Source organism: Streptomyces sp. NPDC058401, assembly GCF_042722885.1.
Taxonomy (GTDB): domain Bacteria; phylum Actinomycetota; class Actinomycetes; order Streptomycetales; family Streptomycetaceae; genus Streptomyces.
In genome coordinates this window covers 1-57671 of the sequence record NZ_JBHXKA010000044.1, presented here as the reverse complement: position 1 = coordinate 57671, position 57671 = coordinate 1, and the positions used below count along the sequence as shown (strand labels likewise).

Here is a 57671-nt window from a genome sequence, read left to right as displayed (position 1 = left end):
TCTGCGTGGCCGGTTCGCACTTCCTCGTGTCGCAGGAGAAGCGGACCGGCTGCCTCGTCGTGTCGAGCAGCCTGCTGTTCCTGATCGCGGGCAGCGTGCTCGTCTTCTACCTCGAGACGCTGAACCTGATCTGATCAGAGACGGGCGTCGAGGAAGAGCCGGAACTCCTCCGCCGTCATCGGCCCGGCCTGGGTGGCCACCGGCTCGCCGCCCACGACGAGGACGGCCGTCGGAGCGCCCGTCACCTCGTACCGCTTGGTCTGCGCGGGGCAGCGGGTGATGTCCACGCGCACCGCCGTCAGCCGGGTCCCGTACTCCTGCGCCAGCGCGGCGACGACCGTGTCCATCGCGCGGCAGGGCTCCAGGGCCTTCGGCCAGCTTCCGCAGAAGTAGGCGAGCACCGGCCCGTCGGTCATGCGGAGGATGAAGTCGAACTCCTGGTCCTCCAGTGGCTGGTGTACCCGACGTGCCATGGATGGTGCTCCGCTTCGTGTGCCGTGCGATCCGAACGGCTCCCATCATCGCCGCTCGGGCCCGTTGTCAGTGCCGTCTGTGAAGCTGACCGGTATGGACGACAGGATGCTCCGGCGCCGGGTCTACGGCGCCGACCACGAAGACCCCGACCCGGGTCCGCTCCCGGGGCGCGCCTACGGAGAGCTCGTCGGCGGGCCCCTCGACGGGCTGCTGCTCGACATCACGGGCTGGAGCGGCCCGCAGCTCGCCGAGGAGGCCAGACTCCCCACGGAGATAGGGCGGTACGGTCCCGGCGGCCGGGCCCACTACCGCCGTCGCGCCGCCGATCCCGCGCACTGGGACTGGACGGGCGACAGCCGCTGACACGGGGGCGCCGGGGCGGCTGGGCGCCGGGGCGCCCGGAGGCGGGACAGCGGGCGGGGTCGCCTCAGCCCGCCGCGTTCCGGCCGACCTTGCGGGCCCACAGCACCAGCGGCACCTGGAGCGGCAGCCGGCCCAGGGCCACGGCCCGCAGGGCGGGGGAGCGGTGGCGGGCATCGGCGGCCATCTTGACGTTCGCGGGGAACACCCCGACGAAGAACGCCGCCGTCGCCAGCGCCGCGACCCGGCGGGTGCGCGGGTGGGCCACCCCGGCCGCCAGGACGAGCTCCGCCGCGCCGCTCGCGTACGTCCACCGGCGCGGGCTGCCGGGCAGCGAGCGCGGCACGATCGCGTCGAACTGCTGGGGGGCGACGGCGTGCGCCACCGCCGCGCCCGCCAGCAGGCCGGCGAGCAGGAGCGGTGAGGAAGGTGTGCGCGGCATCGGGGAATCCTCTCGGAGGGGCCTGGGCCCGGCGATCCTACTCGCGGGTAGCTCCGGGTGGGGCGGCGACCGGAATCTCCGTCCCCGCGCCGTCCCCACGCGCGTCCCGAAAATCTCCGAAGATTTTTCCGGAAAGCTGTCGATCCCGGCGTCTCCCGTTCGACGCAGGGGTGAGGGACGGGGAACGACCCCGTCCCCACCACCGAGGAGTCACCATGCCGCGCTTCCTTTCGATGATCCGCATCGACGAGCAGAACCTCACCCCCGACACCCCCTTCCCCGCGGACTTCAACGACCGCATGGGCGCCCTGATGGAGGAGATCACCAAGGCCGGAGTCATGCTCGACACCGCCGGCCTGCTCCCCACCTCCGAGGGGACCCGGGTCACCTGGTCCGGCGGGAAGCTCAGCTACACCGACGGACCCTTCACCGAGACCAAGGAGGTCGTCGGCGGGTACGCCCTCATGCAGTGCAAGGACAAGGACGAGGCGCTGGAGTGGACCAAGCGCTTCCTGGAGATCCACCCCGAGAACTGGACGGTCGGCGCCGAACTCCGCCAGCTCGACGGCAGCTGACGGCCGCCGGCGCCGCGCCGCCCGTCCCGCGTGGTTTGCCCTGCCTCGTCACGGCTGCTCTGATGGGTGGCCGTGACGGCAGTGAGTACGACCCGAGCGGTCGAAGCGGTGTTCAGGATCGAGTCCGCGCGCATCATCGCGGGCGTCGCCCGGATCGTGCGGGACGTCGGCATCGCCGAGGAGATCACCCAGGACGCCCTGGTCGCGGCGCTGGAACAGTGGCCGGCCTCCGGCGTACCCGACAAGCCGGGGGCCTGGCTGATGGCCACCGCCAAACACCGGGCCATCGACCTCGTCCGCCGCAAGGAGACCTACGCCCGCAAGCTCGCCGAGGTGGGCCGCACCCTGGAGGACGTACCGCCTCCCGAGGAGGAGGCCGGGCTCGACGACCCCGAGTCCATCGACGACGACCTGCTGCGGCTGATCTTCACCGCCTGTCACCCGGTCCTCGCCACGGAGGCCCGGCTCGCGCTGACCCTGCGGCTGATGGGCGGCCTGACCACCCAGGAGATCGCCCGCGCTTTCCTCTGCCCCGAACCGACCGTCGCCCAGCGCATCGTCCGGGCGAAGCGGGCGCTCGCGAAGGCCGCGGTGCCCTTCGAGGTACCGTACGGAGCCGACCGCGAAGAGCGCCTCGCCTCCGTGCTGGAGGTCATCTACCTCGTCTTCAACGAGGGCTACTCCGCTACCGCCGGCGACGACCTCGTCCGCCCCGCCCTGTGCGAGGACGCCCTGCGCCTCGCCCGGGTCCTGGCCGGACTGATGACCGAGGAGCCCGAGGTGCACGGCCTGGCGGCGCTGCTGGAGTTCCAGGCCTCGCGCATCGCCACCCGCACCGGCCCCGACGGGGAGCCGGTGCTGCTCGCCGACCAGAACCGGTCCAAGTGGAACCGCCTGCTGATCCGGCGCGGCGTCGAAGCCCTGCACCGCGCGGGCACCGGCCCCTACTCCCTTCAGGCCGCCATCGCCGGCTGTCACGCCGACGCCGTCCGCTACGAGGACACCGACTGGCCCACGATCGCCGCCCTGTACGGACGGCTCGTCGTGCTGATCCCGTCGCCGGTGATCGAGCTCAACCGGGCCGTCGCCGTCTCGATGGCCGAGGGCCCGGCGGCGGCGCTGGTCCTGGTCGACGCACTGGCGGCGGAACCGGCCCTGCGCTCCTACCATTTGCTGCCGAGCGTACGGGGAGACCTGCTGGAGCGGCTCGGCCGCCCGGCGGAGGCCCGCGCGGAGTTCGAACGCGCCGCCTCCCTCACGCGCAACGCCCGGGAGCAGGACCTGCTGCGTGCCCGCGCCGCCCGCCTCTGAGTAGTACGGCCGGGCGGCCCACCGGGATCAGCCGCGACGGGATCAGCCGCGGCGGCCGAACGAGGCCACGTCGAGCGGGGTCCGCGCGGGCCGGCGCGGCGGGGTCAGTGCGATGGGGCGGCGCAGCGATCCGTGGCGGGCGATCTCCCGGACCGTCTCGCGCAGCGCCTCCAGGAAACCGTCCATGGTGCGGCGGGCGGCCGGGGTGTCCGAGTAGATCGAGTTCATGTGCAGCCCGTCCGCGTCCCGCTGGAACCAGGAACAGGCGCCGTTGGCCTGGGCCGACCACACGTGGGAGGTAGGCCGCCACTCCTCGTGGCGCTCGGCGCCCGGGCACTTGCGCATGTCGATGTACGAGAAGAAGTTCACCGGGTACGGCCAGGAGCGGGCCGCGAACTCGCGGGGTGCGAGCAGTTCCCAGGCCCGTACGAACGGCACGTCGAGATGGTCGATCATCTCGTTGAAGCCCTCCCGCACCGAGGTCATCACCTGCGAGAAGTCCCGCCCGGGCGAGGCGTCGAACTCGATGGGCATGGTGTTGACGAACCAGCCCACCGAGTTGCCCCACCCGGCCCGGCCGCGCTCGCTCACGGGCATGAACCCGCGGTAGACCCCCGGACCGCCCGCCTCGCGCAGGCAGACCGCGACGGCGGCGAGCACGCCCATGAACGGCTTGCCGTCCACCGCCAGGCAGGCCTTCTCGAAGACCTCCGCCTCGGCGGCGTCCAGCAGCGGGGAGGCCTCGTTCACGATCGAGTACATCCGGCCCGGCTCCACCCCCAGTTCCAGCGGGAAGCGCGGGAAGAACTCACCGCCGCCGCTCGCCATGAACTGCTTCCAGTAGCCCAGCCGTTCGTCGTCCGCGTCGATGGACAGGTACCGGCCGCGCTGCTCCTCGGCGAAGTCGATGTAGCTCGGCGCGGGCGCCGGATCGGGCAACTCGCCGCGGAGCAGGGCCTCGTAGTCGTTCTCGACCTCCCGGACCACGATCGGCATCGACATGCCGTCGCAGACGATGTGGTCGAAGGCCAGATAGACGGTCGCCGAGTCCTCGCGCAGGACGGCGCCCATCGTGAACAGCGGCCAGGACAGCGTGTCGATGCTCCGCTTGAACCGCTCCACCAGGAAGCGGGTCAGCTCCTCGGTGCGGTCGAAGTCGGCCACCGGGACGGTGTCCAGGGCCAGTTCGGCGGCGGGGATCGGAGCGCACGACAACTCCCCGGCCAGGCGCCGGAACTCGCAGCGCAGCACCTCGTGCCGGCGTACGAACGCCAGCAGTGCGCCGGTCAGGGCGTCCTCGTCCAGCGGGCCCGCGACCTCGAAGGTGACGGCGATCCACGACGCGGTCGGGTCGTCGGCGGCGCGGCTCTCCTCGGCGACGGTGAAGTGCTTGTCCTGGTTGAAGGAGGCCCTCCTGTCCGCCGCACCGTCCGCGCCGTGGGCTCCGTCCGGGCCGGGGGACTGTGCCCCGGCCGTGGACCGCAACCGCCACTCGACGACCCGGCCGGGTGCCATGTGGTGCATCTCCAGAGGAAACTGCCGCATTCCGTCATCCCTTCGACCCCCGAGTCAACCCCGAGCGCCTAACGACACCCGGGCCACGGAAGTGACGCGCGCCGCGGGGTTCACCGGAGGCGGCGCAGGAGCGCGCGCAGTCCCTTCGGGCGCGGGGAGGCGTCCTCGGCCGGGCGCCCGGCCGCCTGCCGGCGCAGCGGCTCGTCGCTGAGGGGGCTCACCCGCAGGGCGGGGTGTCATCGGGATCAGCCCGCGACCGCCTCCGGCGCGCCGTCGCCGTCGCCGTCCGCCGCCGCGGCGGTCGCGGCCGCGTCGTCGGGGCGCAGTTCGATGTGGTCCGCCGCCAGGTCCACCGCCACGCGGTGCTCCATGCCCAGGGCCTCCAGGAACTTCTGCGGGAGCTGCACGCGGCCCGTGCGGTCGAGCATCACGTACTCGCGCTCGCTCACCGATTCGGCGCCGTGCTCGTCGGTGACCGTGCGGCGCAGCACCTCGCTGCTGGTACGGCCGTCGCGCATGGCCACCGTGCGCCGGACCTCGCCCGCGACGAGCGGGTCGTGGGTCACGATGACCACTGTCGCGCCCAGTTCCCGGTTGACGGTGCGGAAGGCCTCGAAGATCGCCCCGCCCGTCTCGGAGTCCAGCTCGCCGGTCGGCTCGTCGGCGAGCAGCACCGCCGGATCGTTCGCCATCGCCACGGCGATGGCCACCCGCTGCTGCTGGCCGCCGGAGAGCTCGGCGGGGCGGCGGTTCGCCAGCTCGCCGATCTCCAGTGCTTCCAGGAGCTCCCCGGTCCGGACCGCGTGCCGCTTGGCGGCGGCCCGCCGCCCGCCCTTCAACTGCATGGGCAGGGCGATGTTCTGCGCCGCCGTCAGGAAGGGCAGCAGGTTGCGGGCCGTCTGCTGCCAGACGAAGCCGACCGCCTCGCGCCGGTAGCGCAGCCGGTCGCGCGCCGACATCTCCAGCAGGTCGTAGCCGCCGACGCTGGCGGTGCCGGCCGTGGGGACGTCCAGTCCCGCGAGGATGTTCAGCAGCGTGGACTTCCCGCTGCCGGACGCGCCGACCAGGGCCATCAGATCGCCCTGTGCCACGGTCAGTTCCAGTCCCTGCAGGGCCTGCACCTCGACCCCGTCCGTACTGAAGATCCGGACCAGGCGGTCGCAGGCGATGGCCGTGTCCGCGCCGTGCCGGCGGGGCTCGGCGGCGGCCAGGGCCTGCCGCCGCAGCTCCTCGTAGGTGGGCTGATCGCTGTTCACCGCTGGTCTCCCGCTCTCAACTCGGTCGTGATCTGTCGCCTGCCGGAGATGGCCGCCTCCGCGAGCACGGCCCCCGCGACGAGGGCCGCCAGGCCCAGTGCCTGGATCAGCACGGGCGTGACGAGGACCTGCAGACCGGTCGGCACCCGGGTGCCGACCAGTGTGGACAGGTCCAGGGCCGGGCCCAGCAGCGCGACGGCGCCCGCCGCGAGCAGGGCGCCGCCGAGTGCGGCGGCCAGGGCCAGGGGCACCGATTCCACCAGGATCAGCAGGATGCCCTGCCGGGGCCGCAGCCCCATCGTGCGCAGCCGTGCGAGCAGCGCCGCGCGGTCGGGCGCGGCCCGTACCAGCGTCAGCAGGACCGCCAGCAGCGCGAAGCCCGCGGCTCCGGCCAGCGAGGCCCAGAACAGCCGCTCGGCGGAGCGCTGGAGCGGGTCGGAGCCCAGCTCGGCCATCACGGCGGAGCTGGTCCGCACGCGATAGCGCTCCTCGGCGCCCGCCGGATCCGTGGAGCGGACCGCCTCCTCCAGCTGGTGCTGGTCGACCGGGCCCAGTGCGAGCCAGGTGTTCGGCAGCCCCATCTGCGGTACGGAGGCCAGCACTTGGGCTGCCGGCAGCACCACGGTGGTGGACTTCGCGCCCGGCCGGGCGGGAGTGCCGTCGACCACTCCGACGACCGCGAGCTTCAGCTCCCCGCCGTTCTCGAGCCGCAGCTGGAAGCCGGAGGTGTCGTCCTCGGCGAGGTCCCGGCTGATCAGCGCGGGCACCTTCGCGCCCGAGGTGCCCGCGGCTCCGGCCGCCAGGAGCGCCGGATCGAACCGGCCGAGGCCGGCCGCCGCGGACAGCCTCGCGTACTCCACCGGGTCGGCGACGACCACCGAGATCTGGGTGCTGCCCGCCTTGGTGCCGTAGAGGAACACGTTGTCGTCGCTCCACACCTTCACCGAGGACCGTACGCCGGGCAGCGCGGCCGCCGCCTTCGTCAGGGCCTCCGGGAGGGTGCCGTTCGGCGCGGAGACCTGTGCGTCACCGCCGACGGCCGCACGGGCCGCCTCGGAGCGGGCGTCGGCCACCGCGGCGAGCACCGTGGCGCCGAAGCCCCCGGTGGTGACGGCCAGCAGCAGCGCGATCAGCGGCAGTACGGACGGACGGGCCCGGCCACCGGTGCCCCGCGCGGCGCGCGCCAGCCCGAGGAAGCCGATCAGCCCCGGGCCCCGGCCGGCCGCCCGGGCCAGCGCCCCGACCAGGGCCGGCTGGATCCGGGCCAGCAGCAGGCCGCCGCAGAGGGCGAGCAGCAGCGGGGCCGCGATCAGCAGCGGGTCCACCCCGGCGCCGGCCGGGGCCACCCCGCGCGAGCGGACCTCGAACACGGCGGCCGCGGTGGCCGCCAGCGCGAGCAGCTCCGCGACCAGCCGCCGCCGCGGTCCCGGCGGGCGCTTCGGCGACAGCAGCACGAAGGCCCGTACGGGAACGGCCAGCAGCGCCAGGAGCGTGGCGGCCGAAGCGGCCAGCACGGTGCCCGCCGAGCGGGGGGTCGGCAGCAGGACCACCGCGAGCACGGCCGCGAGGGCGGCCGCCGGCAGGACGGTGACCGCGTTCTCCGCGAGGAGCCGGCGCACGATGCCCGCGCGGGAACCGCCGCGGGCCAGCAGGAGCCGCAGCTCGGACTCCCGCCGGTCCCCGGTGAGGCCGGCCGCCAGGCAGAACACCACGAACGCCACTCCGGCCACCCCGGCCGGGCCCATCGCGGCGAGCGGCGCGGCGGCCTGGCGCCGGGCCTCGGCCAGGGCGAACTGCTCGGGGAGGCGGGACGTGAACCTCAGGTCGCTCCGCCCGGTCTCCTGGGTGAGGCGCGTCGCGGTCGGGCCGCTGAGGTACGAGGCCACGGACTTGGCAGTGGCCGGGAGCTGGTCGGCCCGCAGCGTCCCGGTGTCCACGGGGATCCGCCAGAAGTCTTCGTTCTGCCCCTCGCTCCATTCGGTGAGCCGGTCGAGCGCCTCCGCGCCGACGAGGGCCTCGGTGCGCCAGAACGCCTGCGGAGGCTGGGTCGTGGTCATGTTGAGGCAGGCGCGCAGGAGGCAGGTGTAGTCGGTCCAGTAGTCCTCGGCTTCGTCGTTCGCGGCGTAGAGACCGACGACCTCCGCCTTCACCGTGGTCAAAGCCCGGCCGGTGGCGGTCTCCAGCACCATGCCGACCCGGATGCCGATGGTCTTCGCGGCGCTCTGCGACAGCGCGACGGGTACGGGACTGCCGGGGGTGGGGGCACCCGGCCAGTGTCCTTCCACCAGGCGGACGTGCTCGGAGGCCGTGCGCAGGTGGTGCAGGCCCAGCTGGGGCGGGGCCCCGTCGGGGGCGGCCAGACCGCGGTTGCCCAGCGGACGGGCAGCCGCGGAGGAACCGTGGACGGGTCCTTCGGGGGCGACGGCGAAACCCGGGGCGGTACGGGAGAGCAGGGTCGCCAGCACCTCGTCCAGGTTCTTCGCGCTCTGCTCCCCGTAGCGGGGGCGGGCGGTGACGTACAGGCTGGTCTGAGCCGGCCCGCGCGACTCCAGGAAGGAGCGCAGCGCCTGGTCGGTACCCCGGTCCATGGCGCGCGGCAGCGCCGCGGAGAGCAGCACGGCGACGAAGGCCAGGACCGCGCCGAGCAGGGCGCTCAGCGGGGTCGCGCGCAGCCGGGTCCGCACCCAGGGCGCGGGCGGCGGCACGGCGCGCGGGGCGGAACCCGCAGGCTCCTGCGGGCTCGTCCCGCCGGGGGCGCGCCGCTCGGCGTCGGTCGCGGCCGGCCCGGTCATATGTCCTCCACGTGCCGCAGCCGGTCGGCCGGCTTCGAGCGGTTCTGATTGCGCCGGCCGCCGAAGACCGCCGACAGCAGCGGCACGGCGGCGATGGCGGCGGCGAGCAGCAGGGTCCGTGCCGCGGGCAGGTCCACCAGCACCTCGGGCACCGGTCGGCCGGCGGCCGGGGTCAGCACGGTCAGCGGGACGACGAGGTGCACGATGACCACGCCCAGCCCCACCCCGACGGCGGTGCCCAGCCCCACCAGCAGGCAGCTCTCGGCGGTGGCCGTCCGGGCCAGGTCCCGGCGCCGGGCACCCAGCGCCGTCAGCACCGAGAACTCCCGGGCCCGTTCGCGGGCGGCAGCCGCGGCGGAGGCGGCGAAACCGATCGCCGCCAGCACCGCACAGGCCACCGCGAGCGCGGCCAGGGCCCCCTGCGGGCCCGCGCTGAGCGGATCGTCGAGCAGGGCCGCGGCCACCTCCTCGCGCAGCCGCAGCTGCTGGGAGCCCGCGCCGGAGCGCAGTTCCGCGGCGGCGCGGGCCGGGGCCGGGTCGTCGGCGGAGGCGGCCGGCAGCCACCATTCGCCGGGCGTCGGCAGCTCCCGGCCGCCCGCGGCGAGCAGCCGGGCGACGGTGTCCAGGTCGACGGCGATCGCGGTGTCGCCGGCCACGGGCAGCGAGCCGACCGCGGCGGTGACCCGGACCGGGACGGTGACGTCGTCCAGCTTGACCGGCACCAGATCGCCCACGGCCGCGCCGATCGCGGACAGGTACGCCCGGGTGGCGATCCCGGGGATCCCGGAGGCCGGAGCGGGCCCCGGCGTCAGAGCGGCCTGGACGCCCCCGCGTTCACCGGAACCGTCCCGGTAGCGCAGCTTGACCAGGGCCGGTCCGCCCGGCGCGGGCGCGGAGCCCGGGAGCAGTTCGACGGACGGGGCGCCGTCGTTGAGCGGCGGGGCCGACAGCTTCCAGTCGGGTGCGGACACCGCGAGGGGCTCGGCCACGCCGTCCCGGGTCTGTGCGACCGCGAGGCCGCGCACCGTCAGCTCGTCGAAGATCTTGACTGTTTCACCGGGCTTCCCGGAGCCGGGCCCGGCGTTCGGATCGGTGCCGGGGAGCGGGCCCTCGCGGTCGTACGAGAACACCAGCCCGGCCACGCTCAGCGGGGTCGCGGCCGATCCGATGGGGGAGCCGAGCATCGCGCCGACGTGCACCGACACGGTGGCGTCACCGCTGTCCGGGAGCTGCATCATCGGGGCCCGGTAGGTGATGCCGAACCGGTCGCGCAGCAGCAGCCCGAGGCCGGGACGGCCGCCCGCGCCGGTGGGCCGTACGGACACCGAGAGGTCGATGCGCTGGGGCCGGCCGGGGAGGGGAAGGCCGGTGGCGGGCGCGGCGGCGGCGGAGGCCAGAGGACCGAACAGCTCGCGCATGCTCCGCCCGTCGCGCAGGTCGGCCCGCAGGGCGAGCCGGTCGGCGGCGGCCGCCGCGTCCAGCGCCATCACCTGGCCGGTGCGCCCGCCCGGCAGCTCCTGCCGGGCACGGAGCACCGGCAGGACGCGCTCCCCGCCGGGCAGCGCCGCGTACCGGCCGCCCCGGCCCAGCGCGGGCACGTCGCTGTGGGACATCAGCAGGCCCCCGGCGGTGGTGAAATCCGCCTGGTCGCGCTGGGACTCGGACCATGCGGTGTGCTGACCCAGTGCCAGGACCCCGCTGGACACGGCGAGGACGAGCAGCAGCACCGGCCCCGTGGCCCGCCCCGGCCGGCGGGCCAGCTGCCAGCCGACGAGCGCCGGACCCAGCCCCCGGCCCCGGGCGGCGATCCGCGCGCCGAGCCGCGCCACGAAGGGCAGCAGGCGCAGCACGAGCAGGGTGCCCGCGCACAGCGCCAGCGTCGGGGCGGCGACCAGGACCGGGTCCACGCCGAACAGCCCGTCGGACCGCCCGGCCGGGCCGGAGCCGCCCGCACCGTAGCGGGAGAGCTGCTCGTAGGCGAGTACGGCCAGGGCCACCAGCGCCAGGTCCGCGCCGGAACGGGCGGCCCCGGCGACGAGCGCCTGACGGCGGCCGGTCCGGTGCAGGGCGGCCGCGGCGGCGCCCCGCAGGACGACCGGGAGGGTGGTCAGCACGACGCACCCGAGGGCGCAGCCCGCGGCGACGGGCCACAGCAGCCAGCTCCGGGTGACCGTGAACGGGACGTGGGCCAGCGAGCCGTAGCCGCCGAGCAGGCGCAGCAGCGGCGGGGTGAGCAGCGGAGCGAGGAGGGCGGCGGGCAGCGCCAGCAGCAGCGACTGGGCCGCGGTCAGGACACCGAGCCGGCCGCGGGAGGCGCCGCGCGCGGCGAGCAGGGCGCGCTCGCCCTCCTGGCGCTCGGTCAGCAGATGGGAGACGAGCAGCAGCGCCGCCCCGGCGAGCACGGCCAGTTGGAGCGCACCGACCAGCAGGGTGGAGCGGGCGACGGTCAGGCCCGAGTGCAACTCGCCGAGCAGCGCCCCGAGCTCGGTCGACGGGGCGAGCCCGGAGCTGCTCTGGAACTGCTTCAGGGCCGTGGCGGCCCGGCCGCGGACGGCCTCGGCTCCGGCCGCGTCCACGGTGGAGAAGTCAGCGGTGAGGAGCACGGCGCGGCTGTCCTGGACCAGCCCGCCCGCGGTGAAGGCGGAATCGTCCACCAGCAGCGGCCCGTACGTGGCGAATCCGGCGACCTGGAGCCCGCGCGCACCGAGCGGATCGAGCCGCCAGTACGGGGAGTCCGGCTCGGCCGCCCGGTAGACGCCCGTCACCAGCACGCTCAGCGGGGAGCCGCCGTACCGGTCGTCGAGCCGCACCTGCGCGGGCAGCGCGCCCTCGGTGAGCCCGAGCCGGTCCAGCGCCGCCTTCGGCACGGCCACCGGAACCGAGCCGCCCCGATCGGAGAGCGGTCCCGCGACGGGCTGCGGCCAGGCGCCCGCGAGGAGCCGTACCCGGTCCTTGGCGAAGGCCGCCAGCAGGGTCAGATCGGCGTCCTTGCCGGGGGTGTGCGGGCCGGGCAGCCCGTACGAACGGCTGCGCGCCACGCTCTCGGCACCGGCCGGGAGGGGGCCGAACAGCTCGCGCGCGAAGCCCCGTACCGCCTCGTCGTCCTTGGCGCGGTCGGCAGCCGGGTGCGAACCGGTGACCAGGACGGTGCCGCGCGTGAGACCGGGCCCCTGGAGGGCCTGGCGCAGTCCGGCGTCACCCACTCCGCGGGTGAAGGCGAAGAGCGCGGTGAGTACGGTCGTGGTGATCAAAACGGTCAGCACCACGGCGGCTGCGAGCGGCAATCGCCCGCGCAGCCGACGCACGACGAAGCCGAGCATGTGCCTGTTCCTCCCCCGCACCGGACTGGTGCCCCCGGATATCGGACGATGCTGCCAGATTCGAACAGATAGCGGAAGGGACTTGCGTGAGTGGTGCAACGGATGAACAAATCGTCCGGACGGGACCGCGAGAACGCCGTTTCATCCGTTCATCGGCTCATCAGTTCACCAGTTCATCCGCTTGGAGGGGGAGCCGCAGCATGACGCAGGACCAGGAACGGCGACAGGAACCGGGACGCGCACCGGGGCAGGACGCCGGGGCGGCGCCGACGGATGCCCCGGCGGCCGCGCCGATGGTGGTGGTGCACGACGTGCGGCGCAGCTTCGGCACGGGCGAGCAGGCGGTGCACGCCCTGCGCGGAGTGTCCTTCGAGGTCCGCCGCGGCGAACTCACCGCGCTCAAGGGGCGGTCCGGCTCCGGCAAGACCACCCTGCTGAACCTGGTCGGCGGCCTCGACACCCCGACCGGCGGCAGCGTCGCCCTCGACGGCACCGACCTGGCCGGCCTCGACGAGGACGGCCGCCTCGCACTGCGCCGCGACCGGATCGGCTTCGTGTTCCAGTCCTTCGGCCTGATCCCCGCCCTGACCGCCGCCGAGAACGTCGGCGTCCCCATGCGGCTGCGCAAGGTACCGGCGAAGCAGCGCGAGGAGCGGGCCCGCACCCTGCTCGCCCTCGTCGGCCTCTCCGAACAGACCGAGCAGCGCCCCGGCGAACTCTCCGGCGGCCAGCAGCAGCGCGTCGCCGTGGCCCGGGCCCTCGCGAACGAGCCCGACCTGATCATCGCCGACGAGCCGACCGGCCAGCTCGACTCCGACACGGGCCGGCAGATCATGCGGCTGCTGCGCGCGGTGGTGCGCAGCGAGGGGGTCACGGCGCTCGTCGCCACGCACGACCCGGCGCTGATGGAACTGGCGGACCGGGTGGTGGAACTGCGCGACGGGCGCATCGTGGAGGCCTCGCCGGGGGGCGCCCCGGCTTCCGGGGAGCCGGTCGCGGCTCCGTAGGCTCCGCGGGGACTACTCGGTGTGCAGGGCCGCGGCGATGGTCATCCGGGCCGCCGAGCGGGCCGGGACCAGTGCGCCCAGGACGGCGATCGCGACCCCCGCGCAGAGCATTCCGGCGAGCTGCGGTGCGTGCCAGACGTTCTTCATCGACTCGGGGAAGGCGACGATGCCCACGTTGTCCACGACGAGCCGGTGCGCGACGATCCCGAGGGGGATCCCGAGCAGCCCTCCGGCCAGTCCGAGTCCGGTCACCGAGGTCACCGTCATCGCGACCACCTGGCGCGGGGTCATTCCGATCGACTTGAGCATGCCCAGGTCGCGGCGGCGGTCACGGGTGTTGAGCAGGACGGTGTTGAAGACGCCGAGCGAGGCGACCAGGGCCAGTACGACCGAGAACACCGAGGAGAAGCCGACGACCGTGGTGGTGGCGGTGTTGACCGAGTCGCCCACCTCGGCGTGCAGTCCGGGGTCGGCCGCGTCGACGGCGTCCGCGTAGGCGCGGGCGTCCGCCCCCGGGGCGAGCCGGACGGTGTACTCGACCGGTCGGCTGTCCGGGGCGAGTGCGCCGAGCGTCTCCCACGTGGAGCGCAGGGCCCGGGCATCACTGTCGATCAGCCGGCCGACGACGGTCGTGGTCGTCCGCCTCCCGTTGGCCTCCAGGACGACCCGGTCGCCGACGGCCAGCCCGCGTTCCGTGAGGAAGGAGGGGCCCGCGGCGATCTCCCCGGGTCCGCCCGGCGGCCGGCCCTCGACGTACGTGGCCACGTCGCGGGACAGGATCCCCCGGTAGAAATCCCCGAACGCGGGCTGTGCGTAACCCGCCAGGCCGACTTGGATCAGCCCGCGGGCCTGCAGCTCCCGTGCACCCAGCGACCGCAGCCGCTCCTCGATCTGCGCGTCGCTCAGCAGCGGTACGACCGGGCTGTTGCCGTGGCCGCCGGTCTGGACGGTGACCACCGGTCCGCCGGCCCCGAGGCCGGTCTGCGCGTACGAGACCATCGTGCTGGTCAGGCCCGTCGCCAGGGTCACCGTGGCGACGCCGAGGAGGATGGCGGCCGTGGTCATGAAGGCGCGGCCGGGGCGGGCGAACGGGTGGCCGAGCCCCAGGCTGACGGAGCGCGGCAGCCGCGAGGAGGCCAGCGCGCGCTGGACGCGCAACCCGCGCCCGGTGCGGGGCGCGCCGCCCGCGCTGATGGCCCGGGCGGCCGGCAGCCGGTGCGCGCGCAGGGCCGGTACCAGCGCGGTCAGCAGGACCAGGGCCGGCATCCCGGCCAGGCACGCGACGCTGAGCCAGGGCGAGAGGGTGGCCACGCTCGCCATGCCCGTCTCGATGCCGGAGAACGCGATCTGCAGGATGGGCGCGGCCAGCGCGTTGCCGAGCAGGGTGCCCAGGACGCAGCCGGCCGCGGCGGGGACCGAGACCATCGTCAGGTAGACGGCGACGACCTGGTTCGGCGTGAAGCCGATGGCCTTGAGGACGCCGATGTGCCGGCTGCCGGAGATCACGGCGCCACTGACGACGTTCGCGACGATCAGGGCGGAGACGAGCAGGCCGAGGAGGCCGAAGAGGGAGATGAAGGGCAGATAGGCGTCCGCGCGGGCGGAGAAGGTCTCCTTGAGGGTGAGATGGGTCTGCTCGGCCGTCACCGAGTCCGCGGGCAGTCCGTCCGTGGCCCGGGCGAGCGAGTCGCGCAGCTGCGCGCCGGTGGAGGCCTCGGTGAAGCGGTAGAGCATCTGCGTGGCGGTCGGGTGGAGGGCCGCGGCCTGCTCGGGCGTCACCCAGGCGGCGGCCGACTTGCTCATGCTCGTCGCGAAACCGACGACGGTGAGCGGGGGGCGCCCGGGGGACTCCAGCTTCGTGCCGAGGAGATCGGCGTACGGGGTCCCGTTGATCGCCCAGTTGACGACGATCTCACCCGGTCCTTGCGCCCAGTGCCCCATCAGGACGTCGACCCGGTCCACCGGACCCGCCGGATCGGCGCGGCCCACCACGGTGAGCGGGCCGGCCGGCATCCAGAGCCAGCTGTCGGGGACATCGACGACGGCCTGGGGGAACGGGCCCGCGGCGGCCGCGACCCCGGGGCGGTGCGCCGTCCGCGCGAGCTGGGCGTCGGAGACCTTCGCGGGGTCGAAGGCGGCCACCGTGTGCGCGCCGCGCTGGGCGGCGTATGCCTTGTCGAAGGGGCCCGAGGCGGCGGCGAGCAGGCCGAGCGCGAGCAGGACGGTCGTGGTGGAGCACAGGACGACGAGGCCGATGACGAACGTCTGGACCCGGCGGCGCTTCACGGCGGCCCGGGAGGCCCGCCACACGGCGCTCACGCGGAACGCTCCAGGGTGGTCGTGGCGTCCACGTTCTCGCCGGCCGGCTTCGTGTCGTCTGCGTTCCGGCTGTCCGGCTTCGCGCCGTCCGGGTTCGTGCCGTCCGGCTTCCCGCAGTCCGGCTTTCCGCCGTCCGGGTTCGTGTCCTTCACGTTCCGGCTGTCCGGCCTCGCGTCGTCCGCGTTCTCCCCGTCCAGCGCCCGTTCGCGGGCCACGCGGCCGTCGGCCATCTCGACGAGGCGGCCGGCGCAGCGGGTCGCCAGGTGCGGGTCGTGGGTGACGATCAGCAGGGTCTGGCCTATCTGGTTGAGGTCGATCAGCAGGTCCATCACCTGCTCGCCGGAGCGGCTGTCGAGGGCGCCGGTCGGTTCGTCGGCCAGGAGCAGTGCCGGACGGTTCATCAACGCGCGTGCCACACCCACGCGTTGGCGCTCGCCGCCGCTGAGCGTCGACGGGTAGTTGTTGCGGCGGTTGGCCACCCCGAGCTCGTCGAGGAGTTCTAGGGCTCGGCGGCGGGCCTGGCGGGCGGAGGTGCCGGTGAGCTGGGCGGCCAGCGCGACGTTGTCGAGCGCCGGCAGATCGTCGATGAGGTTGAAGAACTGGAAGATCATGCCGACGTCGCGGCGGCGGTAGAGGGCGAGGCCGGTCTCCGTCAGGCTGCCGAGGTCCTGGCCGTGCACGGTGATCGTTCCGGCGGACGGCCGGTCCAGGCCGGCGACCATGTTGAGCAGCGTGGACTTCCCACAGCCGGAGGGACCCATCACGGCGATGGCTTCGCCCCGGCGGATCTCCAGGGACAGGGCGTCGAGCGCCAGGGTGTCGCCGTACTCCTTCGATACCCGGTCCAGGCGGACGACGACCTGGTCCGAACTGTCGTGATGAGGTGTCATGGCTCGAACCTAGAAGGCGGGTCGGACGGCTTGCGTCACCCCCCGGATGTAAAGGGGAGGCCTCGTCATCCTGGGGATGTACGCGGAGACAGCACCGTGGGGGTGATGCGGACTACGCGGGGTGCCTGCGAAGGTCTGGTAGAAGATCTTGGAAGCACGAGAACCGTGCGGACCACGGGCGGGGGAGAGGGGGAGCGGCTGTGACGACGGGATGGGTGGTCGCTGCCATGGTGGCCGCGGTGGGGGCGGTATCGGCCGGGTGCGGGCTGACCGTGGCGCTTCTGCGGGCCCGCGCTGGGCACCGGACGGCGATCGAGGAGCGCGGCTGGTTGCTGGAGCGGGAGCGGGAGACCGCGGCCCGGACGGCCGTGGACGCCGAGCGGGCCCGGATAGCAGCGGAACTCCACGACATAGTCAGCCACAACGTCAGCCTGATGATCGTCCAAGCCGGGGCCGCGCGTGAGGTGTTGGCGACCATGCCGGTGGAGGCGGCGGCCGCGATGGCCGCGGTGGAGAAGGCCGGGCGCACGACCATGACCGAACTGCGGCACCTGCTGGGCCTGCTCGCGCCCGCGCAGGACGGCCATGACGAGGCGTACGGGGGAGGAGCCGTCGAAAGGCGTGACCCCACGGCGGAGTTGGCGCCGCAGCCGAGCCTGAGCCGGCTCAGTCCGCTCATCGACCGGATCGCCTTCGCCGGGCTGCCCGTCGAGGTCCGGATATCCGGCGAACCGCGGCCGCTGCCGGCCGGGATCGATGTCACCGCCTACCGGATCATCCAGGAGGCGCTGACCAACGCACTCAAACACGGGGACGGGGTGAAGGCCGAGGTGACGGTGAGATATGCAGACCAGGCACTGAGGGTGGAGGTGCTCAACAGCGGACCGAGCGTGCTGTCCGGAGACCGGATACCGACGGGCACGGGGAGGGCGGTTCCGGCCGCCTCCGCCACCCCGACCGCCGCCTCCGCCGCGGTCACTGCCTCCAGCGCGTCCACTGGCTCCAGCCCGTCCACTGGCTCCGCCGGCTCCGCCGCTCTGCGCCCGAAGGCGGACGGGGCGGGGCACGGGCTGGTCGGGCTGCGCGAACGGGTCGCCGTGTACGGCGGGGACTTCGACGCACGGCGCCGCCTCGGCGGCGGCTACCGGGTCCGCGCCCGCCTCCCGTTGGAGCGGCCGTGACCACGCAGGCCCCGGCCACCGAGCCGGACCGGAGGGCCGCGTCGCCCCGGGTGGTCATCGCCGACGACCAGGAACTCGTCCGCACCGGATTCCGCATGATCCTCGCCGCTCGGGGGATCGACGTGGTGGGGGTGGCCGCCGACGGGGTGGAGGCCGTCTCGGAGGTGCGCCGGCTGCGTCCCGACGTCGCCCTCCTCGACATACGCATGCCCCGCCTGGACGGACTGGAGGCCGCCCGGCAGATCCTCGCCGAGGTCCCGGAATGCAGGGTGATCATGCTGACCACCTTCGACCTCGACCAGTACGTCTACGCCGCCCTCGCCGCCGGAGCCAGTGGCTTCCTGCTCAAGGACGTCACCCCCGAGCACCTCGCCAACGCCGTACGGCTGGTCGACACCGGCGACGCGCTGCTCTCCCCGTCGATCACCCGCCGGCTGGTGGAGCGCTGCGCCTCGGCATCGGCCGCGCGCGGTGGCGGTGGCGCGGCATCCCACCCCGACCTGGACGCCCTCACCCCGCGGGAGCGGGAGGTGCTCACCCTCATGGGCCACGGCCTCTCCAACACGGAGCTGGCCCGGGAGTTCACGCTCAGCGAGGCCACCGTGAAGACCCATGTGGCCCGGATCTTCGCCAAGCTGAGCCTGCGCGACCGCGCCCAGGCGGTCGTCCTGGCCTATGAGACCGGCCTGGTCACCCCGGGGACGGGGTAGGGCCCGGTCATCCGGGGGACGGGGTAGGGCCGGCCCTTCCGGCTCCGTCCTTCCGGCTCCGTCCTTCCGCGTCAGTCCGAGGGCGGGCCGGAGGTCGCCAGGAGGTGCAGGCGCAGGGCGAGTTGGAGTTCCAGGGCGCGGGCGGGGGAGTTCCAGTCCTCGCCCAGGAGGCGGCGGATCCGGTCGAGGCGCTGCACGACGGTGTTCACGTGGATGTGCAGTGCCTCCTTGGCCTTGGAGAGGCTCGCCCCGTGGACGTAGTAGGCCTGGAGGGTGCGGACCAGCTCGGTGCCGCGCTGGGTGTCGTAGTCGATGACGGGGCCGAGCACCCGGTCGACGTAGCCGCCTACGTCGCCGTGGTCCCCGAGCAGCAGGCCGACGAAGCCCAGGTCCGGCAGGGCTGCCCCGTGGCCGGTGTGGCCCAGTGCGTGCAGGGCCCGCAGGCAGCGCACGGCCTCGGCGTACACCGCCGGCAGTCCGCCCGGGTCGCCGGCCGGTCCGGCGGAGCCCACGGTGACGGGCGAGCCCAGCGCCTGCCCCAGCTCCGCCGCCAGCGAGCGGGCGAGCTGCCCGGGCTGTTCGGCCGGGGCGAGCAGCACGACGTGGCCCTCGTGCAGCCCGGCCAGGCCGTCGAGGGCGCGGGCGCGGCGCGCCGCCTCCGTCGACAGCCGGGGCCGCAGTGCCGCGTCGCAGTGCAGCGCCAGGAGGGAGTGGGGGCGTGCGAGGTCGACGCCGAGTTTGCGGGCCCGGATCCGGCGGCTGCCGGTGTCGGGGGTGTGCCCCGGGCCGCGTGGGGTCAGCAGGTCGCTGAGCAGTTCGCCGCGCACCCGGTCCTCGGCGTGGGCCACCGAGCGGCGCAGCAGCAGGAGCAGCGCGGTGACCAGGCCGGTCCGCTCGAACAGCCGCCGGTCGCTGTCCGACAGGTCGGCCCGGCCCGTCAGGGCGATGCTGCCGAGGAGTTCGGGCCCGGCCAGGACCGCGCAGACCCACACCCCGTCGACCGGAACGGCCCGGCCGCCTGAACGGGAGGCCGCCACACCCCGGGTGGGCGCACCGATCGGCTCGGTGGCGACCCGGGCCAGCTCGGCGCCGTCGGCGTCGTGCACCACCAGCCCGCCCCGCAGCAGCGCGGCCACCTCCCGGGCCACATCGGTGACGTCCCCGCCGCGCAGCACCAGATCGGTGAGCCGGTCGTGGGTCTCGGTGGCCAGCCGCGCGGCCTCGCTGTGGGCCCGGGCGGTCTCGGTGGCGGCGTTCAGCTCGACCAGCGCCGTCCGGGTCTCCTCCAGCAGGCGTGCCCCGTCGATCGCGACGGCGGCGTGGTCAGCCAGCGAGGAGAGCAGCGCCACCGCGTCGGGGGCGAAGTCGCGCACCGACCGGTCGGCGGCGTAGAGCACCCCGATGACGTGCGAGGCGACGCGCAGCGGGACACCGAGGATGCCCCGCAGCCCCTCCTCGCGCACCCCGGCGTCGATGGTGCTGGTGTGCCGGAAGCGGTCGTCGGCGCGGTAGTCGGAGCTGGCGTACGGACGCGCCGTCTGCGCGACGAGACCGCCGAGGCCCTCGCCCATGCCGAGGCGCAGCTGCTGGAAGGCGGCGGAGACGGAGCCGTCGGTGACCCGCATGAACGTATCGCCCACGACGGGGTCGTTGAGGGTGAGGTAGGCACAGTCCGTGCCGAGCAGGGTCCGGGCCCGCCGCACGATGGCCCGTAGCACCGCGTCGAGATCGCGCAGCGCCGCGAGGTCGCCGGCCGTGTCAAACAGGGCGGTGAGCTCCGCCTCGCGCCTGCGGTGCTGGTCGAGCGTGCGCCGGATGTCGAGGGCGACCCGGGTCGCCTCCTCCACGAGGGCCTGATCGGCGGCCCCGGCGCCGGCGGTACGGGCCTGCGCACCGGGCAGCGCGAACTGCTCGGCGGGCGCTCCCTGGGCGAGCAGGTCCAGGAGCTGGCGCAACGCGGCCGCGGGCGCGGTGGGATCGGTCACGGGGGCCATGCTGGCAGCCCTTCGCTACGGGGTGGCGAGCGGGTCCGCCCGCCGGACCGGAGGCACCGGTCACGGCGGGCGGCCCGTGGGGGCGGACGGACTCGGGCGGACGGGCCCGAGTGGACGGATTCGGGCGGACGGACCCGGGTGGACGGACTCAGGCGGGATCGGAGACCGCGGTGGCGTACCCACTCCCCGCGGCCGCCACCCCCGTCGGCGCCGCTGCTTCCGCCTTCGGGACGGACAGGTCGCGGCCCCGGGTCTCGCGGGCGAAGAAGACCGTGAGGGTGGTGACGACGGCGGCCGCCGACAGGTAGACGGAGACCGGCACGGAGGAGCCGTAGTCCTTCAGGAGCTCGACGGCGATGATCGGCGCCAGCGCCCCCGCGACGATCGAGGCGAGCTGGGAACCCATCGAGGCGCCCGAGTAGCGGACCTTGGTGTCGAACATCTCCGAGATGAATGCGGCCTGCGGCCCGTACATGGCCCCGTGCAGCAGCAGCCCCGCAGTGACCGCGAGGGTGATGACGACGAACGACTTCGAATCCACCAGCGCGAAGAACGCGAACGCCCACAGAGCCATCCCGACCGAACCGATCAGCGTCACCGGCCGGCGCCCGATCCGGTCGGAGAGTGCGCCCCAGGCCGGGATGGTCAGGAAGTGGACGGCCGAGCCGATCAGGAGCGCGTTGAGCGCGGTGGTCTTGGGGAGCCCGAGGTGGGTGGTGACGTAGACGAGGAGGAAGGAGGTGAGGACGTAGTACGAGATGTTCTCGCCGAAGCGGGTGCCGATGGCGGTCAGCACCTGCCGCCAGTCCTTGCGGAACACCTGCACCACGGGCGGCTTCTCGGCCTCGGCCCGGCCCGCCGCCGCGGCCTGCGCCGCGAGGAACACGGGGGACTCGGACACCGAGAGGCGGATCCACAGCCCGACCACCACGAGGACCCCCGAGAGCAGGAACGGGATCCGCCAGCCCCAGGCGAGGAACGCGGCATCCGACTGCACGGCGGCGAGCAGCGCCAGCACCCCGGTGGCGAGCAGATTGCCCCCGGGAGCCCCGGACTGCGGCCAGGACGCCCAGAACCCGCGGTGTTCGGCGCCGCCGTGCTCGGACACGATCAGCACGGCCCCGCCCCACTCGCCGCCCAGCGCGAACCCCTGCACCAGGCGCAGCACGGTCAGCAGGATCGGCGCCCCGATCCCGATGCTCGCGTGGGTGGGCAGCAGCCCCATCGCGAAGGTCGCCCCGCCCATCATCAGCAGACTCAGCACCAGCAGCTTCTTGCGCCCGACCTTGTCCCCGAAGTGCCCGAAGACCACCCCGCCCAACGGCCGGGCGAGGAAGCCGATGGCGTAGGTGAGGAAGGCGATCAGGGTGCCGGTGAGCGGATCGGCGGTGGGGAAGAACAGCTTGTTGAACACCAGGGCGGCGGCGGTCCCGTAGAGGAAGAAGTCGTACCACTCGATGGTGGTCCCGATCAGGCTGGCGGCAACGATCCGCCGGATTCCGGATGGAGCCTTCGGGACGGCTGCGGGGGAGGCCATGTGCACCACTTCCAGGTGTCTGCGGGGACGTCGGGTGTGGCCACAACGTAGAAGTCCGCAGGTCACCCGCATATGTGGCCCGCCATCACAATCGGGCCACGAGTGATGTGCTCGCGCACCATATGACCCGACCCCCTGCCCCGCAACCCCTCCGGAAGGGGGTCGCGAAGCCCTGTCGGAATTGCAGAGGCACACCTGTTTTGGGGAGGCGGTACTGGCCCCCGTGCTGGTTTGGTGCTGACCTGAAACCCCACGTCAGCACCCCTCGCGACCCGCCCCGTGCTGGTTCGGTGCTGGTTACGCGGTGTTGAGCACGAAACTCGCGCGGTCCTGCACCCGGCTCTCAGCGGCGGACGTCAGGGGGTGGGGCGGGTGGCATGCTGAGCCTCGGCAACTCCTACCCGAGGGACGGCAGCGACCCGATGTCGCAGATGGTCGACGCGCTGTCCGCGCACTGAACGCGCCGCCCTCGGACGCGGTACCCCGAGAGTTCACCGAAGGGGCCGCGTCCGCTCAGGGGCGGTACCGCAACGGGTGGTCCTGCGGTACCTCGACGACCGCGATCCGCACGCCGTCCGGGTCGGCGATCCACATCTCGATCAGCCCCCACGGCTCCTTCACAGGCGGCCTCAGTACCCGAACCCCCGCCGCCACCAGCTCCTGGTGCGCGGCGCGGACATGGGCGACCTGCAGCCACAACCGCAGGCCCGGCTCCGGTGGCTCCTCGGAGCGGCCCGAGACCTCCAGGAATCCGCCGCCGAGGAAGTAGACCGTGCCGCGATCCGGTCCGGTCCCGAACTCGCGGTAGACGGCGAGGCCCAGCGCCCCGCCGTAGAAGACGCGGGAACGTTCCGGATCCGTGGGGCGCAGGAGGACTCTGCTGCCGAGTACGTGAACCATGATTCGAATCTACGGGGTGCGGCAACCTCCGCGTACGGGCCATCGGGGCCGGACGCGTATGAGTGGGCCCGAGCGTGTTACACGGTGTCCATGGGCCTTGAGAGCGGTGGGATCGCGCGGCCCGGTGGCCGCTGTCGGCGGAAGACGGCACCAACCGCGGCCTGGCCGCGCACCGCACCGGCGCCGCCCCTGCGCTCTTGGACTGGCTGTCCGTGGGGCCGGCATCCAGAGCGAAGTCGCCGAACCACGACGCCGGCCGGCGGGCGACGCCGCGCCCTTCCCCTCCCGTTGGGCGGGGCGGGCGCGGGGTCGGTCACTCCACCCAGGGCTTCCACACGTTCTCGTTGCGCTCCACCCACTTCTTCGCCGCCTGCTGCGGCGACAGCTTCTCTTCGGCGATCATCAAGGACACCTCGTTCTGCTGCTCCTTGGTCCAGTGGAATCTCTTCAGGAAGTCGGCCGCCTTTCCGTCCGACTCCGCGAAGCGCGTGTTCAGGTACTTCTGCAGCGGCGTGTCCGGGTAGGCGCAGGCCACCTTCTGCGGATCGTCCGCGCAGCCCTCGGTGTACTCGGGGAGCTTCACCTCGGTCATCGGGACACGCTCGAAGAGCCACTGCGGCTCGTACCAGTACGTCAGGAAGGGCTTGTGCTCCTTGGCGAACTGCTTGATCTGGGTGATCTGGGCCGCCTCGGAGCCGGCGAATACCACTTCGAAGTCCAGGCCCAGGTTCTTCACCAGTGCCTTGTCGTTCGTGATGTAGGACGGGGAGCCGTCCATCAGCTGGCCCTTGCCTCGGCTCTCGGGGGTGCGCAGCTGGTCGGCGTACTTGTCGAGGTTCTTCCAGTCGGTGACGTCGGGATGGGCCTCGGCGAAGTACGTGGGGACGAACCAGCCGATGTGCCCCGTGACGCCCAGGTCGCCGCCGGGGGTGATGGTCTGCTTGTCCTTTACGTACCGCTTCTCCTGCTCGGGGTGGCCCCAGTCCTCCAGGATCGCGTCGACGCGACCCTGGCTGAGGGCGTCCCAGGCGGGGACCTCGTCGACCTGGACGGTGTCCACCCGGTAGCCCAGCTCGTGTTCGAGGAGGTAGGAGGCGACGGCGGTGTTCGCCTGGGCGCCGACCCACGACTGGACGGAGAGGGTGATGGTCTTCGCGCCCTGTGCGGCGGCGTACGGGGAGGACTGGCGGGTCATGTCGGCGGCCCCGCAGCCGGTGAGGACGGCGAGTCCGGTCGCGGCGGCGAGTACGGCCGCGGCGCGCCGGCGGTCGAGGCCGAGGCCCCGGTGGTGTGCGTCGCGCATGTCAGGCCTCCTTGACGGGCTGGGTGAGGCGGTCGAGGAGCAGGCCGAGGCAGACGATCGCGGCGCCGGCCACCAGGCCGGTGGCCAGGTCGCCCTGCGCGAGGCCGAGGACGACGTCGTAGCCGAGCGCGCCGCCGCCGACCAGGCCGCCGATGATGACGACGGCGAGGACCAGTACCACGGCCTGGTTGACGGCCAGCAGCAACGCGGGCCGGGCCAGTGGCAGTTGGACCTGCCGCAGTAGCTGTGAGCGGGTGGCTCCGAGCGAGCGGGCGGATTCCACGACGGTCGCGTCCACCTCGCGCAGGCCCTGGACGGTGATCCGGACGACGGCCGGGAGCGCGTACACCACGGCGGCCGCGGCGGCCGGTGCGCGGCCGACGCCGAACAGCGCGACCACGGGGATGAGGTAGACGAACTGCGGCAGGGTCTGGCACACGTCGAGGACGGGCCGCAGCAGTCGTTCGGCGCGGGCGCTGCGGGCGGCTCCCACGGCGATCGCGAAGCCCAGTGCGAGCGTGACCGCCACGGCGGCCAGGACCTGCGCGAGCGTGTCCAGGGAGGCTTCCCACACGCCGAGCACGCCGACGGCGCCCAGGGCGAGTACCGCGGTGAGCGCGGTGCGCCAGGTGCCCGCGAGCAGGGCGAGCGCGCAGGCCGCCAGCAGGAGCAGCCACCAGGGAGCGGCCTGGAGCCCGCCGCGCAGCGGGTCGAGGATCCAGCCTGTGAAGTGCGCGGCCCAGTCGGCGGTGCCGCCGACCACGGGTACGCCGGAGTAGAGGTGGTCGGTCATCCAGGCGACGGCCGAGTTCACCGGATCGGCCAGGGACACGGTCCAGGACTCGGGCCACAGGGAGCTGCCGGCGATGCGGCCGGCGACGGCGGCGGCAACCGCCGCGAGGAGGGTGAGCAGGCGGCCGTACCAGCCGGAGAACACCCGGCGGAGCAGGTGCTGTTCGCGGGCGCGCACGGGAGCGGCGCCGATCCGGCGGCCCGCGGCGTCGGCGGTGCGGTCCAGCACCACGGCGAGCAGCACGATCGGGATGCCGGCGGCCAGGGCGGCGCCGACGTCCACGGAGGCGAGGGCCTGGTAGACGCGGTCGCCGAGGCCGCCCGCGCCGATCACGGAGGCGATGACGGCCATGGACAGGCCCGTCATGATGGCCTGGTTGACGCCGAGCAGGAGCTGCAGGCGCGCGAGCGGGAGCCGGGCGGTCAGCAGGCGTTGGCGTCCGGTGGCGCCGAGCGAGGCCGCGGCTTCCAGGACGCCCGGGTCGGCGTCGCGCAGGCCGAGGGCGGTGAGCCGGGCCATGGGCGGGGCGGCGTAGACCACGGTGGCGAGGACGGCGGCGGGCACGCCGATGCCGAAGACCAGCACCATCGGCAGCAGGTACGCGAAGGCGGGCAGGATCTGCATGGTGTCGAGTACGGGGCGCAGGACGCGGTCGGCGCGCGGGGAGAGCCCCGCGGCGAGGCCCAGCAGGGCGCCGAGTACGACGGAGGCGGCGACGGCGACGACCATCAGCGCGAGGGTCTGCATGGTCGGCACCCACATGCCGAGCAGTCCGCAGGCGGCGAAAGCGGCGGCGCAGGTCAGGGCGAGCCGGATGCCGGCGAGGCGCCAGGCGACCAGGGCGGCCAGGGCGGTGACCCCGGTCCAGCCGGCGGCGAGCAGGAGAACGTACACGGCGCGGACGGACACCACGACGGCGTTGCTGACGTGGCCGAAGAAATAGAGGAACAGCGGGTGGCTGTCGCGGTGGTCGATGATCCAGTCGCCGGCGCGGCCGAGCGGGCCGGACAGGTCGACGGCCAGGGCCGCGGGCCAGCTGCCGGCGCCCGGGAAGGCCACGGCGAGCGGGATCAGCAGGGCGACGGCGAGGCCCATCGGGAGGAGGACCCCGCGGCGCGCGGCGAGGGTGGCCAAGGGGCCTCGGGGGCGGTCCTGCGGAGCGGGCTCGGTGCCGGAGGGACGCGGGCCGGCGGGCCGTTCGGAGGACTGCGGGGCTTCCGAAGGGGCGGCGGTGCGGGTGTCGGGCGGGGTGTGGATCGGGGTCGCGGTCACGCGCACCACCTCCGGGCATCGGGGACGGGGGCCACGGGACGGACCGGGCAGGTCATGCCGCCACCCCCCGTCCGGTGGTGGCCGGGAGCCCGGCCACGACGGCGAGCAGCCCCGCGTCGTCCACGACGCCCAGGCAGCGGCCGCGGTCGACGACGCGGGCCGAGCCACCAGTGCGGGCTACGGCCTGGATGGCCTCGACCACGGTGGTGGCGGGGTGGAGCGCGGGTCCCTGTTCGGCCTCGTCGGCAGTGGCGGGGCGCATCGCGGTGCGGACGGTGAGCACCTGTTCTCGGGGGACGTCGCGGACGAAGTCCCGTACGTACTCGTCGGCGGGCGAGCCGACGATCTCCTCGGGCGTGCCGAGCTGCACGATGCGGCCGTCGCGCATCAGCGCGATCCGGTCGCCCAGGCGCAGGGCCTCGGCGAGGTCGTGGGTGATGAAGACCATGGTGCGGCCCTCTTCGTGGTGGAGCCGGGCGACCTCCTCCTGCATTTCGCGGCGGATGAGGGGGTCCAGTGCGCTGAACGGCTCGTCGAACAGGAGCACTTCGGGGTCGGCGGCGAGGGCGCGGGCGAGACCGACGCGCTGCTGCTGGCCGCCCGAGAGCTGGCCGGGGCGCCGGTCCTCCAGTCCTTCGAGACCGACCTTGGCGACGAGTTCGGCGGCCTTGTGCCGGCGGTCACCGCGTCCGACGCCCTGGATCTCCAGTCCGTACGCCACGTTGTCGAGGACGGTGCGGTGCGGGAGCAGGCCGAAGTGCTGGAAGACCATGGCCGTGCGGTGGCGGCGCAGGGCGCGCAGCTGAGTGGCGTCCATGGCGAGGACGTCCTCGCCGTCGATGGACAGGCTTCCGGCGGTGGGCTCGATGAGCCGGGTGAGGCAGCGTACGAGGGTGGACTTGCCGGAGCCGGACAGGCCCATCACGACGAAGACCTCGCCCTTGCGGACGTCGAAGGTGACGTCGCGGACGGCCGCTGTGCAGCCGGTGCGCTCGCGCAGTTCGGTGGCGGACAGGTCGGCGTCGGCGGAGCCGGGTACCTTCGCGGCGGCCTTGTCGGGCCCGAAGACCTTCCAGAGGCCGTCCACGGAGAAGACCGGGGACTCGGCCGGGCCGGTGACGGGCGCGGCGGGGGTGGTGGTGTTCATCGGGTACCGCCTTCCCGGGCAAGCAGTTCGGCTGCCTTTTCGCCGACCATGAGCACTCCGATCATCGGGTTGACCGCGGGCATCGTCGGGAAGACGGAGGCGTCCGCGATGCGGATGCCTTCGAGCCCGCGGATCTTCAGGTCCGGGCCCACGACGGCCCCGGGGTCGTCGTCGGCGCCCATCCGGCAGGTGCCGGCCGGGTGGTAGACGGTGTGCGCCACGGAGCGGGCGTAGGCGCTCAGCTCCTCGTCGCCGGTGATCTCCGGGCCGGGGCACACCTCTCGCTTGAGCCAGCCGGCCAGGGGCTGGGTCGCGGCGATCTGCCGCGCGAGCTTGATGCCGTCCACCAGGGTCCGGCCGTCGTAGTCGCCCTCGTCCGTGAAGTAGCGGAAGTCCAGGGCTGGTTTCACCTCGGGGTCCGCGCTGGTCAGGTAGAGGCGGCCGCGACTGCGGGGTTTGGGGATGTTGGGGGTCATCGACACGCCGTGGGCGGGGCGTTCGTAGCCGATGCGCTCAGGGTTGTCGGTGAAGGGGACCTGGTAGAAGTGGAACATCAGGTCGGGCCCCACGGAGTCGGGATCGCGCCGGACGAACAGCCCCGCATCGCTGTCCATCGCGGAGTTCTCCGGTATCGGGCCGTCGGTCTCCCAGACGATCACCGACTCGGGGTGGTCGAGCAGGTTCTCCCCGACCCCGGGCAGGTCGTGCACCGGCGGGATGCCGAGGGCTTCCAGGTCCGCGCGCGGGCCGATGCCCGAGTGCAGCAGCAGCCGCGGGGTGTCCACGGCGCCTGCGCACACCAGCACCTCGCGGCGGGCGGTGACCAGGGATTCCGTGCCGTCCGAGGCGCGTACGCGGACTCCGCGCGCACGGGTGCCGTCGAGTTCCAGGCGGTGGGCCCAGGTCTCCAGGAGGATCCGGAGGTTGGGGCGTTCGTCCATGACGGGGTGGAGGTAGGCCACCGACGCGGAGGAGCGCTTGTTGTCCTCGGGGTGGTAGGCGAGGTCGAAGAAGCCGGCGCCCTCGTGGAAGGGCTTTCGGTTGAAGCCCTCGACGCGCGGGACGCCCAGGGCGCTCTGCGCGGAGTCGACGAAGTCGCGCGCGATGGCGTTGCGGTCCTTCTCGTCCACCGGGACGATGTTGTTGAGGAGTCGGTCGAAGTACGGGTCCATGGCGGCCGCGTGCCAGCCCTCGGCTCCGGACTCCGCCCACTCGTCCCAGTCGGACGGGAGCGGCTTGAAGGCGATCAGGGTGTTGTGCGAGGAGCAGCCGCCGAGGACTCGGGCGCGGCTGTGGCGGATGTGCGAGTTGCCGCGGGGCTGCTCCGTGGTGGGGTAGTCGTAGTCGAGCTCGCCGCCGAGCAGACCCATCCAGCGGCGCAGGGTGAGCACCTCGGGACGGTCGACGTCACTGGGGCCGCCCTCGATGACGGCGACGGTGACGTCCGGGTCCTCGGTCAGGCGGGAGGCGATCACCGAGCCGGCGGTGCCGCCGCCGACGACGACGTAGTCGTACTCCTGCTCCGTGGGGGTGTGGGTGGGGCTGTGCGTGGGGGTGGTCATGCTCTGCTCCTCCTTCAGCCCGCGAACCAGCGCACGGGGCGCGGGGCGAGGTTCTGGTATACGTGCTTGGCCTCGCGGTACTCGGCCAGTCCCGAAGGGCCCAGTTCGCGTCCGATGCCGGACTTGCCGAAGCCGCCCCACTCCGCCTGCGGGAGGTAGGGGTGGAAGTCGTTGATCCAGACGGTGCCGTGGCGCAGCCGGCCGGCCACACGGCGGCCGCGGCCCGGGTCGGAGGTCCACACCGCGCCGGCGAGGCCGTATTCGGTGTCGTTGGCGAGCGCGACGGCTTCGGCCTCGGTACGGAAGGTCTCGACGGTCAGGACCGGCCCGAAGACCTCCTCCCGTACGACGCGCATCCCGCGGTGGCAGCGGTCCAGCACGGTCGGCCGGTAGAAGTAGCCGGGCCCGTCGGGGCGTTCGCCGCCGGAGCGGAGGACGGCTCCCTCGGCGAGGGCGGAGGCCACGTACTCCTCGGTGCGTTCGCGCTGGGCGGCGGACACCAGCGGTCCGCACTCCACGGCCGGGTCGGTGCCGCGGCCGAGGCGGATCCGGTCGGCCCGGTGGGCGAGTTCGGCGACGAAGCGCTCGGCGACGCTCTCCTCGACGATGAGCCGGGAGCCTGCGGAGCAGACCTGGCCGCTGTGCATGAAGGCGGCGTTGAGGGCCTGGTCGACGGCGGTATCGAAGCCTTCCTCGGTGGCGCAGGCGTCGGCGAAGACGACGTTGGGGTTCTTGCCGCCGAGTTCGAGGGCGACCTTCTTGACGGAGTCGGCGGCCGCGCGCATCACCTTCGTACCGCTGGTGAGACCGCCGGTGAAGGACACGAGGTCGACGTCGGGGTGGGCGGCGAGGCGCGCGCCGACGGGGTCGCCGGGTCCGGTGACCAGGTTCGCGACGCCGGCCGGCAGTCCGGCCTCCGCCAGCAGGCCGATGAGGGCCACCGTGGACAGCGGGGTGATCTCGCTGGGCTTGAGCACGAAGGTGTTGCCCGCGGCGAGGGCAGGGGCGATCTTCCAGGAAGCCTGGAGGAGCGGGTAGTTCCACGGGGTGATCAGGGCGCACACCCCGACGGGCTCGTGGACGACGACGCTGTGGACCTCCGGGGTGCCGGCGTCGATCACGCGGCCCGCGCTCTCTCCGGCGACGAGGTCGGCGAAGTAGCGGAAGGCGTCGGCAACGCAGGCCACGTCCACGCGGCCCTCTTCCAGGGTCTTGCCCGCGTCGCGGCTCTCCAGCAGCCCGATGCTTTCGCGGTCGCGGTGGAGCAGGTCGGCGGTGCGGCGCAGCAGTGCGGCCCGCTCCAGGACGGGGGTCTGGGGCCACTCCCCGCCGTCGAAGGCCGCGCGGGCGGCACTGACGGCCGCGTCGGTGTCCGCGATGCCGCCCTCGGCGACGACGGCGAGGACCGTGGCGTCCGCCGGGTCGAGGACCTCTCGGGTGGCTCCTGATACCGCGGAACGCCAGGTCCCTGCGATGTGGATGGTCGTCTGCTCGGACACGACTCGGTGTACCTCCGATTTCGGCACCGCGGCTTACCCGCAGCGGTGTTGCTCGTTCCCGCTTGCCCCGGTCCATGGAAGCCATGTCCCATCCGTCACTGGAAGTGACGGGAGTCACTCCCCGTCACTCCGAGGTGGGTACGGGGTGGATCGGGGCATATCGGATGCCCTCGGAGGAGGGGTGGCGCGTACGGCCGCGACCGGGGAACGCGGGTGGCGCCGACGCTCCCACCGGTCGAGTCGGCATCTGGGCAGGCGGCAGGCGGCAGGCGGTGTGAGGGGCTGGGTAGGGGCCGCTTAAGGACTACTATTCCGGTTCGTATGCGACCTGGATCCTGTGGGGCGGGTCACCGCCGAAGGGGCCCGATCTCACCCTCTGTGTGCGCCCGTATCTCTTTCGGGGAAAGGTTTGCGGCCGGATCCGCCCCCGGATCGAAGGAAACGGGCGCGTCGAAGGCGGCTTTCCATATCGCCCGCCGCAGCGCCTCCAGCAGCATGGCACCCGATCCCCAAGGCCCGGCGGCGCCCATTCACGAGCGAGGGCGTGAATCGTTGCCCTGGTCTGACTGACCTCATGGTGCGGACTCCAGCTGACTGGCTTGCCCGGGTTCCTCTCGCTGCGGCGTGGCACGTCGGAGGACGCGCGCACCCTGTAGACGGAACTCCAGCCGTTCACGGAGAAGCCGGGCCAGGGGGCCCGGTGCCCAGAACGACGATCCTGCGCACCGAGCTCGCGCCCTCCACCGCCGCGCATCCTGAACGGTTACCCACGGCCATCACCGCAGCACAGAGCACGTGGAGAAGGTCACCCGCGCATGTGACCGCTTCCCGTCTACCGGCCGGCGGCTGCCCCTGCGATCTTCTGTGCGCGAGGGAGCGCCGGCCGGTGTTTTGCGTCCAAGCGCTCACCGTACGACCGGTGGTGACGAGCGAGGGTGACGGTGGAACAGGCGACTCCGATTCCGGTGCTGGTTCGGTGCTGGTTCAGGCGGCCTGTTCGCGGGGAAGTCGCAGGTGGTAGCTCTGACCGGATGAGTTGTCGTACCACTCGATGGTGGTCCCGATGAGACTGGCGGCGACGATCCGTCTGATGCCGGACGAAGCCTTCGGGGCGGCTGCGAGGGAGGCCATGTGCACCACTTCCAGGGGTCTGCGGGACGTCGGGTGTGGCCACAACGTAGAAGTCCCCAGGTCAGCGGTATATGTGGCCCGGCATCAAAATCGGGCTACGACGGATGTGCCCGAGCACCACATGACCCGAACTCCTGCCCTGCATCGCCCCCGGCCACACCGTCCGGCCGGCCCGGCCGACCGGGCCCTTGGAGGTGGCGGGGGCCATCCCCGCTCCTACCGGCCGGATGGGACGGCTAAGGCATGTCCGGAGAGATCTTCGCGGCGTGCACGGTGAGCCGGCCGATCCGCGTTTCGTGACTGGTCGCCGTCGTGCTGTGGTCGGTGATCGAGTCCGGCCTGGCGTCAGTGAGGTACCACGTGGTGTGCGGGGCCGCCGAGCCTTCCCTCATCTCCTCGATCTTGACGTTGAACGGCTCGGCGGGAGCCTCCGTGGGCAGGGCCCACTCCCGCGCCGCGGGCACATCGGTGAGGACGCAGTCGTCGAGGGTGAGCGTGAGCACCTGCCCGGGCAGGCCGAGGTCTCCCTGGGGACCCAGACCGGTCACCTCGCCGCAGGTGAAGCGCTCTCCCCGGACGGTGACGTAGTAGCTGCTGGACACGTTCGCAACGGATTCGTTCATATCCACCGCCTGCCCTGCCCACCCGCTCCCAGTCACCGTGACGGCAGGGTTCTGCAGGTTCTGCAGTTTCTGCAGGGCCTTTGGCCACGGAGACGATCACCGGCCGTGCCCGGACACGGAGCGATCACGGGGCCGCCTGCACGGCTCGCGCACCCCAGCGCCCCACGTGAGCGCACAGGCCGAAGCCGCTGACGACGCGCGAGCGGCGCAACAGGTCACGCGTGCCGCGCAGATTCAGGGTGCTGTGCCAGGCGAGTCCCGGATGCCGCGCTCGCAAATGGGCCAGGGCCCTGGTGTCCAAGCCCGTACCGCGGAAGCGCGCGTCCATGTCGACACCGGTGATCACGGCCTCTGCGCAGGTACGGCACATCCGGTACTGGACTTCGCCGACGACCTTGCGCACGTGCACGAGGAGCAGGACCTCCTCACTGGCACCGACGGAGTCCGGAACCTGCGAGGACACCAGCTCGATGTGCCGATAGGCGAGGAGTCTGCGGCGCAGCCGGCGGAGGATCCCTCCTCCGCGTGAGTGCCGACCCGCACCGGCCGGGGGCACCTCGGCCTGCCGGGCCGTACGGAACAAAGGGCTTGCAGGAAGCGCGTGTTGTCCGTGCATGCCGCGCGTGTACCCGGGCGTCGGGTGCTCAAGCGTGCGCTCGCGGCGGCCGGCGAGATCTTCACCTCCGCCGCCGCGGCCGCGCTTCCTTGATCTTGGCGAGGGCGAACCCCACACCCTGGCTCATCGTCGGTTTGGCCGGTACGGCCACTTCTTCGGGGTTGGTCAGGACGTCCAGCAGAACCGGCCCGGGGGTGTCGAAGGCCCGGCGCACCGCGTCGTGGAGATCGGCCGGATCGGTGACACGGAGACCGGTGATGCCCAGGGCCGTGGCGACCGCCGCGAAGTCCGGGTTGTCGAGCTCCGTACCGAACTCGGGCAGACCGGCCTGTTCTTGTTCGAGCTTGACCATGCCCAGGCGCCGATTGTCGAAGACGACGAGCTTCACCGGCAGCCGGTAGGTCTTGATCGTCATGAGGTCTCCCAGCAGCATGCTCAGGCTGCCGTCTCCGCAGAAGGCGACGATCTGGCGGTCGGGTGCCCACAGCTGGGCTCCGAGGGCCTGCGGCATGGCATTGGCCATCGAGCCGAGGTTGTACGAGCCGATCATTCGCCGCGTGCCGCGCATGGTGACGAAGCGGGAGAGCCAGACGGTGGCCATGCCGGTGTCGGAGGTGAACACGGCGTCCTGGCTCGCGTACGCATCGACGGCGGCGGCCAGCGCCTCGGGGCGGATCTCGTGGTCGCGGTTGTCGAGCGCGGCCCTCAGCCTGCCGGTCCACCGGTGCTCGTGAGCCGGGTCGGCGAGCCGCTGCTGTCCCTCGGTCCAGTGGGCGAACCGTTCCCGGGCGTCGTCCAGGTGCGTGCGGTCGGGGGCCGGCTTCAGGAGCGGAAGCAGGGCGCGCAGCGTGGCTCCGACATCGCCCACGAGACCGACGTCGACGGGGACCCGTCGCCCCAGATGTTCCCCGCGGGTGTCGACCTGGACGACCTTGCAGTCCTTCGGGTACCACTCGCGGTAGGGGAAGTCGGTGCCCAGCATGAGGAGGGCGTCGCCGTGGTCGAGCGCGTGGGCGGCGGCCGGGTTGCCGATCAAGCCGGTCTGGCCCACCTGGAAGGTGTTGTCGTCCTCGAATCCCTCCTTGGCCTTGAGGGTGAGCACCATGGGTGCGGCGAGGAGATCGGCGGTACGGAGGACCTCGGCGCGGGCGTCGCGGGCACCGAGGCCGACCAGCAGGGTGACGCGGGGGGCGGAGTTGAGGAGTTCGGCGGCCGCGGCGAGGGCCGGGTCGTCGGGCCGGGTCACGGGACGGTCGAGGGCGAAGCGAGTGGGACGGTCCTCGCTCAGCTCCTGGTCGCCGAGGTCTCCGGGGACGGTCAGGACGGCCACTCCGCCCCGGGTCACGGCCGCGCGCACCGCGGACTCCAGCATGCGGGGCATCTGGTCCGGCGAGGTCACGGTGGCCCGGTAGACGGCCACGTCGCGGAAGAGGAGGTCGTTGTCGACTTCCTGGAAGTAGTCGCTGCCGATCTCGGCGAGCGGGACCTGGCCGCAGATCGCGAGCACCGGGGTCCCGCTCTTGGCAGCGTCGTAGAGCCCGTTGAGGAGGTGCACGGAGCCCGGACCCACCGTGCCCATGCACACCCCGATGGTGCCGGAGAGCTGCGATTGGGCCCCGGCGGCGAAGGCCGCGACCTCCTCGTGCCGGCAGCCGATCCAGTCCAGGCCGTCCGTGGTGCGGATCGCGTCTGTCAGGGGGTTCAGGGCGTCTCCGACGACTCCGAAGACCTGCTTGACCCCCAGTTCCTTGAATGCGTCGACGATGACGTGTGCGACGGTGCGTGCCACAGGAGTGCCCTTCCGGACGGGGCGGCTCCCTCGGTGCGGGCGCCGGCTTCGATGGGTTCAGGGGGCAGTGGGGTGTGCGGACTCGGAGCTCCGGGGAGCGAAGTGGTCCGGGTCGGCTGCCTGCCAGTCGGATGCCCAGTCGGCGGGTGGTGATGCGAGCAGCTGTCCGGGGGTGAGCCACGTGTGGAGGTCGGCGTAGGAGCGGACGGTGTGCGGGTCCACCCGCTGGAGCAGCAAGTGGGGTCGCAGTCCGCTCGGGTCGTCGACGCCCATCGCGGCCATGATCTGGAGGGCGCTCTTGACCGTGGCCTGCTGGTAGCGCCTGACCCGCTCCGATTTGTCACCGACGTCGACGGCGCGGGCACGCCGCTCGTCCTGGGTGGCGACCCCGACGGGGCACGTGTTCGTGTGGCAGCGCTGGGCCTGGATGCATCCGACCGCGAACATCATGGCCCGGGCGGCATTGGCGTAGTCGGCGCCCTGCAGCAGGCGTTTGACGAGGTCGCTGCCGGTCGCGATCTTGCCGCCGGCCCCGATCCGGATGCGGTCGCGCAATCCGGCGCCGACGAGTGCGTTGTGCACGGTCATCAGCCCCTCGCCGAGCGGCAGGCCCACGGTGTCCGCGAACTCCAGCGGCGCTGCCCCCGTGCCGCCCTCCGCGCCGTCGACGATGATGAAGTCCGGCGTGGTGTCCTCCTCGACCATGGCCTTGCACACGGCGAGGAACTCCCGGCGCGAGCCGACGCACAGCTTGAAGCCGACGGGTTTGCCGTCGGCCAGCTCGCGGATCCGGGCCAGGAAGCGCACGAGCTCGCGCGGTGTGGAGTACACCCGGTGGAAGGGCGGCGAGATGACGGTCTCCCCCTGCGGGACCCCGCGCACCCGGGCGATCTCCTCGGTCACCTTGGCCCCCGGCAGGACGCCGCCGATGCCGGGCTTGGCGCCTTGGCTGATCTTCAGCGACACGCACTTGACCTGTTCGTAGGCGGCCTTCTCGGCGAACTGCCGTGCGTCGAAGCCGCCGTCGTCCGTGCGGCACCCGAAGTATCCGGTGCCGATCTCCCACACGAGGTCCCCGCCCGGTCGCAGGTGGTACTCGGACAGTCCGCCCTCACCCGTGTCGTGGGCGAAGCCGCCCAGGCGCGCTCCCGTGTTCAGGGCGAGCAGGGCATTGGCGGAGAGCGAACCGAAGCTCATCGCCGACACGTTGAGCAGGGCCATGTCGTAGGGCCGGGTGCAGTCCGGCCCGCCTATCCGCACCCGCGGCGGATCTTCACGTACGGGCCGCGGGGCCATCGACGGTACGAGGTACTCGCTGCCGGCCCGGTACAGGTCGAGTTCGGTGCCGAAGGGTTCCTCCGCGTCGGTGCCCTTGGCCCGCTCGTAGACGATGCTGCGCGTGGCGCGGTCGAAGGGGCGGCCGTCGAAATCCCGCTCGATGAAGTACTGCTGGATCTCCGGGCGGACCGCCTCCAGAGCGAAGCGGAGGTGCCCGAGCAGCGGATAGTTGCGCAGGACGGCATGCCGGCGCTGCACGAGGTCGTGCACGGCGAGCAGTGCGAGGAGGAGCAGGGGGACGGCGACGGCCGACCACCACGGCGAGACGAGGAAGGTGGCGACCAGGGCCCCCGTCGCCATCGCGCCGAGCAGGGTCACGAGAAGTGTCTTCAGCACGCCGCGCTCCTGCCCTGAAGACCGGGCGCCAATCCGGGAGCCTCCGGCTGTGCCGGTGGAGGCAGAGGGGCTGGTGCCGTCTCCCGGCGGCTACCCCGCGCCGGCGCCCTCGGAACCATCGCGCGCCCCCGCCGCCGGGCCGGGGTGTCCGTCGGCCGCGGCGCCCCGGCGGGTGGCCGCGGCATCCGTGACGTCGAGGAACACCTGCTCCAGCTCGGGCCAGCGGCCGCGCACCTCGCTCCGGATCCGTACCATCGCGTCCTCCACGGTCTCGCTGTCGTAGCCCGGCGTCAGGTCGATGCGGGCGGCCGCCATGACCGAGTCGGGTGCCATGCGCATGGTGAGCAGGGCGGTGACCGTGTCGATCTCGGGCTGCTCCTGCAGGAACGCGCGCACCTGCCGCTGGACGGCGGGATCGGCCGCCTCGCCGACGAGTTGCGTGCGGGCCGCCCGCCCGAGGGTGTAGGCGACGTAGACGAGCAGGATCCCGATGAGGATGGAGGCGCAGGCCTCGTACGCGATCTCCCCGGTCGCCATGTGCAGGGCGATGCCGGCGATCGCCAGGAGCACGCCGACGCAGGCAGTGGTGTCCTCGGCTAGCACGGTCCGCAGGGCCGGATCGTGGCCGGCCTTGATCTCCGCGGCCATGGAGCGACCCCCCTGCCGGGCGGCGCGGCGTACCTGGAGCACGGCCCGTACGAGCGAGGCTCCCTCGGCGGCCAGGGAGAGTACGAGGACGGCCAGGCCGATGACGTAGCCGTGGCGGGTCTCGTTGCCGCCGGAGCGGAAGGCCTCGATTCCCTGGAAGACCGAGAAGCAACCGCCGGTCACGAAGATGCCTACGGCGGCGAGGAGGGACCAGAAGAACCGTTCCATGCCGTAGCCGAAGGGGTGGCGCGCGTCCGCGGGGCGTCTGCTGCGCTTGAGGGAGGCCAGCAGGAAGACCTCGTTGAGGCTGTCCGCGATCGAGTGGGCCGCCTCCGACAGCAGCGCGGGGGAGGCCGCGACGATCCCACCGATCGCCTTGGCCACGCTGATGACGAGGTTGGCGGCGAGGGCGACCCACACGGTCTTGCGGGTCTCGGTGTCCTGGCCGGTACCGCTCGTCGCGCTCATCCGCTCTTCGCTTCGGTGGAGGAACGGGCGGAGAGCGGGGTGGCGATCGACTCCAGGGACCTGCCCTCGGCCGCGACCGCGTAGAACACGGCCACGATTCCGGCGGCCACCATCAGCGCGGCGCCGATGCAGAAGGCCAGCACCGCGTCGGACACCACCCCGCTGGAGGTCAGGTGTGCGAAGAGCAGCGGGCCCGAGATGCCGCCCGCCGCCGTGCCGATCGCGTAGAAGAAGGCGATCGCCATCGCACGGGTCTCCATGGGGAAGATCTCACTGACGGTCAGATAGGCGGAGCTGGCCCCGGCCGAAGCGAAGAAGAGCACGGCACACCAGCAGGCGGTCATGGTCACGGCATCGAGACGGCCGGCCCCGAAGAGCCATGCGGTGGCGAAGAGCAGCAGACCCGACAGGATGTACGTGCCCGAGATCATCGGTCGTCGTCCGACCGTGTCGAACAGGCGCCCCAGCAGCAGTGGGCCGAGGAAGTTCAAGAAGGCGACGACGGCGAAGTAGTAGCCGGTCACCCCGCTGGAAACGTGGAAGAAGGTGACGAGGATGGAGCCGAAGCCGAAGGTGATCGCGTTGTACAGGAAGGCCTGGCCGACGAAGAGGGACAGGCCGAGTACCGCGCGGCGAGGATAGGACCGGAAGACCGTCCTCGCGATCTCGCCGAAGCCGATGCTGTGGCGCTGGGTGACGGTGATGGCCTGCTCCGGCTCGGGCAGTTCCCGGCCCCTCTCCGCTTGCACCTGCCGTTCCACGTCCGCGACCAGGGCCTCCGCCTCTTCGGCCCGGCCGTGGATCATCATCCAGCGGGGACTTTCGGGGACGTGGCGCCGCACCAGCAGGATGACCAGGCCGAGCACGACTCCCAGGGCGAACGTCAGCCGCCAGCCCACCTGTTCCGGGAAGATCTCCGTGTTCAGGGCCACGACCGACAGGAGGGCCCCGGCGACGGCGCCGATCCAGAAGCTGCCGTTGATGATCAGGTCCACCCTGCCGCGGTAGCGGCTCGGGATCAGTTCGTCGATCGCCGAGTTGATGGCCGCGTACTCGCCGCCGATGCCGAAGCCGGTGAGGAAGCGGAAGAGGAAGAACCACCAGGCGGAGAAGGACACGGCCGTCAGCGCGGTCGCCCCCAAGTACACGCCGAGCGTGATCAGGAACAGCTTCTTGCGCCCGTACAGGTCGGTGAGGCGGCCGAACACGAGCGCGCCCGCGCAGGCGCCGGCCACGTAGAGGGCGGCCGCGATACCGGTGACCTGGGCATCGGTGATCGAGAGCCCGCTGCCCTCCTCGGAGATCCGGCTCGCGATGCTTCCGACGACGGTGACTTCCAGCCCGTCCAGGATCCAGACCGTGCCCAGCCCGGTCACGATCATCCAGTGCCACCGGGACCAGGGCAGACGGTCCAGCCGCGCCGGCACTCGGGTGGTGACGGTCTCCGTCTTTGAATCGGCGTTCTCCAGCATGTCCGGGCGTCTGCCCGGGCCACCCGCCGCAAAACGGCCCCCGGGCCGGGGACCGCCGTTCGGTGCTTCAGCCGGCCTGGGCGAACTCGTTCGCGAGGCGGGGGACGTAGTCGGCGAGGGCCGGGGCCCAGCAGGCGTAGGTGTGGTCGCCCTTGCAAGCGGGTGACAGGGCGGAGCCGTTGCCGTAGTTGACGAAGCGGTTCGGGATGCCAAGTTGGTTCAGGCGGTTCGCGACGTTGGTGGAGGCGACCGCCGTCTTGCCGTCGATCAGACCCTGGTTTCCGGTGTAGAGGGTGACCCCGGTGTGGGCGAGCTTGCCCAGATTGGCGAGCGAGGCGGGGTTGACCTCGTTCCAGATCCGGTCGTTGAAGATCGCGTACGGCGAGCCGAAGATGGCGTCGCTGTCCACCACCGGTCCGTAGCCGGTGCAGTCGCCGGTACCCGAGGTGGTGGAGGCGCACCAGGCGCCGGTCAGGTTGAGCTCCGTGGCCAGCACCGCGGCACGGACCTCCCACAGGCCGAAGTCGATGCCCCCGGACAGGGAGGCGACGCGCCCGAACAGGTCGGGGCGGGCCTGGGCGTAGTGCAGGGCCCCGAAGCCGCCCATGGACAGGCCGACGACCGCGCGGTGGCCGCGGTCGGGCAGGGTCCGCAGGTTGGCGTCGATGAAGGGGACCACCTGCAGGAGGTGGAAGGTCTCCCAGTTGGCGGCGCCCTCGCCGGTGTTCTGCATGTGCCAGTTCGCGTACCAGCCCTTCAGGCCTCCGTCCGGTACGACGGTGATCATCCGGTCGTCCCGCAGGGCCGGGGCCGCGGCGGCGTCGTTCACGTTGCCGCCACCGCCGTGCAGGAAGTACGTCACCGGCCAGCGCTTGCCCGGCTCGGCGTAGTAGCCGCTCGGCAGGAAGACGCGTACCTTGTGCCGGCCCGAGAGCTGCGGGGTGGTGACGGTGAGGGTGAAGTCGGTCTCGGAGCGCACCTCGGCGGCTCCGGCGACCTGGGTCAGACCCTGCCCGTCGGAGAAGGCCGGGATCGTGGGGGCACCGGCGCCCGCGGCGGGGGCCGCGGAGCCGGTGAGGGCGGTCGCCGCGACCGTCGCCACGGCGGCGGCGGTCAGCGCGGTGGCCCGTATCGCGGCGCGGAAGCCGGCCGCGCCGGTGAGCAGGGATCGTCGCACAGTGGTTCTCCGTTCTGTTCTGTGAGGCTGGTCGTGTGGCGGGTCGGGGTCGGGGGCAGGGGCAGGGGCAGGGGCAGGGGCAGGACGGCGTCTCGCACAGGGCGCGCTGGTCAGGGTCTTGTACATCTGCGCGCCCGGGATGTTCGTGACGAGATGCGCGTTGGTCATGACGGAGGCGTGCCGCCCGTCCTCGGTCACGAGCGTCTGCGAGTAGTAGCCGGGGACGGCTCCGTCATGTCCCCAGGCCGTGCCGCCGCAGGGCAGGGCGAACTTCAGCATCCCGAGGCCGTAGCCGTTCCCCGAGCCGGGCTCCCCGAGCTCGAAGGTCGTCCCGTCCAGCCAGAAGGAGAACGAGCCGATCCGGGTACCCCGGTAGCCGTGGATCGCCGGGCTCGGCACGGCGCGGTCCGTGGGGGCGGGGAAGCCGGTGTGGGCCAGGCCGAGCGGCTGGATCAGCCGAGGGAGGAGGCTGGGCACCCGGAACCATCCGGAGTGACAGCGGGCCGGAGCTCCAGGAGATGCCCCGGCCCCCCCGCCGGCCACCCCTGTCAGTTGATCGAGGGGCCGGGGCCGTTGAGCCACGCCCACTGGGCCCAGTCGGAGAAGCCGGTCTGCCAGGTGTGATAGACGCCCGCGTGGCTGGTCCCGAAGACCTCGATGCGGCCGTCGGCGTTGGTGGCGGCGGTGATGTCCGTGCCGCCGGTGCCGATGGTGACCCAGTCATGGAAGGGGGCGTTGATCCCGGTCTGCCAGGCGTGGACGGCGATGTCACTGCTGATCGCGAAGACCTCCACCCGGCCGTCGGCGGTGCGCTCGCTGGTGAGTTTCGAGTTGCCCGGGCCACCGGTTTTCACCCAGCCCGACCAGGAGGTCGGGCTTTCCTGATATCGGTGGAAAACGGCCTCCGGTCCGGAGGCGAAGACCTCAAGGCGCCCGTCGGCATTGTGGTCCACCGTCAGGTCGTGGCCGCCCCCTCCGAAATGTTCCCATGCGGACCAACCACCGTTGGGGGCCAGCTGGTACTGGTGCTCGAAGACCGTGCCGTTGAGAGCGAATACCTCAAGGCGCCCCTCGGGGGACCTCTCCATTTCCAGACGGGCGTCGGCGGGGCCGCCACCGGTGAACTCCCAGCCCGACCAGCCGGAGTTCGGCGCGGTCTGGTATCGGTGGTAGACGCCCTTCGGGCCGGAAGCGAAGACCTCGATACGGCCGTCGGCATTCGCTCCGGCGGCGATGTACCGACCACCGGTGCCGAAACTCTGCCAACCGGACCAGTCCCTGGACGGGCCGGTCTGATAGATGTGCTCGGCCACATCGCCGTTGATCGCCAGCAGCTCCAGCCGCCCGTCGGCGTTGGGCGCGATCGCCATCTGCGCGTTGCGCGGACCGCCGAGCGGCCGCCAGGCCGACCAGCCGCCGTTCGCCTCGGTCTGCCAGGCGTGGTACACCCCGTCAGCTCCGGCCGCGAAGGTCTCCAGCCGGCCGTCGGCCGACCGTGCCGACACCACACGGCCCGTCTCGGCCGGGCTGACGGCGTGATGGGACGGAGCCTCGGCAACTCTCTTGTAGCGGTACGGCTTGGCGGTGAACTGGCCGCCGCTCGTGGTGTAGTTGATCGGCCTCTCGTATCTGACGGACCCCGCCCCACCCATCTCCTCCATGGTGAAGAAGCGCGTGTGCTCGTGGTTGGCCCAGCCGGCGAAGAGCACGACATGTCCCGCGTCGCCGCCGGTTCCCGGCCCGAGAGTGCCGACGGCGTCACCGGGCTTCAGATCCTCCCAGGCGATCGGGTCGAGGACCTCGTGCAGGGTGACCGTACTGGGGGACCAGGACAAGTGCAGTGCCATGGAGACGAAGCCCGAGCAGTCGGTGCGGTAGTGCCTGCCGTCCAGGTCCGGGTGGGAGTCGTCCTGGTTGTAGTAGACGTTCAGATCCACCCAGTGCTGGGCACGGAGAAGGATCTCGTCGCGGGTGATCGGGCCGTCCACGTCCGACTGGACGCGCTGGGCGGAGCGGAGGCCGGTGTCGTTTCCGACGGCACTGGCCGCGGATCCCGTCGCGAGGACGTTCGCGCCGGCGAGGGATATCGCAGCCGAAAGTCCACCGGCGGTTCTGAGAAGCGCTCTGCGGGAGGGATGATGTGCGCTCACAACGGGCTCCTGGTCGGTAGCGGTACGAGGCACTTACGGGAGAAGGGGGACCCTCCGCGGTTTCGCCGGGTCACCGTCTGATGGCGCTGAAAGCTACCGAGAGGGACACGGCCCGGGGATCCGGAGAATTACGGATGGTCACCCGCGGCCCCTCCCGCTAAGGCTCGCGACGCTTTGTCCGTCAGGCCCGTACTTCCCGTGCGGGCAACCTCGGTGGCCATCGGCGAGTTGCGGGCACGGCATCACACGGCATCACACGGCAGCACACGGAATTACCGGCATCGCACGGAATCACCGGCAGCACACAGGCCCCTAGAGGACGTGAGCCGGTTCTGTCAGTCCGTAAGGTTCCGGGTACTCCTCCCGGGCGGGGATCGCTAGCTTCCAAACCGCCGGTGCCGCTGGGGCGGCAGCCGGATCCCCAGCCAGCTCGCCCACAGGAGGCCACCTTGACCACGCAGGACCCCACCCGCAGGAGCATCCTCAAGTCCGCCGGCGGGCTCGCCGCCGCGGTGGCCCTGGGAGCCGGCGGTGTTCTCGCGTCGGCGTCGGCGGCCTCGGCGGTCGGCGACGGCCCCGACCTGCGCATCACGGAGCGCAACGAGCAGGATCACCGGATGTGGTACTACCGGTTCCAGACCTCCGCCATCGGCGGCTGGACCCCGGCCGTCAACGTGCTGCTCCCCGACGGCTACCACACCAGCGGGCGCCGCTACCCCGTCCTCTACCTGCTCCACGGTGGCCTGGAGGACTTCATCACCTTCGACCGGTTCCACGACATCCGGGGTCTGACGGCCTGGAAGGACCTCATCGTCGTGATGCCCGACGGCGGGCGCGCCGGCTGGTACTCCAACGCGCTGAGCTCCAACATCGGCGCCCGGAACTGGGAGCACTTCCACATCGGGCAGCTGATCCCGTGGATCGACGCGAACTTCCGCACGTACGCCGAGTACGACGGCCGCGCCGTCTCCGGGTTCTCCATGGGCGGCTTCGGCGCCCTGAAGTACGCGGCCAAGTACTACGGCCACTTCGCCTCGGTCAGCGCCCACTCCGGCCCGGCCAACCTGCGCGGGGGCAACGGTGACCTGGTGACCCACTGGGCCAACGCCTCCTCCGCCGCCGTGGAACTGAACGGCGGCAGCATCTACGGCGTGCCCTTCTGGGACCAGGCCCGGGTCAGCGCGGACAACCCGTGCGAGCGCATCGAGAGCTACCGGAACAAGCGGGTCTTCCTGGTCGCCGGCACCAGCCCCCAGGACATCCAGGGTTACGCCAACGAGACCCTGGTGCTCGCCACCCAGCGGGAGTTCAAGTGGAACCTCGACCGCGCGGGCATCCCGTACGAGCAGCATGAGGTGGAGGGCGGCCACGGGGTCCGCCGGAATCTGCTGCAGGACGACATCAACGGCGTCATCGACCGCCTGCGCAAGGCGTGACGGGGGTACCTCGCGCGATGTCCGTGCTTTCCCGAGGAACGCCGGGGCAGCGGCGGCCCGGGCGGGTGCTCGGGCTTCTTCTCGCGCTGACCGTGATCCTCACACCGGGGCTCGCCGTCGCCCCACCGGCCGGGGCGCAGACCGCTTCCTCCCCGGCCCCGGCCCGGGCCGCCGGTTTCGCCGCCTCCTGCCCGGCCGCGGGCGACATCACCCAGTACTACAGCTGGGAGCACAACGGCATCGACATCGCCAACGACCGCGGCACCCCGATCTACGCGGTCGGCGACGGCGAGGTGATCATCTCGGGATACGAGACCGGCTACGGGCAGTGGATCCGCATCCTGCACCCCGACGGCACCATCACCGAGTACGGCCACATGTACCAGCGGGATGTCCAGGAGGGCGACCGTGTGAGCGCCGGGCAGCAGATCGCGCTGATGGGCAGCGAGGGCCAGTCCACCGGGTCTCATCTCCACCTTCGGGTCTGGGGGAACGAGGGCGCGTCCGTGCGTGTCGACCCGATTCCCTACCTGGCGGAACGGGGCATCGAGATGCCCTGCATACCCGGCAGTCATCCTGGTCCGGCGCCGTTGGTGTATCCGGCGGAGTCGGGGCGTGTGGTGTCGGCGCGGTCGATGGACGGGCGTCTTGAGGTGTTCGCGGCCGGTGCGGACGGTGTTCATCACGCCTGGCAGGAGAGCATCAACGGTGCTTGGTCGCCGTGGGAGTTCATTGCCGGGCCGAAGGGTGCGGAGCTGGCGATCGGCCCGAATGCCGATGGTCGGCTCGAGGTGTTCGCGATCAACGGCCAGATTCTTCAGCACCGTTACCAGAACCAGCCGGCGGGTGGTTGGTCGGGCTGGGAGAACTTCGGTGAGGGTGGCCGTGACGTTGCTGTCGGGTCCAATGGCGACGGCCGGCTTGAGGTTTTCGCGTCCGGTCCCGAGAACGTGTTCCACCGGTTCCAGACGGCCGCCAACGGTGGCTGGTCGGGTTGGGAGGGGACCGGCGACGGTCCGGGGGCGAGTCGTATCGAGTTGGCGAAGGCGGCGGACGGCCGGCTTGAGGTGTTCGCCCTGAACGGTGAGGTCTTCCGGCATCTGTATCAGCAGTCTGTGAACGGCGGTTGGTCTGCCTGGGAGGACTTCGGTATCGGCGGCCATGACCTGACGGTCGACCACAATCTGGACGGCCGGCTTGAGGTGTTCGCCTCGGGGCCCGTCGGTGTCTTCCACCGGTACCAGACCAGCCCTGCCAGTTGGTCGGGGTGGGAGGAGACCGGTGGTCTCGCGAACGCGCAGCTGACGAGTCAGCGCGCGGTGGACGGGCGTGTCGAGGTGTTCGCTCTCAACGGCAGTGATGCCCAGCACATGTGGCAGACCGGGGTGAACAGCCCTTACCACGCATGGGAGTCCTTCGGTGGTGGCGGTACGGAGATCACTGCCGTGGCCAACGCAGATGGTCGGATCGAGGTCTTCGGGACCAATCCCACCGGTGTCTACCACCGCTGGCAGACCGGCTTCTCCGACTGGTCCCAGTGGGGCTGGCTCAAGGACACCGCCGGACCGGCGATCAACTGACGGCAAACGTTCCTCTGGAGCCTTCTCGTGCATCCGTTCAGCAGGCGCCACCTGCTGCGCGCGGCCGGAGCGGGAGCCCTCGTGCTCCCGCTCCCGGGCCGTGCCGCAGCAGCGACCTCCGTCCCGGGTACGGCGTCCCAGTGGGTGGGCGCCGGTTCCTTCACCCACGTCTACGACCCCTCCACGCCGGGCCGGCGCCGCTACCTCAACGACCACACCCTGATCAGGGCGAACGGCCGGTGGCACCTGTTCGGCATCGTCGGGAACAGCGCGGCGCCCGGCGAGGCACCGGACAGTGCCGCGGAGATCTCCTTTACGCACGCCTCGGCGCCCGCCCCGTACGGCCCCTGGACCACCCATGCCGACGCGCTGACCGTCGACACGGGCTACCACGGCGAGGAGCACCTGTGGGCCCCGCACGTCATCGAGGCCGGCGGCAGGTTCTGGATGTTCTACGCGGGCGGCGGAGCCGGCGGCGCCGCGATCAGCCTCGCCACGTCGGACGATCTGTTCACCTGGACGCGCGAGCCGTCCGGGCCGCTGTTCCGCGGGATCGCGGCCCGCGACCCGATGGTGCTGCGGGCCGGCGGCGAGTGGGTCATGTACTACACGGAACTCTCCGGCCCGGGCGGCCGGCACGTCGTGGCCCACAGGCGCTCCGCCGACCTGGTGCACTGGAGCGAGCCGGGCGTCGCATTCGCCGACGCGACCACGGACACGACCGTCTCGGTCACCGAGTCGCCGTACGTCGTCGAACGGGACGGCTGGTACTACCTGTTCATCGGTCCGAGGGGCGGCTACGAGGGTACGGACGTGCTGGCGTCCCGGGATCCCCTCCACTTCGACCTCGCCGGGTACGCGGGCCACGTGGCCGGTCACGCCGTGGAGGTGATCGCCGACGGGGAGGCCTGGTACGCCTGCGCCGCGGGCTGGTTCCGCCACGGGCTGCACGTGGCGCCCCTCCGGTGGCGGGACACACCACCGCCGTGGCAGAGCGCGGACAACCCGGTGGCCGGACTCGACGCCGCCGGCCGCCTCACGGTGTTCGCGCTCGACGCCTCCGACCACTCGATGCTCCGGCGCGTCCAGCTCGACCCGGACACCGACACCTGGTCGCCGTGGGACACCTTCGGCGGGCCGGCCGGTGCGGTGCCCACGCTCGGCCGCAACTCCGGCGGAGCGCTCGAGGTGTTCTCGCTCGCCCCGGAGGGAGCCAACCTGCACCACCGGGCCCAGCGACCGGACGGCGGCTGGTACGACTGGGAGGAGTTCGGCGGGCCGGCCGGCGCCGCCCCCGCCGTCGCCCGCGACGCCGAGGGCAGGCTGGAGGCGTTCGCCCTGAGCCCCGGCGGCGCGTCCGTCGCCCGGCGGCGGCAAGCGGCACCGGGTTCCCGGGCCTGGGACCCGTGGGAGGCGGGCTTCGGCGGCGCCGCGGGCGCGCCACCGGTGGTCGCGGCCAACGCCGACGGCCGGCTCGAGGTCTTCGCCCTCGCTCCCGGCGGCTCCGGCATCGTCCACCGATGGCAGGTGACCCCGGGTGGCGCCTGGACCCCTGCGTGGCAGCGCTTCGGCACCGCGGCCGGCGCCGCGCCGCGCGTGGCCGGGGACGGCAGCGGCCGGCTCACCGTCGCCGCGATCGGACCGTCGGGCGTGGGAACCTTCAGCCGGCGGCAGTCCGTTCCGAGCGGAGGCTGGGACGAATGGCTGCCGATGTTCGGCTGGAGCGCCGCCGCCCCGGCGTTCGCCGCCAACGCCGACGGCCGCCTCGAGGCGTTCTCGCTGACGCCCGGTGGCGCACGGCTCGGCCACCGCTGGCAGACCATCCCCGGTGGAAGCTGGGATTCCGGCCGGGAGTTCGGGGAGCCCGATCTCAGGCTCGCTGCCACGCCCGCCGTCGCGTCCGATCGCACCGGGCGCACGCACGTCTTCGCCGTCACCACCGAAGGCAGGATGCGCACCCGGGTCCAGGAACGGCCGAGCGGCGGGTGGCGGCCGTGGACGGCCTTCGGCGACCGGACGGTCGCGCCCGTCACATCGGGCCGTCCCGCAGGGTGAACCCGGAGTGCGGATCGCGCCACGTGAAAGGGGCGAAAGGGCCGTTCCGCGAGGCCGTGACCCCCTGGGCGCGGTGACCTTCCCCACCCCGGCAGGTCCCGTACGCGACGTCCGCGACCAGGGGCGCAAGGGCCGATCCCGCACGCCCGACCGCGGTGGACGTAGGCCGCGCTCGCTCGCCGCGGGACGCCAACTTCCCCCGAACCGCTCGCCAGAGAGTCGAAAACGACCCCAAACCGCCATCGCCGCACGAGGGCCGGAGTGACCGGGGACACAGGGGGAGCCGTCCGTGAGGAGAGGGCCGGCGAGCCTCCCGGCAAGGGGCTCGGCGAGCCTCCCGGGGCAGCTTGTGCCGGCTGTCCGACCCGGCGGGCCGTCCCGGCCGAAGTGGCTGAACTGCGCCGATGAACTCCCTTGAGAGATGAGTATTGTTCCACTCGTCGGTCCGGCACGACGCGTGGAACGGGGGGAGCGGTGAGCGGGGTAGTCGTCCATCTGCCGCAGGGGTGCAGTGGCGCCGACGGCGGAGAACCGTACGGCGAAGCGGTGACGTTACGGCTCGGACCGGGCGAAGTCGCCCGCTTCGGACGCGGATCCGCGAAGATCCCCGTGGAGCTCCGCCTCGCCGACGCGGCGATCTCACGGCTCGCCGGGGAGATCCACGTGACCGACGACCACTGGCAGTTGACGAACCACAGCACCACCCACAGCTACCTCGTGGAGAACCCGGAGGGCGCCGGGGAGTACCTGAGGGTCCCGCCCCGCCGGGTCGGGGCGCCCGTCCCGTTCGAGTTCTCGCGCGTCGTGCTGCCCACCCGCAGCGACGTCCCCGTCTCCTTCCAGGTGTTCGCTCCCGATCACGTCTACCTCGACCCGGAGGCCATGGGCGCCCCTTGGGGCCGCCTCACGGTCACCGCCTACTCGCTGGACGAGACGGCCACCTACTTCCTCGTCCTCCTCGCGCTCTGCGAACCGCGCCTGCGCGACCAGTCCCGCGTCGCGGTCCCCACCACGCCCCAGATCGTCGAACGGCTCAGGGGCCACGTCGCCTGCGCCACCCTGACCGCGCGAGCGGTCAGCTCGCACATCGACTACCTCGCCGAGGAGAAGCTGCGCATCGGGGCCTCGGACCCGCGAGAAGCCGGCAAGGGCGACCGTCGCAACGGCAAGCGGGAGGAGATCGTCGGGCTCGCCCTGCGGTTCGGGCTCGTACGGGAGGAGCACCTGACGCTGCTGCCACCCCTGACGGGGGCAGCCGGGCGAGAGTGGCAGACCGCGCGATGACGACGCCCCACACCCTGCGCGACATCACCGAATGCGACGGTACGGATCTGCTCCCGCGCGGCCACCGGGTGCGGGGCTGGACGATCACCGACCTGATCGGAGCCGGAGGCTGGTCCACGGTCTACGCCGCACAGCCCGCCGACAGGTACCCGGACCGGACCGGCCGGCCCCCCGCGCTCCTGTCCGCGGCACCCGCCGACATCGCTCTCAAAATCATGCCGACCGCCGGGTACGCCCCGCGCCAGACGCGCAGGATCGTGGAGTCCGCCTGCCGGGAGGTCGAACTGGGACGCAGGGCCGGGCACGCCCGGCTGATCCGCCTCCTGGACTCCTTCGTCCTCGACGCACCGGACCGCCCCGCCCTGGACGGCGCGATCGTGCTGGTCATGGAGCGGGCCGCGGGCAGCCTGCGGGAACTCCTCGACGCCGGGGTGGCCGAGGCCGACCGCCCCGGGCTGATCGCGGGGATCTGCGAGGGACTCGCCCACCTCCACGGGGCGGGATGGGTCCACGCCGACCTCAAGCCGGAGAACGTCCTGCTGGACGGCAGCCGCTGCGTGAAGCTCTCGGACTTCGGGCTCGCCACCCAGGTGACGGGAACGCACGGGTACGCGCCCCCCATGGGCACCTTGGATTACCTCCCGCCCGAGCGCTGGCGGGCACCCCTCGGGGATATGGGCGTGAAGGTCCGGCCGAGTGCCGACATCTGGGCCCTGGGCATCATCATCCACGAGGTGTTCGGCTCCGGCGCCTCCCCGTTCTCCGGCGCCACGCCCATGGCGCGCGGCGCCGCGGTCCAGGAGTACGGCGAAGGGCGTGCTCCGCTGCGCATGGACCAGGCCGTGCCGCCGTTCTGGCGCGAGCTCGCCGCCGACTGTCTGGCCCCGACCCACGCGGCGCGTGCCCCGCACACCGCCGCGAGCCTGCTCGCCCGCATCACCGCCGAACAGTCGGCGCGAAAGAGGAGCACGGGACGGCTGTGGGGCCGGGCCCGCACCGCGATCCTCACCACCGCGTTCTGCGGGATCGCCGGTACGACCCTGTGGTCGGACGCGGCACGGGCGAGTTCCTCCGCACTGAACGGCCTGGAGGGCGCGGCGGCCGGCACGATCCGGGTGTTCAATGCGGAGAAGGGCTGCCAGGAGCGGGCCGACCGGGACCCGCAGTGCAGTCTGGGCATGGCGATCGACCCGACGGGCCCGTACACCGCGGACAACGTCGTACCGTCCCGTGTGTGGCACGGCGACGTCCTCGAGGTCGACTGTCAGCTGCCCGACGGCCGGGCCGTCATCGACGAGGCGGACCTGCAGTCCACCCGCTGGTTCCACGTCCGCCTCCCGTCCGGCTCCACACCCCCCACGGCGTGGCTCCCCGCCGTCCGCACGAGGGACCGCCCGGCACTGCAGGGCTGCCCGCACCCTGCGGCCGGGCGCTGACGCTCCCGGCCGGAACCGTCACGCGAGTCTGACCGCGTGAACTCTGGCCGACCTACGGAGAGCTGCCGCCGAGGCGGCCGCCGGTCCACGCGTGTCGCGCCGCGTCGCGAGGGGCCGGGGGAGCGCCGGGGTGTCGGTTGCGGGTGCGGACGTCCTCCATGACCGCCCAGCCCTTGCCGCCGTCGAAGGTCCGGAACTCGACCAGGTGGTGGTCGAGGTGTCCGGTGATCATCACTGCCATGAGGGACAGGTACTCTCCCCGGAGGTCGGGGGTGAGTACGCCCTCCTGCGGCCCTCCCAGGAGGACCTGCTGGTCCTCGGCCAGGAGCGTGCACGTGGTCTGGACGGCTCGGACGAGTGCCTCGAACCGCTCCCCGCCCAACCGCGTCCGCAAGAACTCCAGATGGGAGCCGAGGGCGTCGGCCTCCTGGCCGCCTTCCGGCCCACCGGGATCCACCTGCGCTCCGGGCCCTCCAGGGTCCGGCGGATGATGCTCGGTCATGCTTCCGCCCTTCCCCCAGCGGCCGTTGCCCTGCGCAGTGTAGGCAGAGGCCCGCGCTCCGACGGCGTTCTTCGGACACCCGGCCAACTCCGGCCGCCTACTCCACGGCGTCCCCGGACCCGGGCACCCCGATCGCAATCGAATATGCCGCTTGCACATTTAGAGGAATACGATTTCGGCAATTCCGGGATGGATTACCCGCGTTCACTCTCCCAACGTTGACAGCGTGCTGCGTCTTGAGGGTAAATAAGTTCACAGGTGGCCTGATGTGGTCGCAGGTAGGCTGGATCAGGCCACTCAGTGACCGGTTCATTCCGCCCGTCACCTGGTGTGGCCGTGGCGATTTCGCAGGAGAGGGGCGTTTGGGTCGCGGGTGTACAGCGTGGTCGTGTAGTGAGCGGGTATTGACGAATCCGATTCTTCCGTGGGGGATCAATGGCCCAGCTCAGTTCTTTTTCCGTCCCCGATTTCCACCTTCCGTTCGGGAACTCCAAGCATCCCGGGGCCGCCCGGGCGAACGCCGAGGCGACCTCGTGGGTGTTGCAACACGAGCTCGTGACCGCCGCGGCCGAGCAGTTCTCGGGCATCGGCGTGGGCCACCTGGCCGGCCGGGTGAGCGGTGACGTCCCCTACGAGCGGGTCCTCCTGCTCGCCGAGTGGATGGCCTGGTCGTTCGTCCTGGACGACCAGCACGACCACCTCATCAGGGCGGGAGAGGTCGCGGCCTGGCGGCCCGTCACCGATGCCATCACCGGCTATCTGCGAACGGGGCGGATCGAGAGGTCGGCAGCGGGCCGAAATCCGTTGGTGACGGGGTTCGTCGACCTGTGCGACCGGATCCTGGCCGGCATGTCCGAGGGCACCGCGGCCCGGTACCGCACCCATGTCCCCCTCATGCTCGACTCCTTGGACCAGGAGGCGGGCAACCGCGCCGCCGAGAGGGGCCCGGGGGTCCAGGAGTACGTCCTCATGCGCCGCCACAGCTCCCAGATCCTTCCGATGATGGACATGGTGGAGGCCGGGCTCGGGATCGACCTCCCGCAGAACGTCCACGACCTCCCCGAGTTCCAGGCTCTCGTCGCGAGTGTTCTCGACGTCATCTCATGGGGCAACGACGTGTTCTCCCTGCCGAAGGAGCACGCCTGTGGGGACACCAACAACCTCGTGTCCCTCATCTCCTTCTGGGAGAGGTGCTCCCTCCCCGACGCAGTCCAGGCCGTCGAGGGGCGCATCCAGGAGCGCATCGAGCAGTATCTGACCGAAGAGAAGCGTCTGATTCAGGCCGTCAAGGCGCTCCCCGGGACGGACCCGTCGCTGGTCGACGCGGTCACCCGCTGCGTGCGCAGTTACGAGGACTGGATGATCGGCGCCGATCTGTGGCAGCGTTACGAGTGCACGCGGTACAGCGACGAACGGTTCGCGGCCGGACTGGAGTCTGCGTACACCCGCCCGGATCTTGTCTCCGCGGCGTGACGGAAAGTCAGCTCATGGCATCTGAAGCGCATTCCGGCCCCGAGGTCCATGCTCCGGTCGCCCCAGGGCGGTTACCCCTCCTGGGGCACGCGCTGCAACTGTGGCGCCGGCCGATCGCGTTCCTGGAGTCGCTCCGCGAACACGGCGACATCGTGCGGCTCGACATCGGCACCTGGCCCGTCCATGTGCTGACGAGCCCGGAGCACGTCCACTCCGTACTGGTCCAGCGGGCGCAGCAGTTCGGCCGGGGAAGGATTTTCGACAGGCTCCGCCCGGTGTTCGGCAACGGGATCGTGACCACCGACGGCGACTTCCATCGCAAGCAGCGCCGGATGATGCAACCCGCCTTCCACCGCAACCACATCGCCGAGTACGCCGAGGTGATGTGCCGTCAGGCGGAGGCGATGTCCGCGTCGTGGACGGCGGGCCGTGAGATCTCCATGGTCACGGAGGCGCGCGGGTACGCGATGTCCTCGGTCGCCGAGATGATCTTCTCGGGGGACCTGAGCCGTCCCGCCGTCGACGAGGTGCACCGCTCGCTGCCCATCGTCCTGGAGGGCATGCTCGTACGGGCGGTCATGCCCAAGTCGCTGGACCGGCTGCCCATTCCGTACAACCGGCGGTTCGACGGCGCGGCCGCCCGGCTGCGCCGGACCATCGACGAGGTGATCGAGCAGTACCGCGCCGAGGAGCCGGCCGGCCGGGGCGACCGCCAGGACCTGCTCTCCTTGCTGCTGGCGGGCGTGGACTCCGAGACGGGCTCGGCGATGGCTGCCGAGCAGGTGCGGGACGAGGTCATCGCCATCATGCTCGCCGGCACCGAGACCTCCGCGACCACCCTGTCCTGGATCTTCCACGAGATCGGCCGGCACCCCGAGGTGGAGGCGCGCGTCCACGCCGAGGTCGACTCGGTGGTGGGGTCCCGGCCCGTGCGTCCCGAAGACATACCCGCGCTGACCTATACGCACGACGTCTTCCAGGAAGCCCTGCGCCTGCATTCCCCCCTGCTCTTCACCCGCAGGGCCCTGGCCCCCCTCACCCTGGGCGGAATCTCGATCCCGGCCGGCGCGGAACTGGCCTACAGTCCCTACGCGTTGCACCGGGACCCCGCACTTTTCCCCGACCCCGGCGTCTTCGACCCGGACCGCTGGCAGGAGGGGGCCAAGGAGCGGTCCCGTGCTCACAGTTACGTCCCGTTCGGGGCCGGCCAGCACAAGTGCATCGGCGATTCCTTCGCCGTGGCGGAGATCTTGACCGCGGTGGCGACCGTCGCCTCGCGATGGCATCTGAAGCCCGCCCCGGGCATGACCGTGCGCGAACTTCCCGCAGGGATCCCGCAGCCCAGCGAACTGCCGATGATTCCCGTGGCGCGAAAGGTACACCACTCTTCTCAAACGAGTGACGAGATCGCGCAATAGTGTGCTGAAACAGCATCAACTCCGCATGCGGCCCGTACACTCTGCCGCACGTGCTGGAGGGGGCAAAGGGATGTCGCAGGTCACCGAACCGAGAAGCTGGAACGCTCAGCCCCTGCTGGAGCGGGAGGCGGAAGTCCTCGCGATCCAACGCGCGGTGGACGTACTCTGCGGCATCTCGGCCAACCCGGCCAACTCGGCCAACCGCAGCGGGGGCGTCCTGACCTTCGCCGGATCGGCAGGCATAGGCAAGACGACCCTGCTGAACGAGGCCCGCCGCCACGCCGCCGAGCGCTCCTGCACCGTGCTCTTCGCGCGCGGCGGCGAGCAGGAGCGGCAGGTTCCGTTCCACGTGATGCGCCAGCTCATCCAGCCGGCCCTGGCCGCCATGAGCGAGGACGAACGGCGCGACGCGCTCGGCAACTGGTACGGCATCATCGCCCCCGCGCTCGGGCTGACCGCCGCCCCGAAGGGGCCGACGGGGCCCGACCCGCAGGGCGTGCGCGACGGACTCGACTGGGTGGTCACGCATTTAGCGGTCCGCAACGCCCCCGTCGTGCTGATCGTCGACGACGCGCACTGGGCGGACGCGGAGTCCCTGAGCTGGCTCACCTCCTTCGCGGCGCGCGCCGAGGAACTGGCCATGCTGATCATGGTGGCCTGCCGGCCCGACGAGATCCCCGCCGACGCCGGCGCGCTGCGCGCCCTCATGGGACGCCAGGGGATGCGCCCGCACGAGCTGGCTCCCCTGACCACGAGCGCCGTCGCGCGCATCGTGCGCGACGCCCTCGGTGAGAACGCGGACGACATGTTCTGCCGCGAATGCTGGGCGATCACCGGCGGAAACCCCTTCGAGGTGGTCGAGCTGGTCATGAAGGGCCGCGACCGGGGCTTGAAGCCGTACCAGGGCAACATCCCCCAACTGCGCGACCTGGCTTCCGCGGTCAAGGGCAGCGGCCTGATCGACCGGCTCGATCAGCTCGGCCCGTCCACCGTCCGGCTCGCGTGGGCCGCCGCCGTGCTCGGCACCGCGGTCCCCCTCGGCATCGTAGGTGGCGTGGCCGCCCTCGGTGACGCGCAGGCCGCCGAGGCCATCGACCGGCTGCGGGCCGCACGCATCCTGACCGTCCTCACGGGCGTGCGGCGCAAGGAGGTCGTGGAGTTCTTCCACCCGCTCATCGCCACCGCCGTGTACCGCTCGATTCCGCCCGGTGTACGCGTAGCCATGCACGGGATGGCCGCGCAGGCCGTGATCGACGACGGGCAGGGTTCCGCGGCCGCCGCCCGCCACTTGCTGGAAATGCACCCCGAGGGCGACCCGTGGGTCGTACAGCAGCTGCGCCAGGCCGCGCGCGAGAGCTTCTCCGCGGGCGCTCCCGATGCCGCGCGCCGCTACCTGGCACGCGCCCTGCGCGAGCCCCCGGAGGTGGAGGACCGCGCCGAGGTCCTGTTCGAACTCGGATCCGCCAACCTCCTGCACGAGCCCGCGACGACGATCAACCAGCTCAGGGCCGCGCTGGAGGAGCCCAAGACCGACCAGGCCCTGCGCGAGGCGATCACGTACCGGCTCGCCCAGGCGCTCGGCCACACGGGTCAGCTGGGTCTGGCGGCAGGGCTCCTCGCGGAGGAGGCCCGGCGTGCCACGAGCTCCCGTACACGGCTGCGCATGCAGGCCGAGCAGTTCAAATGGAACTCCGTCCGGTTCGACGAGGAGAACTCGCCCGCCCGCTCCCGGCTCCTCGCCCAGTTCGCCAAACGGCTCACCGGCCGGGGTCTGCCCGAGCGGCACATCCTCGGTCTGCGGGCCTGGGACGCCGCGATGCGCGGCGAGTCCGCCTCCACCGCCCTGGAGTACGCGGAACAGGCGCTTGACGGGGGCATGAGCTGGACCGACCAGGACTTCGGCTTCGAGGTGCCTGCCGTCCTCGCGGTCACGCTCATGTACTGCGACCAGCCCGGCCGGGCCGAGGACCTCTTCAACACCGCGATCCTCGAGTTCGAGGGGAAGGGCTGGCGCGGCGCGCACCTGTCGTTCGTCTACACCCTGCTCGGCTACGTCCGCTACCGGCGCGGGCAGCTCGCCGAGGCCGAGGACTTCGTACGCAACGGCCTGCAGATCGCCGACCGCGTCGGCACCGGGATCCCGGCGCAGTGGTACGCGATCGGCACCCTCATCGAAACGCTGCTCGCCCGGGGCAACACCGCCGAGGCCCAGCGCATCGCCAAGGCCTACAAGCTGGCGGACGGCTTCCCCCAGGCCGTGGTCTATCCCGATCCGCAGGCCGTGTGGGGCAAACTGCTCCTGGCCCAGGGCAGGATCGAGGAGGCGGAGCACCATCTCACCGCAGCCGGCCGGCGCCTGGATCTGCGCGGAACGCGCAATCCCTCGTGGAGCCCCTGGCAGCTGGACCTGGCGCTCGCGCAGGCGACGCACGCGCCCGAGCAGGCACGGGCCACGGCGGCCGAAGCGGTCGCACGGGCCCGCGCGTTCGGGACGTCCAGCGTGATCGGACACGCCCTGCGCGTCGCGGCCGCCGCCACGGACCCGTCCCAGGCGGCGGGCCTGCTGCAGGAGGCGGTGGAGCACCTCGAACAGTCTCCGGCCGCCTGCGAACTCGCGCACGCGCTCATCGACCACGGCATGGCCCTGCACGCCATCGGCGACCCGCACCTGGCCGCGCAACAGACCTACCGGGGCATGGAGTTGGCCGCCGACTGCGGCGCCGACGGGCTCGTGAGCCGGGCCAGGACCCAGCTGGCCTCGGCAGGTCTGCGGCCTCGCCGTCTGCGTACCTCCGAGCAGGACACCCTGACCGTCGCCGAGCTCACGGCCGCCCGCCACGCCTCGGCGGGGATGGACAACAGGGCGATCGCCGTGGCGATGCACACCAGCGCCCAAGCGGTGTCCGAGCTGTTGTCCGCGGTCTTCGCGAAACTGGGCACCGACCGGCTCGGACTGCACCGGGCGCTCGGAGCCTGACCGCACGGCCGGCCCGGAGACGAGCCCGGGCCGGCTCGGTCAGGGCTGGCGGATCGCGGAGATCTCGAACTCCAGCACCACCTTGTCGCCGACGAGGACGCCTCCGCCTTCCAGCGCGGCGTTCCAGGTGATGCCGTAGTCCTTGCGGCTGATCGGCGCCGAGCCTTCGAACCCGACGCGCAGGTTGCCGTAGGGGTCCGTGGCGCTGCCCTGGAATTCGAAGTCGATGCCGAGCGGCCGGGTGACGTCCTTGATGGTGAGGTCGCCGGTCAGCCGGAAGTTGCTGCCGTCGAGCTGCTGCACTCCCGTGGAGACGAAGGTGATGTCGGGGAAGGTCGGCGCGTCGAGGAAGTCGTTGGTGCGAAGGTGGCCGTCGCGCTGTTCGTTGCGGGTGTCGATGCTCGCGGCCTTGATGGTGACGGACACGGTGGACTTGGCGGGGTCCTCGCCGTCGAAGTATCCGGCGCCTTCGAACTCGTTGAACGCGCCGCGGACCTTGGTGACCATGGCGTGCCGGGCCACGAACCCGATCTGGGAGTGAGCCGGGTCGAGGGCGTAGTTCCCGGTGAGCGAGGTGAGGGGGGTGGTGGTCATGGACTGCTCCGCGGGGCTCGGGGACGGGAAGGGGAGGCGCTCGCCCACGCTAGCCAGGCCCGCCGCCGCGGGCGTTCGAGCGCGCCCGTACGTCACCCGATCGGCGAGAGCGGGCTCGCGGAGATCGTCCGGACAGGGCCATACGTGGACGTGGTCGGCCGCCAGGGTGCCCACGGAGAGCCGCGCCCTTCACCCCGGCGGGTCACCCGACGGGCGTCGCCACGGGAGGGGGCACAGAATCGAAGACCGGTGACGAGGCGGGAACGGCGACCAGCCAGGAGGCCCAGCGCATGGCAGGACCGGCACGCGGATCCGGGCCGGGCCCCGGACCGGGCGACAGGCCACCCCGCGGCGGCCACCCGGCGACCGACCGGATGCTCCGCACCCTCCTGCGGCGCCGGAAGAAAACCCTCAGCAGCGAGGACGTGACCGTCGCCGACCGGCCGCAGGTCCGCCGCGCCGTCACCGCTGCCGCCCTGGGCAACACCATGGAGTGGTTCGACTTCGGGGTGTATGCCTACCTCGCGGGAACGATGGGCAAGGTCTTCTTCCCGTCCAGTTCCCCCGGCGCCCAGGTCGTCTCCACGTTCGCCACGTTCGCCGCGGCGTTCCTCGTCCGTCCGCTCGGCGGTCTGGTCTTCGGGCCCCTCGGCGACCGCATCGGCCGGCAGAAGGTGCTGGCCGCCACCATGATCATGATGGCGGCCAGCACCTTCGCGGTCGGCTTCCTGCCCACGTACGCCTCCGTTGGCTTCATCGCCCCGCTGCTCCTTCTCCTGTGCCGCCTCGTCCAGGGCTTCTCGACCGGCGGCGAGTACGCGGGCGCCACCACGTACATCGCCGAGTACGCCCCGGACCGGCGGCGCGGCTTCCTCGGCAGCTGGCTCGACTTCGGCACCTTCGTGGGCTACGCGCTGGGTTCGGGCCTGGTCACGGTCCTGACCCTGACCCTCGGCACGCAAGGCCTCCAGGACTGGGGCTGGCGCATCCCCTTCTTCGTGGCGGGCCC

42 protein-coding genes and 1 pseudogene (1 of these 43 running past the window's edge) are annotated in these 57671 nt (G+C 72.3%); 16 read left to right on the top strand and 27 right to left on the bottom strand.

Features of this window, described 5'->3' with window-relative positions:
- A protein-coding gene (locus tag ACFWNV_RS18440; protein ID WP_383947707.1) for a hypothetical protein crosses the window boundary here: on the top strand, positions 1-134 show its 3' portion. The gene continues 55 nt to the left of window position 1, outside the view; the window shows 134 of its 189 coding nt (coding positions 56-189); the start codon falls outside the window, past its left edge; the stop codon is at positions 132-134.
- On the opposite strand, the gene ACFWNV_RS18435 is transcribed toward ACFWNV_RS18440, so the two are convergent.
- Positions 135-473: a thioredoxin family protein gene (locus ACFWNV_RS18435; RefSeq protein WP_383947705.1), complete on the bottom strand. Its 339-nt coding sequence runs from the start codon at positions 471-473 to the stop codon at positions 135-137.
- 94 nt (positions 474-567) lie between these two features.
- Here ACFWNV_RS18435 and ACFWNV_RS18430 point away from each other — a divergent pair, with 94 nt between their 5' ends.
- Positions 568-837 carry a hypothetical protein gene (locus tag ACFWNV_RS18430; RefSeq protein WP_383947702.1) on the top strand — a complete coding sequence of 90 codons (270 nt, stop codon included), beginning with the start codon at positions 568-570 and terminating at the stop codon, positions 835-837.
- 64 nt (positions 838-901) lie between these two features.
- On the opposite strand, the gene ACFWNV_RS18425 is transcribed toward ACFWNV_RS18430, so the two are convergent.
- Positions 902-1276 (bottom strand): hypothetical protein, encoded by a 375-nt coding sequence (locus tag ACFWNV_RS18425; RefSeq protein WP_383947699.1) that lies wholly within the window; start codon positions 1274-1276, stop codon positions 902-904.
- 215 nt (positions 1277-1491) lie between these two features.
- Here ACFWNV_RS18425 and ACFWNV_RS18420 point away from each other — a divergent pair, with 215 nt between their 5' ends.
- Entirely contained in the window at positions 1492-1851 is a 360-nt protein-coding gene (locus tag ACFWNV_RS18420; protein ID WP_327251158.1) for a YciI family protein, read from the top strand.
- Positions 1852-1932: 81 nt separating this feature from the next.
- Entirely contained in the window at positions 1933-3162 is a 1230-nt protein-coding gene (locus ACFWNV_RS18415; protein ID WP_383947695.1) for an RNA polymerase sigma factor, read from the top strand.
- Positions 3163-3204: 42 nt separating this feature from the next.
- On the opposite strand, the gene ACFWNV_RS18410 is transcribed toward ACFWNV_RS18415, so the two are convergent.
- The 4 genes from ACFWNV_RS18410 to ACFWNV_RS18395 form a co-directional block, all read right to left on the bottom strand.
- Positions 3205-4707: a condensation domain-containing protein gene (locus ACFWNV_RS18410; RefSeq protein ID WP_383947692.1), complete on the bottom strand. Its 1503-nt coding sequence runs from the start codon at positions 4705-4707 to the stop codon at positions 3205-3207.
- A 215-nt stretch (positions 4708-4922) separates the two neighbouring features.
- The gene (locus ACFWNV_RS18405) at positions 4923-5933 is read right to left on the bottom strand and encodes an ABC transporter ATP-binding protein (protein ID WP_383947689.1); all 1011 of its coding nucleotides are present in this window, start codon (positions 5931-5933) and stop codon (positions 4923-4925) included.
- The gene (locus tag ACFWNV_RS18400; protein WP_383947686.1) at positions 5930-8725 is read right to left on the bottom strand and encodes a hypothetical protein; all 2796 of its coding nucleotides are present in this window, start codon (positions 8723-8725) and stop codon (positions 5930-5932) included. Before ACFWNV_RS18400 ends, ACFWNV_RS18405 begins: the two co-directional genes overlap by 4 nt.
- On the bottom strand, positions 8722-12045 hold the full coding sequence (locus ACFWNV_RS18395; protein ID WP_383947684.1) for an FtsX-like permease family protein: 3324 nt from the start codon (positions 12043-12045) through the stop codon (positions 8722-8724). The genes ACFWNV_RS18400 and ACFWNV_RS18395 overlap by 4 nt, the downstream gene beginning before the upstream one ends.
- Before the next feature lie 200 nt (positions 12046-12245).
- Here ACFWNV_RS18395 and ACFWNV_RS18390 point away from each other — a divergent pair, with 200 nt between their 5' ends.
- Entirely contained in the window at positions 12246-13052 is an 807-nt protein-coding gene (locus ACFWNV_RS18390; RefSeq protein WP_383947682.1) for an ABC transporter ATP-binding protein, read from the top strand.
- A 12-nt stretch (positions 13053-13064) separates the two neighbouring features.
- Here the strand turns inward: ACFWNV_RS18390 and ACFWNV_RS18385 are convergent, their stop codons facing one another.
- Both ACFWNV_RS18385 and ACFWNV_RS18380 read right to left on the bottom strand, forming a co-directional pair.
- Positions 13065-15371, bottom strand: coding sequence for an FtsX-like permease family protein (locus ACFWNV_RS18385; RefSeq protein WP_383947679.1), 2307 nt, complete (start codon positions 15369-15371; stop codon positions 13065-13067).
- A 191-nt stretch (positions 15372-15562) separates the two neighbouring features.
- A pseudogene (locus ACFWNV_RS18380) lies at positions 15563-16261 on the bottom strand (ABC transporter ATP-binding protein); the annotation flags it as partial.
- Positions 16262-16461: 200 nt separating this feature from the next.
- Here ACFWNV_RS18380 and ACFWNV_RS18375 point away from each other — a divergent pair.
- Together ACFWNV_RS18375 and ACFWNV_RS18370 are read left to right on the top strand one after the other, a co-directional pair.
- A complete protein-coding gene (locus tag ACFWNV_RS18375; protein ID WP_383947677.1) occupies positions 16462-17442 on the top strand; it encodes a sensor histidine kinase in 981 nt (326 codons plus the stop codon).
- The gene (locus tag ACFWNV_RS18370) at positions 17439-18152 is read left to right on the top strand and encodes a response regulator (RefSeq protein WP_383947674.1); all 714 of its coding nucleotides are present in this window, start codon (positions 17439-17441) and stop codon (positions 18150-18152) included. Before ACFWNV_RS18375 ends, ACFWNV_RS18370 begins: the two co-directional genes overlap by 4 nt.
- Before the next feature lie 71 nt (positions 18153-18223).
- Here ACFWNV_RS18370 and ACFWNV_RS18365 read toward each other — a convergent pair whose 3' ends face one another.
- The 17 genes from ACFWNV_RS18365 to ACFWNV_RS18285 form a co-directional block, all read right to left on the bottom strand.
- The gene (locus tag ACFWNV_RS18365) at positions 18224-20137 is read right to left on the bottom strand and encodes a helix-turn-helix domain-containing protein (protein WP_383947672.1); all 1914 of its coding nucleotides are present in this window, start codon (positions 20135-20137) and stop codon (positions 18224-18226) included.
- A 157-nt stretch (positions 20138-20294) separates the two neighbouring features.
- The gene (locus tag ACFWNV_RS18360) at positions 20295-21683 is read right to left on the bottom strand and encodes an MFS transporter (RefSeq protein WP_383947670.1); all 1389 of its coding nucleotides are present in this window, start codon (positions 21681-21683) and stop codon (positions 20295-20297) included.
- Positions 21684-22196: 513 nt separating this feature from the next.
- Positions 22197-22583 carry a VOC family protein gene (locus ACFWNV_RS18355; protein WP_383947667.1) on the bottom strand — a complete coding sequence of 129 codons (387 nt, stop codon included), beginning with the start codon at positions 22581-22583 and terminating at the stop codon, positions 22197-22199.
- A gap of 313 nt (positions 22584-22896) precedes the next feature.
- The gene (locus tag ACFWNV_RS18350; protein WP_383947665.1) at positions 22897-23886 is read right to left on the bottom strand and encodes an ABC transporter substrate-binding protein; all 990 of its coding nucleotides are present in this window, start codon (positions 23884-23886) and stop codon (positions 22897-22899) included.
- Between the two features lies 1 nt (position 23887).
- A complete protein-coding gene (locus ACFWNV_RS18345) occupies positions 23888-25774 on the bottom strand; it encodes an ABC transporter permease subunit (protein ID WP_383947725.1) in 1887 nt (628 codons plus the stop codon).
- Positions 25775-26003: 229 nt separating this feature from the next.
- A complete protein-coding gene (locus tag ACFWNV_RS18340) occupies positions 26004-27098 on the bottom strand; it encodes a glycine betaine/L-proline ABC transporter ATP-binding protein (RefSeq protein ID WP_383947662.1) in 1095 nt (364 codons plus the stop codon).
- A complete protein-coding gene (locus ACFWNV_RS18335; protein WP_383947659.1) occupies positions 27095-28660 on the bottom strand; it encodes a GMC family oxidoreductase in 1566 nt (521 codons plus the stop codon). Before ACFWNV_RS18335 ends, ACFWNV_RS18340 begins: the two co-directional genes overlap by 4 nt.
- Before the next feature lie 14 nt (positions 28661-28674).
- Positions 28675-30159, bottom strand: coding sequence for an aldehyde dehydrogenase family protein (locus ACFWNV_RS18330; RefSeq protein WP_383947656.1), 1485 nt, complete (start codon positions 30157-30159; stop codon positions 28675-28677).
- Between the two features lie 984 nt (positions 30160-31143).
- Positions 31144-31290: a hypothetical protein gene (locus ACFWNV_RS18325; RefSeq protein WP_383947728.1), complete on the bottom strand. Its 147-nt coding sequence runs from the start codon at positions 31288-31290 to the stop codon at positions 31144-31146.
- Between the two features lie 236 nt (positions 31291-31526).
- Positions 31527-31913, bottom strand: a complete 387-nt coding sequence (locus tag ACFWNV_RS18320; protein ID WP_383947653.1) for a hypothetical protein — start codon at positions 31911-31913, stop codon at positions 31527-31529.
- 124 nt (positions 31914-32037) lie between these two features.
- On the bottom strand, positions 32038-32376 hold the full coding sequence (locus ACFWNV_RS18315) for a hypothetical protein (protein WP_383947650.1): 339 nt from the start codon (positions 32374-32376) through the stop codon (positions 32038-32040).
- A 214-nt stretch (positions 32377-32590) separates the two neighbouring features.
- The gene (locus tag ACFWNV_RS18310) at positions 32591-34318 is read right to left on the bottom strand and encodes a thiamine pyrophosphate-dependent enzyme (RefSeq protein WP_383947648.1); all 1728 of its coding nucleotides are present in this window, start codon (positions 34316-34318) and stop codon (positions 32591-32593) included.
- A 57-nt stretch (positions 34319-34375) separates the two neighbouring features.
- Positions 34376-35956, bottom strand: a complete 1581-nt coding sequence (locus tag ACFWNV_RS18305; RefSeq protein WP_383947722.1) for an FMN-binding glutamate synthase family protein — start codon at positions 35954-35956, stop codon at positions 34376-34378.
- Between the two features lie 126 nt (positions 35957-36082).
- Positions 36083-37108 carry a cation diffusion facilitator family transporter gene (locus ACFWNV_RS18300; protein ID WP_383947645.1) on the bottom strand — a complete coding sequence of 342 codons (1026 nt, stop codon included), beginning with the start codon at positions 37106-37108 and terminating at the stop codon, positions 36083-36085.
- On the bottom strand, positions 37105-38580 hold the full coding sequence (locus ACFWNV_RS18295) for an MFS transporter (RefSeq protein ID WP_383947642.1): 1476 nt from the start codon (positions 38578-38580) through the stop codon (positions 37105-37107). The genes ACFWNV_RS18300 and ACFWNV_RS18295 overlap by 4 nt, the downstream gene beginning before the upstream one ends.
- A 67-nt stretch (positions 38581-38647) precedes the next feature.
- On the bottom strand, positions 38648-40234 hold the full coding sequence (locus ACFWNV_RS18290; protein ID WP_383947639.1) for an alpha/beta fold hydrolase: 1587 nt from the start codon (positions 40232-40234) through the stop codon (positions 38648-38650).
- Between the two features lie 71 nt (positions 40235-40305).
- On the bottom strand, positions 40306-41907 hold the full coding sequence (locus ACFWNV_RS18285) for a hypothetical protein (RefSeq protein ID WP_383947636.1): 1602 nt from the start codon (positions 41905-41907) through the stop codon (positions 40306-40308).
- Between the two features lie 449 nt (positions 41908-42356).
- Here ACFWNV_RS18285 and ACFWNV_RS18280 point away from each other — a divergent pair, with 449 nt between their 5' ends.
- The 5 genes from ACFWNV_RS18280 to ACFWNV_RS18260 all read left to right on the top strand — a co-directional run bounded on the left by ACFWNV_RS18280 (position 42357) and on the right by ACFWNV_RS18260 (position 49698).
- Entirely contained in the window at positions 42357-43343 is a 987-nt protein-coding gene (locus ACFWNV_RS18280; protein WP_383947633.1) for an alpha/beta hydrolase, read from the top strand.
- A 17-nt stretch (positions 43344-43360) separates the two neighbouring features.
- Positions 43361-44923 carry a peptidoglycan DD-metalloendopeptidase family protein gene (locus ACFWNV_RS18275; RefSeq protein ID WP_383947630.1) on the top strand — a complete coding sequence of 521 codons (1563 nt, stop codon included), beginning with the start codon at positions 43361-43363 and terminating at the stop codon, positions 44921-44923.
- Positions 44924-44950: 27 nt separating this feature from the next.
- Positions 44951-46978 (top strand): family 43 glycosylhydrolase, encoded by a 2028-nt coding sequence (locus ACFWNV_RS18270; RefSeq protein ID WP_383947627.1) that lies wholly within the window; start codon positions 44951-44953, stop codon positions 46976-46978.
- Positions 46979-47452: 474 nt separating this feature from the next.
- Positions 47453-48262 carry a serine/threonine protein kinase gene (locus tag ACFWNV_RS18265; RefSeq protein WP_383947624.1) on the top strand — a complete coding sequence of 270 codons (810 nt, stop codon included), beginning with the start codon at positions 47453-47455 and terminating at the stop codon, positions 48260-48262.
- Complete coding sequence (locus ACFWNV_RS18260) at positions 48259-49698, top strand: serine/threonine-protein kinase (RefSeq protein ID WP_383947621.1); 1440 nt, start codon at positions 48259-48261, stop codon at positions 49696-49698. The genes ACFWNV_RS18265 and ACFWNV_RS18260 overlap by 4 nt, the downstream gene beginning before the upstream one ends.
- Before the next feature lie 52 nt (positions 49699-49750).
- On the opposite strand, the gene ACFWNV_RS18255 is transcribed toward ACFWNV_RS18260, so the two are convergent.
- Positions 49751-50200: a hypothetical protein gene (locus tag ACFWNV_RS18255; RefSeq protein WP_383947618.1), complete on the bottom strand. Its 450-nt coding sequence runs from the start codon at positions 50198-50200 to the stop codon at positions 49751-49753.
- 537 nt (positions 50201-50737) lie between these two features.
- On the opposite strand from ACFWNV_RS18255, the gene ACFWNV_RS18250 reads away from it, so the two are divergent.
- The 3 genes from ACFWNV_RS18250 to ACFWNV_RS18240 all read left to right on the top strand — a co-directional run bounded on the left by ACFWNV_RS18250 (position 50738) and on the right by ACFWNV_RS18240 (position 56068).
- A complete protein-coding gene (locus ACFWNV_RS18250; protein WP_383947616.1) occupies positions 50738-51673 on the top strand; it encodes a terpene synthase family protein in 936 nt (311 codons plus the stop codon).
- Between the two features lie 14 nt (positions 51674-51687).
- Positions 51688-53091, top strand: a complete 1404-nt coding sequence (locus tag ACFWNV_RS18245; protein WP_383947614.1) for a cytochrome P450 — start codon at positions 51688-51690, stop codon at positions 53089-53091.
- A 70-nt stretch (positions 53092-53161) separates the two neighbouring features.
- Positions 53162-56068, top strand: coding sequence for an ATP-binding protein (locus tag ACFWNV_RS18240; protein WP_383947611.1), 2907 nt, complete (start codon positions 53162-53164; stop codon positions 56066-56068).
- A gap of 39 nt (positions 56069-56107) precedes the next feature.
- Here ACFWNV_RS18240 and ACFWNV_RS18235 read toward each other — a convergent pair whose 3' ends face one another.
- On the bottom strand, positions 56108-56662 hold the full coding sequence (locus ACFWNV_RS18235; protein ID WP_383947608.1) for a YceI family protein: 555 nt from the start codon (positions 56660-56662) through the stop codon (positions 56108-56110).
- A 374-nt stretch (positions 56663-57036) separates the two neighbouring features.
- On the opposite strand from ACFWNV_RS18235, the gene ACFWNV_RS18230 reads away from it, so the two are divergent.
- On the top strand, positions 57037-57671 hold a 635-nt coding region (locus ACFWNV_RS18230; RefSeq protein WP_383947719.1), incomplete at its 3' end, for an MFS transporter.

Coding starts and splice junctions, on each gene's coding strand:
- ACFWNV_RS18430 (WP_383947702.1), top strand. CDS start 568: ATGGACGACAGGATGCTCCGGCGCCGGGTCTACGGCGCCGACCACGAA.
- ACFWNV_RS18345 (WP_383947725.1), bottom strand. CDS start 25,774: ATGGGCCTCGCCGTCGCCCTGCTGATCCCGCTCGCCGTGGCCTTCCCG.
- ACFWNV_RS18390 (WP_383947682.1), top strand. CDS start 12,246: ATGACGCAGGACCAGGAACGGCGACAGGAACCGGGACGCGCACCGGGG.
- ACFWNV_RS18300 (WP_383947645.1), bottom strand. CDS start 37,108: ATGAGCGCGACGAGCGGTACCGGCCAGGACACCGAGACCCGCAAGACC.
- ACFWNV_RS18395 (WP_383947684.1), bottom strand. CDS start 12,045: ATGCTCGGCTTCGTCGTGCGTCGGCTGCGCGGGCGATTGCCGCTCGCA.
- ACFWNV_RS18360 (WP_383947670.1), bottom strand. CDS start 21,683: ATGGCCTCCCCCGCAGCCGTCCCGAAGGCTCCATCCGGAATCCGGCGG.
- ACFWNV_RS18235 (WP_383947608.1), bottom strand. CDS start 56,662: ATGACCACCACCCCCCTCACCTCGCTCACCGGGAACTACGCCCTCGAC.
- ACFWNV_RS18260 (WP_383947621.1), top strand. CDS start 48,259: ATGACGACGCCCCACACCCTGCGCGACATCACCGAATGCGACGGTACG.
- ACFWNV_RS18325 (WP_383947728.1), bottom strand. CDS start 31,290: ATGGCCTCCCTCGCAGCCGCCCCGAAGGCTTCGTCCGGCATCAGACGG.
- ACFWNV_RS18425 (WP_383947699.1), bottom strand. CDS start 1,276: ATGCCGCGCACACCTTCCTCACCGCTCCTGCTCGCCGGCCTGCTGGCG.
- ACFWNV_RS18435 (WP_383947705.1), bottom strand. CDS start 473: ATGGCACGTCGGGTACACCAGCCACTGGAGGACCAGGAGTTCGACTTC.
- ACFWNV_RS18320 (WP_383947653.1), bottom strand. CDS start 31,913: ATGAACGAATCCGTTGCGAACGTGTCCAGCAGCTACTACGTCACCGTC.
- ACFWNV_RS18255 (WP_383947618.1), bottom strand. CDS start 50,200: ATGACCGAGCATCATCCGCCGGACCCTGGAGGGCCCGGAGCGCAGGTG.
- ACFWNV_RS18295 (WP_383947642.1), bottom strand. CDS start 38,580: ATGCTGGAGAACGCCGATTCAAAGACGGAGACCGTCACCACCCGAGTG.
- ACFWNV_RS18420 (WP_327251158.1), top strand. CDS start 1,492: ATGCCGCGCTTCCTTTCGATGATCCGCATCGACGAGCAGAACCTCACC.
- ACFWNV_RS18410 (WP_383947692.1), bottom strand. CDS start 4,707: ATGCGGCAGTTTCCTCTGGAGATGCACCACATGGCACCCGGCCGGGTC.
- ACFWNV_RS18305 (WP_383947722.1), bottom strand. CDS start 35,956: ATGGCGACGGGGGCCCTGGTCGCCACCTTCCTCGTCTCGCCGTGGTGG.
- ACFWNV_RS18335 (WP_383947659.1), bottom strand. CDS start 28,660: ATGACCACCCCCACGCACAGCCCCACCCACACCCCCACGGAGCAGGAG.
- ACFWNV_RS18240 (WP_383947611.1), top strand. CDS start 53,162: ATGTCGCAGGTCACCGAACCGAGAAGCTGGAACGCTCAGCCCCTGCTG.
- ACFWNV_RS18400 (WP_383947686.1), bottom strand. CDS start 8,725: ATGACCGGGCCGGCCGCGACCGACGCCGAGCGGCGCGCCCCCGGCGGG.
- ACFWNV_RS18245 (WP_383947614.1), top strand. CDS start 51,688: ATGGCATCTGAAGCGCATTCCGGCCCCGAGGTCCATGCTCCGGTCGCC.
- ACFWNV_RS18350 (WP_383947665.1), bottom strand. CDS start 23,886: ATGCGCGACGCACACCACCGGGGCCTCGGCCTCGACCGCCGGCGCGCC.
- ACFWNV_RS18355 (WP_383947667.1), bottom strand. CDS start 22,583: ATGGTTCACGTACTCGGCAGCAGAGTCCTCCTGCGCCCCACGGATCCG.
- ACFWNV_RS18275 (WP_383947630.1), top strand. CDS start 43,361: ATGTCCGTGCTTTCCCGAGGAACGCCGGGGCAGCGGCGGCCCGGGCGG.
- ACFWNV_RS18340 (WP_383947662.1), bottom strand. CDS start 27,098: ATGAACACCACCACCCCCGCCGCGCCCGTCACCGGCCCGGCCGAGTCC.